Here is a 57671-nt window from a genome sequence, read left to right as displayed (position 1 = left end):
GGAGGGTGTCAATATCGGACTGGTTCATGGCAGGGTTACCCTTGCTGATTGGGGTGATCGGAATCGACCGGTTGCGCGGTCGGCTCGGGTTTCAGCTTGTTGCGGAACTCGTAGTACAGCGTGCGGAAATGAAGCAGCAGGATCAGCACGATCAGCGCCGTCAGGATCGCCGCGATCGGGCGGTCGACGAAATCGAGCGGGGATTTGACCCGTGCCATGGCGCTGCGCAGCTTGACCTCCATGATGCCGCCCAGAACCATGCCGAGGATGATCGGCACAATCGGCAGGTCCAGCCGTTTGAGGATCAGGCCGAACACACCAAACCCGGCGGCAATGGCGCAGTCGGTGATCGAGTTTCGCAGGCTGTAGACGCCGACAAAGGCCAGAATCAGGATCATGATGCCCAGGAACCGGGTCGGTATCTGGATGATCTTCAGCAGCAGGTTGGTCGAGAACAGCAGGAACACCAGAACGATGACGTTCAGCAGGATCAGCGCCATATACAGCGCCATAACAAAGTCCATCTGGTTTTCGAACAGCTGCGGGCCAGGGATGACGTTGTGCACGTAGAACACCGACAGCATCATCGCGGTGAGCGCCTCGCCCGGGATACCCAGCGCCAGCAGCGGGATCATGGCCGCGCCGGGTACGGCGTTGTTGGCGGCCTCGGACGCCACCAGCCCCTCGGGCGAGCCATCCCCGAATTTGTCGGGGTCTTTCGACGTCTTTTGCGCATAGGTGTAGGACAGGAATTGCGAGGTGAATTCACCCGTGCCAGGCACCATGCCCATGAACACGCCGATGCTTGAGGACACGGTAGCCACGCGTTTGATGCCCAGCAGTTCCTTGAGACCGGCAAAGATGTTGCCGCTGACATGCGCCTCGCCCGGTGCGTGGTTCCTTTCCAGCAACAACAGCAGCGCCTGACTGATTGCAAACAGGCCCAGCACGACCACGATCAGATCGACGCCAGATGCCAGCCAGCTTTGGTCAAAGGTAAAGCGGCGGGTGTATTTGACCGGCTCAAGCCCGACCGTATTCAGGAATATGCCGAAGGCTGCCAGCATACCGGCGGCGAAAATCTGCCCGCGATGGGCGAGGATCACCAGAATGATCCCCAGCAGGGCGGCCAGGAAAATCTCCCGGCTGCCGAAATGTGGTGCGATCAGCGCCAGAACCGGAGACAGGATCATCAGGCAGATGATGGCAAAGACACCACCAAAGAACGACGCGGAATAAGCCAGTGACAACGCACGATGCCCCTGTCCGCGTTTGGTCATCGGATAGCCGTCATAGGTGGTCAACGCGTTTACCGCCGTTCCCGGCGTGTTGATCAGAATGGCGGGGATCGCGCCGCCGTACATGGACGAGCCATAGATGCCCAGCAGCAGCGTCAGGCCGACAATGGGCTCAAACGCAAATGTAGCGGGCAACAGGATGGCAATCGCCACCGCCGCGCCGACACCGGGCAGTGCACCGATGATGACCCCACCGATCGAGCCGATCAGAAGGGCGACGATCACCTGCCATTGCGTCAGAATGGAAAGTCCGGACAGAAACGTTTCCATAGCGAACCTCAGAGATAAGTCAGCGCAAAGGCGCGTACGGTTTCCGGCAGGTATTCATAGACGGCACCTGCGGGGATTTTGACCTGCAGAAAGGCGCGGAAAATGACCGTCACCGCCACGCCGAACGCTGCCGCAAGGCCAATGGCCCCGGCACTCCGGAACCCGGTGCGGATTGCAAGAAAAACCGCGAACAGAACGGTGGATGGCAGGTATCCTAAAAGGGGGACAATCGCGACATAGACCAGAAAATAGGCGACGTATTCAAAGGACCGTAACCAAAACGCCACCTCGGGCCAGCGCCCCGGAATACGGTCTGACATGGCCGAGCTGAGCCAGTGCAGAAAGGCAAAGACGGCCATGGCCCAAAGCGAGACCATCGGCCAGAAGCCGGGCTGCGCAAACCACTTGGTCCGTTTGACGACCTGGGTCTGCTCACCCAGTTGGGTCAGGAGAAAAACGGCAAAAACCAGGAAGACCAAAGCAAAAACAACATCGCCGGGCCGACGATATCGTTTGAACATGTCCTGCAATGTCTTGGCTATCATAGTCCCCTCCCTGACCGATGAAAAAGCCGCGCGGGAAACGCCCGCGCGACCCCTGCGGCTTGTTTATTCACCCACGAGGGCCTGGATGGCACCGATCGTTTCGCTGTCGCTTGCGATCTGGGCGTTTGATGCATCGGCATCCAGCCAATAGATCAGAACGCCAGTTTCACCGATCAGGTTCTGAGCCTTCTCGGTCTGCAGCGCCTTTTGCGCAGCGGCCGCGATTTTCTCGCGTACTTCTGCCGGGGTGTCCTTGTGGACGAACAGACCGTTCCAAAGCGCCACGTTCAGATCGGGGTGCAGTTCGCTGACGGTTGGCGTGTCTGGTGTCAGGCTAATGCGCTCGTTGCCAATGCTGGCCAGAACGTTGACGTCGTCCAGGCAGGGCAGGATCAGCTGCAGCGTGGTGTTGATCACGTCTACATCACCAGAGGCCAGTGTATTGCAGTCCAGCGCATCAAATGCAGCCTCGCTTGCAAAGTCGAAGCCCGAGCTGATTGCGGCGGCAAATGTCACCTGGGTGGGCGGCAGGAACGACCCGAAGTGACCCAGCGCCACGTCGTTTTCCTTGCCATAGGCGACCAGTTCTTCCCAGTTGGTGAATGCCGCGTCTTTGCCGGATGCGATCACGAACGGATAGGTCATGAAAATGCCGATCGGCTCGAACGGGTTGGGGGACAGTTCGGGAATGCCGATCTGGGGACCGCCGATGGGAACATCCGTCACGAAGGACCCGATGGTATAGCCATCCGCCGGAGCGGTGGCCACTTCGACAGCGCCGGGGAACGGACCGCCGCCGCCACCGGGCTTGTTCACGACCGCAGCTGGAACGCCGTACATCGCCTGGAATTCGTCGGCGATAATCCGCGTCAGAACGTCTTCCAGATCACCCGGGGGCCACGGAACGACAAAAGAGACTGGCTTCTCTGGATACTCGGCCAGTGCGGCTGTTGCAGAAGCAACAAACGCTGCGGCTGTTAGAACTTTCTTCATTGACACCTCCCGTTAGTGGTTCATTATTTGATCCGCGTTAACAAGAATAATGTTGCTTTGTTAAGCTTGTTCTGTCAAGTATTACCTTAACGGAAGGATGTGAATCATATGGGTACCGCCCTGAACGCCTTGAAAATGCTTAACTACTTTTCAAACGCTCGGCCGGAGATTGGGCTGAGTCAGTTTGCGCGGTTGTCCGGATTGAACAAAGCCACCGCGCTGCGCCACCTTCGGGCGCTTGAGGAATACGGGCTGATCGAACAGAACCCCATGACCAAGTCCTACGCGGTTGGGCCCGCCGCGCTGCGTCTGGCGGCGTTGCGCCAGATCGCCCGTCCCGGGATCGAGAGTGCCCGTCAGAGAATGCAGACTGCCATGCAGGATGTCGGCGAAAGCCTGCATCTTTCGCTGCTTGAAAAGGATTCGCTTCAAACCGCGCTGGTGGTCGAAACGAACCGCCACAGCGTGCGTGTCAGCCTCGACCCCAGCGAGATCCTTCCGATCAATGCGACCGCATCAGGTCTTTGTATGCTTAGCTTTGGGCCATCCTTCTTGCTGGAGCGTCTCGGGCAGGAAGAACAAGTGCGATACACGGACACCACGCTTACTGACCCGGCCAAGATCAAAGCGCGCGTCACGGCAATTGGCCAAGCCGGTTGGGCCAACAGCAATGGAAGCTACGAAAATGGCGTCTATGGCTATGCGGCCCCCATATTCGGCATTGATCAGGTGGCGTTGGGAACCATTGCAATTGCCGTTCCCGAAGGCCGTGCCAACGACGAACGGCTGCCCGAAATCCTGACCGCCCTGCATGCCCTTTCGACTGACCTGACCGCAAGTTTTGGCGGTCAGCTGCCCGATACATTTCCAACCGAATTCCACCTTTGAGCGGGTGGACCAAAAAACCCGGAGACCCGAGACATGAAAGATTCGAACTTTCTGAAAGAAAACAACGCTCGCTACTTCTGGCACCCGATGGCGCACCCCGCTGACAGTCAGAAAAATCCGCCGACCATTCTGAACGGCGGTGAGGGTGTCAGTATTATCGATGTCGATGGTCACAAGGCGCTGGATGCGGTCGGGGGGCTTTGGAACGTCAATCTGGGCTATTCCTGCGAGCCGGTAAAGCAGGCCATTGCCGATCAGCTGAACGCGCTGCCCTATTATTCGACCTTCCGTGGCACCAGCAACGACAAGGTGATCGAGCTGTCTTATGAGCTGGCGCAGTTCTTTGAGCCTGACGGCCTGACACGTGCTTTCTTTACCTCGGGCGGGTCAGATTCGGTCGAGATCGCGCTGAAGCTGGCGCGGCAATACCATAAGGTCCGTGGTGAGGCCGGGCGCACCAAGTTCATCAGCCTGAAACAGGGCTATCACGGCACTCATTTTGCGGCGGCTTCGGTTAACGGCAATCAGAAGTTCCGCGCGGCTTACGAGCCGATGATGCCGGGCTGTTTTCATGTGCCCGCCCCGTGGACCTATCGCAACCCGTTCGACGAGACCGATCCGGAACGTCTGGCGCAGCTCTGCGTCAAGGCGCTTGAGGCCGAGATCGCGTTTCAGGGCGCGAACACTGTAGCCGCCTTTATCATGGAGCCGGTTCTTGGGGCAGGTGGCGTGATCCCACCGCACAAAAGCTTCATGCCGATGGTGCGCGAAGTGTGCTCGAAACACGGTATTCTTCTGATCTCGGATGAGATCATCACCGCTTTTGGTCGTACCGGCAGCGAAAGCGGCGCGCGGCATTGGGGCGTGCAGCCCGACATCATGACCACGGCCAAGGCCATCACCAACGGCTATTTCCCGTTTGGCGCGGCGATGATCTCAGGTGGCGTCGCCGAAGTGTTCGAAAGTGACAAAACGGGCAAGGCGTCGGTGGATCAGGGCTATACCTATTCCGGCCACCCGGTTGGTGCGGCGGCGGCCCTGGCCGCGCTGTCCGAGATCAAGCGCCTGCGCGTCTGGGAAAACGCCGCCGCGCGCGGGGAGGAACTGTTTGCCGGATTGCAAAAGCTGGCCGAGAAATACGATGTCATCGGAGATGTGCGCGGCGGCGAGGGTCTGATGTGCGCGCTGGAACTGGTCTCGGACCGCGCGACCAAGGCGCCGGTTGCCAAACACCTGCCGCTGCAGGTCCAGAAAGCGGCTTACGAAGACGGCGTGATGGTGCGTGTGTCCGGCAACAACATCATCCTGTCGCCGCCGCTGATCATCACCTCCGAGGACGTGGCCAAGATTCTGTCGGCGCTGGATACCGGTCTGGCCTCTCTGTAATTTTTCACATGGCCCTGTCCGGGACGGGCGGGGCCATGTCGGAGGCTCTTGGCCGATTCAGACTTTGACGGCCTGCAGCTCTTCCAGGAGGTCCAGCAATTGGTCCAGTTTCTCGCGGCCCATCTGGGCCTCGATATTGCTGGAAATCGCCAGCGACGTGGCAAGGTTGTTTTCCAGAACCGCGCAGCCCGCATCGGTGATGCGAACCATGGTGCGGCGCTTGTCTTCGTTGTCCTGGCGACGGGTGATCTGGCCCTCGGTCTCCATCGTACGAAGAATACGGGTGAGGCTGGGCAGCAGCAAGCAGGCCTCGTGGGCGATTGCGCTTTGTTCGATCTCGCCCAGCTCGTCCAAAACCCTCAGGATGCGCCACTTCTGTTCGGTGAGCTGGATGTCATGAAGCATATCCCGGATCGGCGCCATGACGGTTTCCCGCGCGCGCAACAGCGCAATCGGAAGGGATCGGGACGTGCTTTTTGTGTGGCTTTGCGTGGTCATGCGGCCTTCTAGAACGCCAATTTGGAAATTGCAAAGATTAACAAGGCAAGTTCTTGACAGCGGGATCGCAAAATAGTAAACATGTTAATCAATAAGGGAGGACACATGCCGCATTTTCACGTCGAGTATTCCGGAAACCTGGAGGACAAGGTCGACATGGGTGACCTGTGTGAATGCATCCGGGCCACGGCTGCCGAGATCGACACCTTTCCGATGCCGGGTATTCGTGTCCGTGCCGTTCGGGTTGATCACTGTGCCATTGCAGACGGCAATCCGGCGCATGGCTTTATCGACATCTCGATCCGCCTGCGCGCAGGTCGGCCCGACGACATAAAACAGGACGCCACGCAGCGCATATTTGAGGCCGTCAGCGCGTTTCTGGCCCCCGCCTTCTCGCACCATTCCATCGCGCTCTCGCTTGAGATGCGCGACATCGACGCCAAGCTTTCGCCCAAGACCGGTACGATCCGCAATCACCTTGGCGCGACCACGCAGGAGACCTGAATCATGAGCGCATTGGACACAAACATCGGAAAACTCGCAGGCTTTCTGGCGCGGTTCAAAGAGACAGGGATCAAGAACCGCATCGCGGGTGAAGACGTTGCCGGGTCTGCCGGCGTGTTTCAATCCACCTCACCGGTCGACAAGTCGGTGATCTGCGATGTTGCCCATGGCACCGCCGAGGACATCGACACTGCGGCCAAGGCAGCCCATGCGGCCTTTGCCGAATGGCGCGAGATGCCCGCCACCGAGCGCCGCCGCATTCTGCTGAACGTGGCAGACGCCATCGAAGCGCGCGCCGAGGAAATCGCGCTGTGTGAATGTTGGGATACGGGCCAGACGCTGCGGTTCATGTCAAAGGCGGCTTTGCGAGGGGCTGAGAATTTCCGCTATTTCGCGGATCAGGTGGTGCAGGCGCGGGACGGCCAGCATCTGAAATCACCGACCCTGATGAATGTCACCACCCGCGTGCCGATCGGGCCGGTTGGCGTGATCACCCCGTGGAACACGCCGTTCATGCTGTCGACCTGGAAGATCGCGCCCGCTCTGGCAGCAGGCTGCACCGTGGTTCACAAGCCCGCCGAAGATTCGCCCCTGTCAGCCCGCCTGCTGGTCGAGATTGCAGAAGAGGCCGGGCTGCCCAAGGGTGTGCTGAACACCGTGAACGGCTTTGGCCCCGATGCGGGCAAGGCGCTGACCGAGCATCCACTGATCAAGGCCATCGCCTTTGTCGGCGAAAGCCGCACCGGCAGCATTATCACCAAGCAGGGGGCAGATACGCTGAAGCGGATGCATTTGGAACTGGGCGGCAAGAACCCTGTCATCGTCTTCGATGACGCCGATCTGGATCGGGCGCTGGATGCGGTGATCTTTATGATCTACTCGATCAACGGTGAGCGCTGCACCTCGTCCTCGCGCCTGTTGGTGCAGGACAGCATCAAGGATGAATTCGAGGCCAGGCTGATCGAGCGCGTGAACAACATTAAGGTCGGCCATCCGCTGGACCCGGCAACCGAAATCGGCCCGCTGGTGACAGAAGAGCACTATAACAAGGTCACCAGCTATTTCGACATCGCCGAAGAAGATGGCGCAACCGTCGCGGCGGGGGGCGAGAAACTGGGCGACGAAGGCTATTTCATACGCCCGACCCTGTTCACCAACGCCACCAACCAGATGCGCATTGCGCGCGAGGAAATCTTTGGCCCGGTCCTGACCTCGATCCCGTTCTCGACCGAGGAAGAGGCGCTGCAGGTGGCCAATGATACGCCCTACGGTCTGACCGGCTATGTCTGGACCAACGACCTGACGCGGGCATTGCGCTTTACCGACAAGCTTGAGGCCGGAATGATCTGGGTGAACTCGGAAAACGTCCGTCACTTACCCACGCCCTTTGGTGGCGTCAAAGCGTCGGGCATCGGGCGCGACGGCGGCGACTGGTCGTTCGAGTTCTACATGGAGCAAAAGCACATCGGCTTTGCCACCGGCCAGCACAAGATCATGCAATTGGGCAAGCTGTAACGGCCTGCCCTTGCAGAAACCGGAAACGCGCGCACCGCAACCTGCAGGAGGAAGAAATGGGAGAAATCGTTCTCGCAGCCAAAATGACCCATGTGCCGACCATGCTGATGTCCGAGCAGGAAGGCCCGGTCAAAGGCGCGCGTCAGGCCGCGATTGACGGGCACCGGGAAATTGCACGACGGGCAAAAGAGCTGGGCGCAGATACCGTGGTGATCTGCGACACGCATTGGGTCGTCAATGCGGGTTTTCATATCAATGCAAACAAGCATTTCGAGGGGCTGTTCACCTCGAACGAATTCCCGCAATTCATCAAGGACCTGCCTTACGCATATGACGGCGACCCGGCGCTGGGGGATGCTATTGCGGACATTGCCACGAATAAGGGCGTGCACACTCTCAGCCATCAGGTCGACAGCCTGGAACTGGAATACGGAACCCTTGTCCCGATGCGCTTCATGAGCCGCGAGGCAGAGTTCAAAGTGGTCTCGATTGCGGCCTGGTGTACCGTTCACAGCCATGATGAAAGCCGCCTTGTCGGTGAGGCCATCCGCGAAGCGGTCGAGGCCAGCGACAGCAAGGTTCTGCTGGTTGCGTCAGGTTCACTGAGCCACAAGATCTGGCCGAACAAGGATTATGCCGCAAACAATGGTACATTCACCATCAGTTCGGAATTCAACCGCCAGGTCGATCTGCACGTTCTGGACATGTGGCAAGCCGGGGATCACGCTACATTCCTGAAAATGCTTGGCGAATATGCCAATTTCTGCTGTGGCGAAGGGTCGATGCATGACACCGCCATGCTCTATGGCGCGCTGGGGTGGGACACGTATGAAGCGAAATGCGAGGTTGTCACCGAGTATTTCCCGTCCTCCGGAACCGGGCAAACCAACGTAATCTTCCCGGTGACCTGAACAGGCGGGCAGACGCGCAACGCATTTTGGAGAGGAGACGAACATGGGAAAGATTGTACAGGCCGCGAAGATTACGCATGTGCCAAGTATCTGGATGTCCCACACGATGCCGAAATACAAAGGCATCCGCCAGCCTGCCATCGATGGCTATGCGCGCCTGCGTCAGGATGCGATCGACCGCATGGTCGATACATTCATCGTCTTCGACACCCACTGGATCACCAATCAGGGCTTTCACCTGAACACGAAAGAACACCACAAGGGCCGTTTCATCAGCCACGAATTGCCGCACATGCTGGCGGACATGGAGTTCGACTATCGCGGTGATCACGAACTTGGCGACACCATTCTTGATGTTCTGCGCGAGCGTGGCGAGAGGGCTTTGGGGCATTCGCACCCCGATATGGGCATGGAATACGGCACGTTGCTGCCGATGCACTTTATCAATGACGGCGTGAACGCGCGGGTTCTGCCCGTGGCGGTCAACCAGTTCTCGTCGATTGCTGAAAACCGGGTTTGGGGCGAGGCCATCGCCGAAGGCATCCGGCGGTCTGACCGGAACGTCTCGATCCTGGCCTCGGGGTCGCTCAGCCATGATTTCACGCCCAATGAACGCTCGGTCGATGGTCTGAATTCGGTGAACGGCGAATTCAACCGACAGATGGACATGCGCGTACTGGAACTGTGGGAGCAGGGCCGGTTCGAAGAGTTTCTGGAACTTCTGCCCGACTATGCCAAGAAATGCGCCGGCGAATGCGCCATGAACGATACCGCCTTGCTGTTCGGCGCTCTTGGATGGGGCAGCTACAAGGGCGAGATCGATATCTACACCCCGTATTTTGGTAGTTCCGGAACTGGGCAGGCCAATGTCAGCTTCTCGGTGTAAGGCCGGGAACACAGGGAAATTCGAATGACTGAACTGCGTCTCAACGATCCCGGCCTGCTTGCCGAAAAGGCGCGGGTCGGGTCCAGATGGGTGGATGTGTCCGAGGTTTCAAGCGCGATTGCCGCTACCAACCCGGCGACGGGTGAGGTGATCGGCCGAGTGCCCAATCTGGGCGCTGCAGAAACGTCCGAGGCAATTGCCGATGCGCAGCGTGCCCAGAAAGACTGGGCCAAACGGACCGCAAAAATGCGCAGCCAAGTCTTGCGTCGCTGGTACGACCTGATGATGGAAAACCAGGATGATCTGGGCGCTATCCTGACCGCCGAACAGGGTAAGCCGCTGGCCGAGGCCACGGGCGAGATCGCCTATGGCGCCAGTTTCATCGAGTGGTTCGCAGAAGAGGCGCGCCGTGCTTACGGGGATATCACGCCTGATCATGCGCCGGACAAGCGGATCATCACCGTCAAACAACCCATCGGCGTTGTGGCCGCGATCACGCCGTGGAACTTTCCCAACGCCATGATCACCCGAAAGGCCGGCCCGGCTTTTGCGGCCGGTTGCTCGATGGTGTTGAAGCCCGCCAGCCAGACACCGTTCTCGGCAATTGCACTGGCTATACTGGCCGAGCGCGCAGGGCTGCCCGCAGGCCTGTTCTCGGTTGTCACCGGTTCGGCCCGCGCCATTGGGGGCGAGATGACGTCGAGCCCGATCGGGCAAAAGCTGACCTTCACCGGATCGACCGAGATCGGCGCGATGCTTTATGCGCAATGCACCCCGACGATCAAAAAACTGGGGCTGGAGCTGGGCGGCAACGCGCCTTTCATCGTGTTCGACGATGCCGATCTGGATGCCGCCGTCGAAGGCGCCGTGATCGTCAAGTTCCGCAACAACAGCCAGACCTGCGTTTGCGCAAACCGCATCTATGTGAAGGCCGGGGTTTACGATACCTTCGCGGAAAAGCTGGCGTCCAAAGTGTCGCCCCTGCCGACCGGCAACGGGTTTGATGAGAGCATCATCTTTGGCCCGCTGATCGATCAGGCCGCCGTGGACAAGGTGGCCGAACATGTCGAAGACGCGACCTCGAAAGGGGCCAAGGTGGCGCTTGGGGGCAAACCCCATGCATTGGGCGGCACCTTCTTTGAGCCCATCATCCTGACCGGCGTGACCTCGGACATGGCGGTGGCGACCGAGGAAACCTTTGGCCCCGTCGCACCGTTGTTCAAGTTCGAGACCGAAACCGAAGTTGCGGCCGCCGCCAATGATACCGAGTTCGGGCTTGCCTCTTATTTCTATTCCCGCGATCTGCCCCGTGTCTGGCGTGTGTCCGAGGGGCTGGAATACGGCATGGTCGGCGTCAACACCGGCCTGATTTCGACCGCCGAAGCCCCGTTTGGTGGCGTCAAGATGTCGGGTCTGGGGCGCGAAAGATCCCGCTATGGGCTCGATGACTTCATGGAACTCAAATACATCTGCATGGGCGGCATTGAACCCGCCGAGGAGGCCTGATGCGCTTTGCGACTTTCTCTGCCAATGGTGAAACCTTTTTTGGCGCAATCACGGATACCGGCGCCATCGCGCTGAACGGCGAATTTCCCTATTACGGCACCCTTTACGAGGTGATTGCTGCCGGGGCGTTTGACGATCTGGTCAAAGCCGCAGAGGATAAAGCGGTGACCCATACCGACTTTACCTATGAAATGGTGATGCCGGATGTGCGTCGCATCCTGTGTGTCGGGGTGAATTTTCCGGATCGCAATGCGGAATACAAGGACGGCAGCGCGCAGCCGAAATACATGTCGCTGTTCCCACGCTTTGCCAGCGGCTTCACCGGTCATGACCGCCCTCTGATCCGCCCGCCGGAAAACCACACGCTGGATTACGAAGGTGAGGTTACCATCGTGATCGGCAAGGCCGGGCGCCGGATTTCGCAGGAGGATGCTTACGACCATATCGCAGCCCTGACCCTGTGCAACGAAGGCACGATCCGCGACTGGGTGCGCCACGCCAAGTTCAACGTCACCCAAGGTAAAAACTGGGACAACACCGGCGCCATCGGCCCATGGCTGGTACCCTTCACTGATGCAGCCCAACTGGATGATGCGCGTATTCAGACCCATGTGAATGGTGAGTTGCGTCAGGACGACACCCTGAACCGCATGATGTTCCCGATCCGGCGCGAGATCGAATATATCTCGACCTTCATGACCCTGCAGCCGGGCGACATCATCGTCACCGGCACACCGACGGGGGCAGGGGCGCGGTTTGATCCTCCGAAATATCTGGCCCCGGGCGATGTGGTCGAGGTGTCGGTCGAAGGCATCGGCACGCTGCGTAACACGGTTGAGGACGAACAGGTATGACCCCTGAGGATCACACAAGCGCCGCCGCTGATCTGCTGCAGGCAGAGCGTACGCGCCAGCAGATCGGCCTACTGACCCTGCGCCACCCCGAGATGGGGATGGACGACGCCTATGAGGTGCAAAACGCCATCTATCGCCAGAAGCTGGCCGAAGGGCGCAAGGTGATCGGCTGGAAGATCGGCCTGACCTCGAAAGCCATGCAATATGCGCTGAACATCGACATTCCCGACAGCGGCATCCTTTTCGATGACATGGCCTTTGAACACGGCGGAACCGTTCCCGCGGGTCGGTTCATCCAGCCGCGGATCGAAGCCGAGATCGCCTTTGTGATGAAATCCGCGGTTGGTGGTGAAAACGTCACCCGCAACGACATCATCGCCGCCACGGATTACGTCGCGCCCTCGATCGAAATCCTCGATACGCGTATTCAAAGGGTCGACCCCAAGTCGGGTAAAGCGCGCACGGTGTTCGACACGATCAGTGATAACGCGGCCAATGCAGGCATCGTGCTGGGCGTGGATCGGCACGCAGTGGATGCATTTGACCTGCGTTGGGTCGGTGCGCTGACCCTCCGTAATGGTGAGATCGAGGAAACCGGTCTGGGCGCGGGCGTGCTGGACGATCCGGTCGAAAGCGTTGTCTGGCTGGCCCGTCGCATGGCGCAATACGGCCAGAGTATTGAACCCGGTCAGATTATCCTGTCCGGCAGCTTTATCCGGCCGATCGAATGCCCGCCCGGTACTGAGATTCATGCTGATTTCGGGCCATTTGGTTCGGTCGATATCAATTTCGCCTGAAAGGAACACCGCACATGCCTGCGCCGAAGAACACGTTCAAAGCCGCTCTCAAGGCCGGGCGCCCGCAGATTGGCTGCTGGGTTGGGATGGCCAACGCTTATACCGCCGAAATCGCGGCGACCGCGCAGTTCGACTGGCTGCTGGTCGACGGTGAACACGCGCCGAACGATCTACGCTCGATCCTAGAGCAGGTGCAGGTGATCGAAGGATCGGGCAGTGCCCCGGTCGCGCGCTTGCCGATTGGCGAAACGTGGATGATCAAGCAATATCTGGACGCAGGCGTGCAGAACCTTCTGGTGCCCATGGTCGAAAGCGGCGATCAGGCGCGAGAACTTGTGCGCGCGGTGCAATACCCGCCGCATGGCATTCGGGGCGTGGGATCGGCATTGGCGCGGGCCTCGCGGTTTGCGGCCATCCCGGATTACCTGAAAACGGCGGATGAACAGGTTTGCCTGCTGGTGCAGGTGGAAAACCAAAAGGGTCTGGCGGCGCTGGACGATATTCTGGCAACTGATGTGGACGGGGTGTTTATCGGCCCATCCGATCTGGCCGCCGATATGGGCCATATCGGCAATGCCGGTCACCCTGACGTGGTTCAGGCCGTGCTGGACGCGCTGACCCGCATCGTGGCTGCGGGCAAGGCGGCGGGTATCCTGACCCTTGATTCGGCAATGCAACGCAAATGCCTGGATATCGGTGCCAGCTTTGTGGCCACCGAAATCGACGTGACCCTGTTTGCAGCAGCAATGCGAAACGCTGCCAAAGCCGGGCTGAGCCTGCTGCCGGACCAGACCGCCTCGGGCGTTGTGGAAACCGCGGCGGCCAGCAAATACCTGCAGCAGCTCTGCAAACACTGGTCGCACAAGGCCGAGGTTTTCTTTGACGAAACAAAGGGCAGCGTGACCTTCCCGGATGGCGACAGTTTGACCCTCAAAGCGAACGGCGACAGCCTGAGCCTTACCGCTGCAACCGGTCCGCGCGGCGATTTGGCGCGTTGGAAGGATGTGATCGAAGCTCACCTGGTGCGATTTGCCTTTCATGAAGAGCTCCGCATCGATTGGTCCGAATAGGAGCGCCAGAGAGATGCCAGACCCTATCTACGCCATCGGGGACATCCACGGTCAATTGCACATGTTGGAGGACACGCTGGCGCGCATCGAAAAGGACGGCGGGCCTGATGCGCACATCGTCTTTATCGGTCATTACACCGATCGCGGCGCTCACAGTCGGCAGGTTCTGGATCTTTTGGTGAACGGGCAGTCCGAAGGCAAAAACTGGACGTTCCTGCGCGGTAACCACGATCAGATGTGCGCAATGTTTCTTGAGGACTACCCACGTAATGATGCACGCCTGCTGGTTGGGTACCATTGGTTGCATCCCCGGATAGGCGGTGTTGAAACGCTGAACTCTTATGGCGTTGAGGTCAGCGAAGGGGACCGAACCTATCAGGTCCATGCCAGGGCCAAAGCCGCGGTGCCACAGGTCCATGTCGATTTTCTGGCAGGTCTGTTGCCCTACTATCTGCACAAAGACCTGCTGTTCGTCCATGCAGGCATACGGCCCGGCATTGCCTTGCATCGTCAGGATCCCGACGATCTGATCTGGATCCGAGAAGAGTTTCTGGACTGCCGGGACCCTCACCCATGGCTGGTTGTTCACGGCCATACCCACGTCGCCACCCCTGAACACCGTGGAAACCGTGTGAATATCGATACCGGAGCAGGATATGGCAACCCGCTGACCGCCGCGGTTTTCGAAGGGTCAGAATGTTGGGTGCTGGAGGACACGGGGCGAAAACCTCTGACCTGCGTTAAGCCCAGATAATGAGAGAAAACGTTCTCTGACTGGAAGAACCACAAGCCCGCGCTGATGGGGGCGTAAGCAAACGTCAGGTGGCATTCGTGAATACCGAATGGCGCTGCGGTGCGTTCCGCCTTCTGTTGCTGGGCTGGTTATTGCGTAAGCGCGGCGGGTCTTCATTTTCCACCCTATACATCCGGTTTCTGTCTCGGTATGGACTGTGCTTCGAATTTGATCCGTGTGTTGGACGCTCTGAGGGTGACAGCATCACCCAAGAGAGCCGAGCCATGAAACAGACACTCGCAGATGCGCTGAAGCGCAAAGGATATGACACCCTGACCCCTGTCCAGGAAGCCGTGACCGCGCCCGAGTTGCAGGGGCGGGACCTGTTGGTTTCGGCGCAGACGGGATCGGGGAAAACCATCGGGTTCGGCCTGGCCATCGCACCGACCATTCTGGGCGACGCGCAGGTTTTTGATACAGCAGATGCGCCTTTGGCTTTGGTCATCGCGCCAACGCGAGAGCTTGCGATGCAGGTCAAACGCGAATTGGGGTGGCTTTACGCCGATGCGGGGGCGTTCATTGCCTCATGCGTTGGTGGCATGGATATGCGTGATGAACGCCGGGCGTTGGCGCGTGGTGCGCATATCGTTGTCGCAACGCCGGGGCGCCTGCGCGACCATATCATGCGCGGCTCGATCGATCTGACGGCCGTGCGCGCCGTGGTTCTGGATGAGGCCGATGAAATGCTCGACCTCGGGTTCCGCGAGGATCTGGAGTTCATTCTTGAGCAAACCCCGACAGACCGCCAGACGCTGTTGTTCTCGGCCACGGTTCCCCGCGCCATTGTCAGCCTTGCCGCCCGGTACCAACGCGATGCCGAGCGTGTCAGCACCGTTAGTGAACGGACGCAGCACGCCGATATTGAGTACCGCGCGATGAATGTAGCCCCCCGTGATGGTGAAAACGCTATCATCAACGTGTTGCGGTATTACGAGGCACCGAATGCCATCGTGTTTTGCAACACGCGCGCCATGGTCAGCCGTTTGACCGCCCGCCTGTCCAATCGCGGGTTCTCGGTTGTGGCGCTGTCGGGCGAACTGACCCAAAGCGAACGGTCCAACGCCCTGCAGGCCATGCGCGATGGGCGCGCCCGTGTCTGTGTGGCAACCGATGTCGCCGCACGCGGAATTGACCTGCCGAACCTGGATCTGGTGATCCATGCCGAACTGCCCAATAGCCATGAAACCCTTCTGCACCGCTCGGGCCGGACCGGGCGGGCAGGGCGCAAAGGGGTCAGTGCCCTGATCGTCCCGCCGGCGTCGTTCAAAAAGGCACAGCGTCTGTTGAAATTCGCCAAGCTGACCGCCGAATGGGGGGCTGCCCCGTCCGCAGATGAAGTCAACGCACAAGATATGCAGCGGATGTTCGGCTCGGACGACTGGCTGTCGGATGTGACAGAGGCCGAACGCGTGTCCGTTGATGAACTGGTGGCAAAGTTCTCGCCGGAACAACTTGCCACGGCCTATGTCCGCCAATACCAGCGACAGCATTCCGCACCGGAAGAGTTGAGCGACGTCAAGGAAGCTGCACCAAAGCCGAACGTGCCCTTTGGCCCGAGCGTCTGGTTTTCGCTTTCGGAAGGGCGCAACGACAATGCGTCGCCGCGATATCTTCTTCCCATGATCTGCAAAGCCGGCAACATCACCAAATCCGATATCGGTGCGATCCGCATCGCCGATAGCGAGACCTTTATCGAAATTCGCGAAAGCAGCGTTTCTGGCTTCTTGGACGCGATCGGACCTGAGATGAAGATCGAGGGTACAAAAGACATCGTGCAGCTGGACACGGCCCCCGATATTCCGGGCCCTGCGAAAAAAGGCCCTAAGCAGGGTGTGAAAGGCAAAAAGGGCTGGGAAAAGACCGGGCAAAAACCGCAGCGCCTCGCCGAGCCGCAACCCGCCAAGGCCCGAAAAAAGACACCGCCCAAACCCGCGGACAAGGTGAAAGCGGACGCCAGGCCCAAACGTGATCATATTGGCAAAACTCCGGACCGTCCGAAAGGCCCACCGCCGCCCAAGGGTAAGCCAAACAGCAAGAAAAACCGTGCACGCGCTGCCGCAGCAAAGGGCGGCAATGCTGTACCGAGACGCTCGAAATAAGTAAATCGCCTGATCCCGCGCCTCCGTCAAAGCAAGGTGTCCGCGACCGATTGATCCGAGGGACACGAATTTGGTGCGACAATGAATCATTGGCGATAATTTCGGCTAAAACTGCCCGATTGCCGCTCTGCCAGATCCCGGTCAACCACCGGGCCAAGGCATCGGAAACACATTGTCTTCGGTGCCCTCCAGTGGCTGGGAAACTTTGCGCGTCGACCGATGAAGAAGCTCAACGCCCAATTGGTGCGAGAGTTTGGCAAGCCGTGCACGGGGCACGGCCGGAACCAGGATCTGTTGCGAAGTTTTGACTGGCGACAGCGATAGCGTTGTACCGGCAGGCTAAGCGGCCAGCTCTGCAAATTACCGAAACGGACAGACTCCGGGCGTGATTTGACCTTTGCGGATCATGTGTGCCACTTCGATTCCGTCAAGGGTCGCCGCCGCTGAAGCGAACGCCTTGAACCCTAGCATTGGCCGGATGCGTCTTTTGATGAAACGATGGTCCTGTTCCACGATGTTGTTCAGGTATGTCCGCCTCACCATCTCAATCGGGATCGGGCAACCAAAGCCTTTCAGCATTTTGTTGATCGCCTTGATACCAGCTGTGTTGGCACCACTTTTGTCGATGACGATCTTGCGTGGAAGGCCGTTGACCTCCAGCATTCGAGCAAAGAATTTAATGGCGGCAGGCTTGTTCCGACGGTGTGAAAGCATGAGATCGAGAGTTTTGCCGTGTTTGTCGACCGCTCGGTAGAGGTAAACCCATGATCCCTTTATTTAAATATACGTTTCGTCCATTCGCCAGGAGCGGTCGCATGGGCCTTTGCGGCGGCGTGCTGTTTCAGCGATTGCGCAAGAGTACCGTGTCACCCAGCGGTTCAGCGTCGTGTGATCGACGGAAACACCTCGCTTTGCCATGATCTCTTCCAGATCGCGGTAGGAAACACCGTATCGAACGTAGAAGAATACTGCGAATAGGATCACATCTTTCGGATACTGTGCACCTTTGAAGGAAATCATGAGTTGGCTTTCGACTAGTTGGGACCGAAAGCCATCCACGCGCGAAACCCCAGCGCGTCAACAGCTAAATCTTTGCAACAGAGCCGCCGCTGGGTTCCAATCCAATCGCAGACACCCAATCCCGCACAAGTCGGCCATATTGGCGGGTTGAGATATGTGGGCGGTCATGAAACCGGCTGGGAAAAATGAAACGGCAGCCAATCATTTCCGGCGGCTTGATCCATGCGGCAATGGTATCCCGTGTGTTTTCAGAGAGTTCGAACTGAACGGGTCGTCGGGTTTTGCTCTGGATCACAGACACCCTTTCGCGAACGCGATCATCTCTTACCAAATCGCTGACGAACAGTTTCAACAAATCGCATCCGCGAAGCTTGCTATCAATCGCCACGTTGAACAGCGTGGGATCACGCAGATTCCTGGCCAATTCGAGCCGCGCGCGGATTGCCCAGACTTGTTTCGGCAACAGCGGCCTTTTCTGGCCGACGATCCGGCCCTTGTTCCAGGCTATTCGTTTCGGGGTGATCGCGGGAAGTTGGACTCTTGGCATATTGGGCCCTCCAATCCTCCCGCCAAACCCAGACATCAGCACCGCGTTGACACCTGAATATTACTGTTAGTTTGAATGCCCGTTGTCCGATTGCTTGTTCTCCGGGAAACGCTGTGAGTGCATTGGGCTGGTCTGAGCCCAAGGCGGTCATCGCAATTTCACGCTGCGTGCGCTCGCAGCGCCGATTTTTCTGCGTGGGCACGAAACTCCATGATGCGGCGCAGCTACGACTTCGGCCGTTCGTGCACTGCGCGGCACATCTTGAAAAGCCAATTCACGGGTCGCGGACTTAGCCGTCGTTGTTGTTCAAGGTGTTTGCTGACGCATCATCCGTTCGCCGGCGCAGCACGCCCATCGCTGCGTTGCAGCCGATTTCGCCCGACCGGTCATTCAACTGTTCTAATCCCATTCCACCACACTTCTTGCGCCAGCGGAAATCGGTTTGTTCAAATAAGCCGATCCGTCTGTTTGCATCAAGACGGGACATCTCTTGCCCCATCAGGACTTCAACCTGATGTAACTTCGAGACAATCTCCTCGGGTTTCGGTCTCATGTTTGCCATTCTGGGTCCTCCGTATTCTAAACAATGCGGTGGACCAGTTCAGATGGGGAGGCTCAAAAGCATCACGGTATTTACTATTTCCGCCTCCGAGCTCAATCAACGATAGGCGAACGAAAATGCCCTTCACCTTACCATCGCCCGCAATTCAGAAGCAGGTCAGGTTCTATGCATTCAGATGCTGAAACGTTTTCGATATTGAGCAGGAGTGATCCCTCTGGCCAACTTAAATGCGCGTTCAAACGCCGAGATTTCTGAATACCCAAGATGGTTGGCTATTACATTGAGGGGTTGGTCGGAGAATCGTAACACGCGCTCTGCATAATGGGTTCGGCAATCGGACAGTATCGATGAAAAGGACCGGTTCTCGGCCACGAGCCTGCGACGCAGCGTGCGGCGGGAATATCCAAGTGCGCCCGCAATTTCCGTCTGATCCAGACTCTCCCTGCCAAACCGGCGAATGACTTCGCGGCGCACGCGTATGGTAACCGGGGCTTCACGCTGCAGGTTGGTCGCTTCGTTCGTGAGCGCTGATGCCAGCGTCTGGAAATGGCTCGTCGCCTCCTTGTTCATCGGCAGATCCAGCAAACGCGCGGGAAAGGTGAGGCCGTTGCTCTGCGCATTGTATTCGACCGGGCAACGCGGGCCGTATCTGGCGTTTTTCCAGATCGCGCTGGTATCATGTTCCATCGTGATCCGGGTGGGACGCCAGTTTTCACCGGCAACGGATTTCACCATCGAATGAAGCAGCGATAAGGTCAGTTCCGCATCCTGCCGGCGCGGCCAGATATTCAGGTCAAGAATCGAATAACTCAGAACAGCCTCGTCATCGTTGACCGTCAACAGCAACTCGGAATCACTCTGAACGATGGCGAAGGCCCTGCGAAAGAGCGACAATGCCGCCCTCAATGTCGGCGCCTCAAGGATGAACTGCCCGAGATCCCCGATATTGCGCAGGTCGAAATTCGCGCCAACAACCCAACCGAATTCGGGAAAGTTCAGCTCGTCCGCTGCGAGGTCAATCAGATGCACGAATGCGCTGAGGCCAATCGTGTCATTGCCGATGTCGGGCTGAATTCCGGCAAGCGCGCTCAGTTTGCACACATCACCACCCCGTTCTTCGATCACACGAAACGGGTCGCTGAGTGCCGATGAGACGATTTTCGGACTATATTTATCAGGCATTTTAGTCACCGTTGGACAGCCGAAGTTAACATTTCAAGGCAAATCGACCAACAAAAATTGGGAAAGTCGGCCCCGTCGTGCAGGTTTGCGCGCGTATTTGTCCGAAAATGTCGTGTCGATGTCCGGCAATGTTGGGGATTCCACTTACCGGACGAGTCAGACTTTGCCGATGAGAGCCAGCCACAAAGCCAGTCTGTTTGACATCGCAATAGCCGGGGGCGGTCCTGCGGGCACCGTTGCCGCCATCCTTTTGGCGCGCGCGGGCCTGAAGGTTGCACTGGTGACGCTATGTCCCGGCACCGACCGCCGGGAAGGGCTGTCGCCCCGGGTTTTCGCGATCCTTCAAAATAACGGGCTTGCCACCGAAGGCGTTGCTCCGCCCAGTCAGCGCTACGCTGTCTGGGGCGCGTTTCAGGGCGGGCAAAATGTTGAGCATATCGTGTCGCGAACCGCGTTTGACGCGGGGCTTTTGGCGCAGGCGCGGGACGAGGGCGTCACGGTTGTCGATGGCGCGATCTCGGCGGTTCGACCGGGTAAAGGCGCGATCAGGATGACCGCGGGTCGCACGATCCGTGCGGGCCTGCTTTTTGAAGCGCGCGGGCGGCGGGCACCGCGCCTTGCAGCGGCTCATCACGGCAGCAGAGATTGGTCGGGCCCCGCAACGATCAGTGTCGCGGGGTTTGTCGACGCGTCGGTTGACGCCGGTAGTGGCTCGGAAATCAGCGCATGTGAAAATGGCTGGACCTGGCGCGCCTGCAGCGACGAAGCGCGGCAGTGGGTCCAAGTGGTCGGTGATGCCGATGCCTTTCGGGATGTGCAAGGATCTCGGCCCAGACTTACGCATCTTTGGGCCCATGTGCTGGGATCAACCGCCGAGGCCGGGTGTCTGCCCGCACATCCGGTGGTCAGCGCCTGTGCGCTGCGCCTCAACGCACCGCAGCTTGATCCGCGCTGCCCCAGATTGGGGGACGCCGCAGTCGCGCTTGACCCCCTTTCGGGCCATGGGATGTTCTGGGCTATTTCATCGGCTCTCATGGCCCCTCCCATGGCCCGTGCCATTTTCGACGGGCAGTGCGATCTTGCCCGGGACTTCTACAGCCACCGTGTCGTAGACACGTTCTGGCGGCAGGCCCGGATCGCCCGTGATTTCTATGCTACGGCGGGGCAGACCGGGGACTTTTGGCAAGCGCGACGCACCTGGCCCGACCAAGAGCCCGCGCATCCGGTCGTGACCGATAGTCGGTTTGAGCCGCGCGTGCTGCTGCGGGACGGCAGGCTGTGCCGCGGCGAAGTGCTGGTGACCACCGCCGATCCGGGTGGGGCCGCCTTTGTTTTGGGGCAGGAAATCGCTCCGCTGGTGCGCGCCTTGCGACATCAGCCACTGCCGCAGCCTGCGGTCTTTCACCAGAAATTCCTGCCACAGTGCCCGGCCTCTGTCGCCCGGAAGCTGCATGGCTGGCTCATTAGCCGCGGGATCGGACATACCGCCGCGGCGCATTCTTAGGTTTCGACGAGGAGAACGCATCATGCGAAAACTGACAGTCTGCGTAAGCGCGGCAATCCTGACAGCCATTGGCGGCGCCCACGTCGCGGGCGCCAGCGAGCAACTGGTGATCGACACTTGCGGCGCGTGCCACAGCCCGACCGACAATGGGCTGAGCCGTATCGACGGGCAGCGCAAGACGCCCGAAGGGTGGATGATGACCATCGTTCGGATGCAGCAATCTCATGGTCTCAATGTCTCGGCGGAAGACCGGCGCGCGATCGTGCAGTTCCTGTCCGACACGCAGGGGCTGGCCCCGGCCGAGGCCGCCCCCTTCCGCTATGCGCTGGAAAAAGACCCGCACGCGCAGGAGGCTCCGGAAGAGCCGATGGCCTCGATGTGCGCGCGGTGTCACACCGAGGCGCGGGTGGGATTGCAGCGCCGGACGCCCGAGGAATGGTCGATCCACATGGATTTCCATGTCGGCAATTATCCTACCATCGAATATCAGGCGCTGGGTCGCGACCGCGAATGGTTCAAGATCGCCAAGGACGAAATCGCGCCTTTCCTGGCTGAAACATATCCGCTGGACACGCCGGAATGGTCCGACTGGCAGGCGGCCGACAAGAATGCTGCCGGGGGCGACTGGATCATTCTGGCCGATCTGCCCCATGCGGGCGAAGCTTATGGCCGCCTGACGGTCAGCGGCAATGCCGCGCCCTACGATGTGTCCGGCGAAATGATCACCGCCGACGGGACCAGCCTGCCGGTTTCGGGGCAGATGAACCTTTACACCGGCTACGAGTGGCGCGCGACGCTGGATATTGGCGGCGAGATCTATCGCCAGGTGGTGGCCATGTCAGAGGATGGCAGCCGTCTGGACGGCCGGCAATTCCTGCGTGAGACCGACAGCCTGGGCGGGCGTCTGACCGGGGTGCGGGCCGATCAGGAGGGCGTCATTCTGGGCACGGTGCCCTCGGCAGTGCCGGCGGGGGCGGCAAAGGTTCAGGTTGTCGGCAGCGGTTTGGGCGCGCTGGATGCCAGCGCGGGCGACGCGTCGGCGAATCACTACGGCGCGGCGCTGGCGCTGACAACCGAAGGCAACGGGCAGGTGAGTTTTGCCAGCGGCGGATCAGAGGGAAGCATTGCGCACTATAGCTCGGTCGACAGCATCGTGGTCGAACCCGCCTTTTCCATTGCCCGCGTGGGCGGTGGCAGCGATGTCGGGCCGGAAGCAGTCCCCGTTCATTTTAATGCCATCGGCATGTGGAATGGCGCGGATGGTCAGCCCGGCACTGAGGATGATATCCGCATCGGCCAGGTCAACGCCGAATGGCGGGTGGACAACCTGCATGACCACGCCGCGCATATGAAAGATGCCAGCTATGCCGGCGACATCGGCGAGACCGGCATTTTTACCCCCGCGGTGGCCGGGCCGAATTCTGAACGTCCCTTCACCACCAACAACGCAGGCGAGCTGAAGATCGTGGCCGAGGCCATGGGACAGAGCGCCGATGCGACGCTGATCGTGACTGTCCAGCGTTTCATTGACCCACCGATCCGCTGAGAGGAGCCAAACCCATGAAGGACTTTCACTATCAACCAGCTAACGTGCACAGGGTTTCGGTGGATGACGACGCACTCCTGTTCCATGTGCCCACCACGTCGCTTTTCGCGCTGGACGAGATGGACGGGGCGGTGCTGGATTTCATTTCCGGCCGGGAAGAGGGGATCAGCTTCGATGACCTCGAAGCCCGGTTTCCCGGGGAGGCGACGACCGAGGCCGAGGCGCGGCTCGAAAACCTCTTGCGGCTCGACGTGGTCAATGACGGCCGGCCGCTCAAGCCCGAACGCCCGCCGATCGAGATCGAGAACTTTCCGCTGACGACGATCGTTCTGAACGTCAACACCGGCTGCAACCTGGCTTGCTCCTATTGCTACAAGGAAGATTTGGCGATTCCGTCGAAGGGGCAGAAAATGATCTTCGACACAGCAAAGCGCTCAGTCGAATTGCTACTGCAGGAAAACCCGGATCGCGACAGCTACAACATCGTGTTCTTCGGCGGCGAGCCACTGTCGAACCTGCCGCTGATCCGGCAGGTGGTGGATTGGTCCGAGCCGCATTTCGCGGAGCTGGGCAAGGAGGTCAATTTCAGCCTCACCACCAATGCCACGCTGCTGACCGAAGATATCATCGACTGGCTCGATGCGCATCGCTTTGGCCTGACGGTGTCGATGGACGGCCCCAAGGCGCTGCATGATCTCAACCGCAAGACCGTAGGCGGCAAGGGCACCTATGACGCGGTGGCGAAAAAAGCCCGCCTGCTTCTGTCGCGCTACAGATCGAAGCCCGTCGGCGTGCGCGTCACGCTGACCGCGGGGGTCACGCAAATCCACGAGATCTGGGATCACCTCAAAAACGATATCGGCTTTGCCGAGGTCGGTTTTTCGCCCGTCACCTCGGGCGACATGGACGCGTTCAACCTCAATGGCGACGAGCTGGCCGAGGTCTTCGCGGGCATGAAAGCCCTTGGGGAACGGTTTCTCGAAGAGGCGCTGGAGGGCGGCAACATCGGTTATTCGAACATGCACCAGCTCATGCAGGACCTTTGGGAAGGCCGGTCCAAGGCGCTGCCCTGCGGCGCGGGCGTGGGCATGCTGGCGGTCAATCATGATGGCGCGCTGAACCTCTGCCACCGCTTTGTCGGCTCGGAAATGGAGCAGTTTGGCTCGGTCGACACCGGCATTGCCCGCGAAGAACTGGCCAGCTTCATCAAGGCGCGATCGGACCGCACCGAAAAGGGATGCGCCACCTGCCGCATCCGCAATCTCTGCGCCGGGGGCTGCTATCACGAAAGCTATGCGCATTTCTCGGACCCGCTGAAACCGGCCTATCACTATTGCGACCTGATGCGCGACTGGGTCGATTTCGGGATCGGCATCTATGCGCGGCTGATCCGCGAAGCCCCCGAGTATTTCCACAATCATATCTCGCCAAGGAGGGCGTTTGGAAAATGAAACCACTGAACCAGAAAGCCGAACGCGTCCAGCAGGCGGCAGCCGAGGACAAGATGGACGAGGTCCGCGCGATGCAGACCGTGACCGCCGGATGCGCCACGACGTTTGACCCGGGCTGGGAGGTTGACCCTTTTGGCGGTGTTGCCGCCCTCTGCCAGCCGATGGAAGCCGACCTTTATGGTTGCTCGGACCCGTGCTGGTGGCCCGCGCAGGTGCCGGACATCATGGTCAATCACCAGGATTGGGGCGATGGCGCGGGCAACGCCGCGCGCGACTGGCGGTCACTGGGTGCCACCTATCCCAAAGACGCCGAAACCTAAGGAGGATTTCCCGATGAAAAAGATACTGACCGCGGCAGCCCTCGGCCTTGCAGGGTCGCTGCCCGCTTTTGCCGGAGACCTTCTTGTCACGGCAGCGCGCCCGTCAAACCTCTACGTGTTCGACGCCGAGAACCGAGAGTTGAAGAAAGACTGTGATCTCGGAGCCAACATGCTGCCCGGCGTGATCGTGATGTCGCCCGACAACAACATTGCCTACATTCTGACGAACAACTGGCAGGATGTCATCGGAGTAAACATCGCGACCTGCGAGACGGTGTTTCACGCCGCGCAATCCTCGATAGACATCATTCGCCGGTCGCTGGCGTCCCTGACCGTCTCGAAGGATGGCACACAGCTTTATACGGTGCGCAACCCGACCAGGATCCACCAGGATCGATACGAGGTCCTGCCGTCGGAATTCGCCGTTTATGACACCTCCGCCGGCCTGAATGCCGAACCGGTTGCCACGCATCCGGCGCCACGGCGTTCGACTCTGATGGCCACGGATGCCAATGGTGACGTCTATATTGCCGGGCGTGACATTTTCCGTGTCGATCCCGCGACCGGGGCGACGGAAACCGCCATCGCCAACGCCAATTGGGATCGCCCCACCTACAGCCCGCCCGACGTGCTGGCTTTCTGGCCCACAGGCAGCCAGAACGACGAGATGCTGCTGATGTACACGGCGGCGAAATTCACCGATGAAAAGCAGGAAGAGCTTGCAGATTTTGTCTGGGGGTATCAGTCGGTCGACCTGACAACCGGTGAAACCAAGATCGCGGATTTCGCCTCGTTCGAAGTGCTGATGTTCTCGGCCGCGCGGACACCGCATGCGCCCGAGCATCTCTTTGGTGTCTACACCCAGCTTTCCAAGCACAATCTGGAAACGCAGGAGCTGATCAAGCGCGTGGACCTGCCCCACACCTATTACGTGATCAACGTGTCGAGTGACGGCAAAGAGCTCTATGTCGGCGGTACCAATGACGATATCGGCATCTATGACAGCGAAACGCTGGAACGGGTCGGCGAAATTCGCATTCCGTCCGGCGGGGACATGTCTCTGTCGACGTTGCACGTCGTGCCGCAGGGATGACCGATCTGGCCGATATCAGGCCGGATCCCTCCGGGCACCCATCGGCGCGGGGTCTGGCCGCGCCGATGGGCGCCTTTCTCTTTGGCCGCTCGCCCTCGGGCTGGCTTCTGCCGATCCTGCTGGCCTATCGCGGGCGTATTCTCGTGCTGCTGTGCCTCGGCCTTATCGCGGCGGGGCTTGGGCTGATCCCGCCCTACCTGACCAAGCTGGTGATCGACGCGGGCCTGCTGGCCGGGGATACGCGCGCCCTAATCGGCTGGTCGGCGGCGCTCTTCGTGGTTGGCCTTGCCGCGGTCGGTCTGGGGGCACTCAACAACATTCAGCACATGCGGGCGTCGGTCAGCATGCTGGCCGATCTGCGACGCACACTTCTGGACGCGCTGATCGGTAAATCGCCTGGATGGTTCGAGCGGCAGCGGGCGGGCGAGCTTCTTGCGCGGATTGACGGGGATGCAGGCGAGGTTCAGCAATTTGCCTTCAACACGGTGCTGGGCGGTACGTCCTCCCTGGTGCGGCTGGTGGGTGGGACCACCATGCTGATGATTCTGAACTGGAAGCTGGGTCTGGCCGCGGCGCTGCTGGCGCCGATCGAGTTGCTGTTTCTGGTCTGGGCGCGCCCGCATACCGAACGGCTGGCCGGGGCGGCGCGCAGCGCGCGCGGGCGGTTCACCGCCGGTCTGTCGGAAACGCTGCACGGCCTTCCCGCGTTGCAGATCGCCGATGGCACCGGCTGGGCGCAACGCCGCAGCCTTGCCGATCAGGGCCTGCTGAACCGCCGGTTGCTGACGCAGCAGCGGTGGGGCGAATTTACCCGTGCGGTGCCGCAAATCCTGTCGGCCCTGATGCGTGCGGCGATCTTTGTCACCGGTGGCATCATGGTGATCCGTGGCGACTGGCCCCTGGGCTCGCTCATCGCATTCATCGCCTATATGGGGTTCATGGTCGGGCCGATGCAGTCTCTGCTGGGGCTGTGGCATGCACAGGCTCGCGCGAAAATCGCCCTTGCGCGCCTTGATGGCCTGATGACAGGCCCGCGTGCGACAGTCACGCAGGCCGCAACCCATGCCGGTGTTGACCTGCGCGTCGAAAACGTGGTTGCCGGGCGCAGTCAGGCATCGGCCGCGACACCTCTTACGCTCGATATTCCGGCCGGCACCAAGCTGGCGCTGAACGGGCCGAGCGGGATCGGAAAAACCCGGCTCTTGTCGGTGCTGACCGGCCGCGAAGCCCCGGCGTCGGGGCAGGCCCTACTCGGTGGCGCGCCTGTTGCCGCTCTGCCGCCGGACGTCCGGCACAGGCATATCGCCTTTGTCTCGCAAAGACCCTTTACCGTGCGCGGCAGCCTGCGCGACAATTTTTTCCTAGCTGACATTTTTTGGCGCAGACCGGATGCCGACGAGACGGTCTGGGGCTGTCTTGAGATGCTGGGGCTGGCAGATCGGTTCCGCGCGGCGGACGGGCTGGACACTGTGCTGGGTGAAAACGGCCTGACCTTGTCGGGAGGGGAACGGCAACGCATCTGCCTGGCGCGCGCACTTCTCAGACCGTTCGACATTCTGGTCTTGGACGAGGCTCTGTCGGAGGTCGATGCCGGCCTGGTCCGGCGCATCATCGGCTGGATCGACAGCGAATTCGCCTCGAAAACGCGCATCATCACCACCCATTCGGCCAAGGACGCCTATGGGCAGTTCGACATGCATATCGACCTGGAGAATACAGGGTCATGACCGGATCTTCGACCATTGCACTGATTGACGGGCCGTTGCCGACGGATTTCGCCGCACTCGGGCGGCGCGAGATTTGTTGCGACATTGAGAGCTGCGAGGCCGACAGTACGGCCTTGCGCCATGCGACACAGATGGCGCATGCAATCCTGCGCAATACGCCGGGGGCCCAGATCGACAATTACGTGGTTTTTCCCGGCACATTAAGCACCTCGGTTTCTTCGATCTGCAATGCCCTTGACCTTGTGGCGCAGTCCGATGCGATGATCGTGCACTGTTCCTTCGGGCTTGCGCGCGACGTGCCGCGACTCGAACGGTCGATCCGGTCAATCACCGCGGCGGGCAAGACGATTGTTGCCTCCGCCCCTGCCCGGGGAGGCCCGGTGTACCCGGCGTTCTACAGAGATGTGATCGCCGTGCAGGGCGATGCGCGTTGCGGCCCGCAGGAGTGGTCGCGGCTGAACCTGCCCCATGCCGATTTCGGAGCCTGCCCAAGCGGTGCTGATCCGCATATCGGCGGCGCAAGTATCGCGGCGGCGCATTTCAGTGGCCTTTATGCACACCAGATCCAGCTTGGCCGCGACCATGGAATGGAACAATTGGCAACTTACAAGGGCCGCGAACGGATCCAGTCAGTGGAAGGGCCCCGGGCATGATGTGTTTCGACGAATGGACCCATCACCTGAAATCAAACTGCGGTCACTATGACAGCCGGCCAAGCGACCGCCCCGCCGCCACGATCGGGCGGTTCCGGATGCATGACCGCGACGGGCTGGACGTTGCCGAAATCGACTGCGCCATTGACCGGATCGAGCGGACGCGAACCGGTATCCGCCGCGACGAGGCCGAACATATTTTTCTGCTCTACCAGCGCAGCGGCACGACGGGCGTGATCCATAACGGGCAAGAGCAGGTGCTGGCGGTTGGCGAGTCGATACTGCTGGATTCCACCCTGCCCGCAACGCTTGAGTTTGGCGGTGAGAAGGCGGGGTTCCTGTCGGCGCACCTGCCGCGCGCCATATGCCTGCGCGACGCCGCCCGCTTGCCGACCGTGGGTCGGAAGATCGACGCAGGCCACCCGCTGAGCGGTAGTTTTCAATCCCTGCTGATGCCGTCCGGTGGCGCGACGCTTACACAGAATTTGCCGGATTTCCTGTTCGATCTGGTCGCGCTCGCATTCGCCGCGCCGGAAACGGCAACGGATGCGACACGAATCCGGGACCGCCATCACCGGTTTGGGTTTGTAAGATCGATCATTGACCGGAACCTGACAAATCCGGCGCTGACGCTTGATTGGCTGGCCTCCGAGGTGCACATGTCGCGCCGTCAGGTACAGCGGGAGTTCCAAGAAAACGGCACCAGCTTTACCCTGTTCCTGCAGACCCGGCGCCTGAAACATGTGGCTGCACATCTCAGGCTGGCGGCCCGGCTTCAGCGGCGCCCATCGATTTCCGGGCTGGCCTACGGTGCTGGCTTTGGTGACCTTTCCCATTTCAACCACGCCTTCCGGTCCCGGTACGGAATGTCGCCGCGCAGCTTTCTCCGGGACACGGAAACACGCCTGAGACGGCATTGAATGAACACGGATAATTCGGCGCGCTGGCCCAATTTTCTGGCACCGGAGGCCGAGACGAAAACCGTAAGTCTTGTCAGGATCGCCGGCACTTATCAGGCGACGATGCCAGTGAAAACGGAGAACGCAATGGACTATCGAATGCTTATCAACGGAAACCTCGTTTCGGGCGACAGGACGATCGACGTCATCAATCCGGCCACAGAGCAGGTCTTCACCCGGGTACCGCACGCGTCCGAGGCGCAATTGAACGAGGCGGTTGCCGCCGCCAAGGCCGCACAGGTGATCTGGGCCGGCACACCTATGGCTGAACGCCGCGCCAAGATCGAGGAACTGGCGGCCGCGATTGGCGAAAAGGCGGAGGTTTTCGCCCGGTTGATCACGCAGGAACAGGGCAAGCCGCTGCCGGAAGCGATGGGCGAGGTGGAATGGAGCCAGGGCTATCTTGGGCATACCGCGACGCTGGAGCTGCCCGATCGCGTGATTCAGGACGACGCCGATTTCCTCATCGAAACACGCCACAAGCCGCTGGGCGTGGTTGCTGGCATCATTGCCTGGAACTTCCCATTGCTGCTGTGTTGCTGGAAAATCGGCCCTGCCCTGATGGCAGGCAACGCGATCGTGCTCAAGCCTGCCCCAACCACGCCGGTCTCTGCACTCAAGCTGGGTGAGATCTGTGCGCGCATCTTTCCGGCCGGGCTGGTCAACGTCATCACCGACAACAACGATCTGGGCCCAAAACTGACGGCGCACCCGGATGTGGCCAAGATCGGCTTTACCGGCTCGAGCGCAACGGGCAAGCGGATCATGGCCAATGCCGCCGATACGATGAAACGCGTCACACTTGAGATGGGCGGCAATGATCCGGCCATCGTGCTGCCCGATGTCGATGTGAAAAAGGCCGCCGAAAAACTCTATGGCGGCGCATTCCTGAATGCCGGTCAGGTCTGTCTGGCAGTGAAACGCGCCTATGTGCACGAGGATATCTATGATGAGATGTGCGACGAGTTGGCCAGTCTTGCGACGCAGGCAGTCGTCGATGACGGGTTGAAACAGGGCACCACCATCGGCCCGATCCAGAACAGGGATCAGTTCGAAAAGGTGAAAGCCTACCTCGAAGATGCGCGGCAGGATGGCAAGATCATTGCCGGAGGCGAGGTCAAGGACGGTCATGGATACTTTGTCAAACCGACGATCGTGCGCGATGTGACCGATGGCCAGAAAATCGTCGATGAAGAACAGTTCGGACCGATCCTTCCGGTCATCAGCTTTCGCGATATCGACGATGTCGTTGCCCGCGCCAATGCCTCTGACTACGGTTTGGGCGGCTCGGTCCATTCGGCCGATATCGAAAAGGCCACAGACATCGCGGGCCGCATCGAAAGCGGATCGATGTGGGTCAATCAGCAGCTCAATATCGGGCCGCATATTCCCATGGCCGGGTTCAAGGGATCGGGTCTGGGGGTCGAGCAATCTGTCGAGGGATTGGCCGAATACACGCAGATGCAGGTCATCAACGTGGCGCGTGGCTGATGGGTGGGTGCGTACGCCCCGACACTCGGCGCGCGTGCCGTTAAGCGCTGCGAACACCGGGCCGCTGCCTTCCTGGCGGCCCGGTGTCAGCCAAAGGAGACAGTGATGATGAAAATCGAAGACCGTTTGTCCACCGCGCCCGCCAACGGAATGTCTCACGTCAGGGGGCCATCCGATCCGGCGCTGCTGCGCAAGACCATTCCGCAATTGCTGCGCGAGGCCGTGTTGCACCATGCGGATCGCGAAGCGGTGGTCTTTGCCGAAAGCGGCATCCGGATGCGCTATGGCGTTTTTGCAAAAGAAGTCGACAGGCTTGCCGCCGGGTTCCTGTCGCTGGGGCTGGAAAAGGGCGACAGGGTGGGGATCTGGGCGCCCAACCGCTTTGAATGGGTGCTGACGCAGTTCGCAACCGCCCGGATCGGGCTTGTGCTGGTAAATATCAACCCGGCCTATCGCCTGGCCGAACTAGAATATGCACTGGTCAAGGTGGGCTGCACGGCGCTGGTGTCGGCCCGATCGTTCAAGACATCGGACTATCTTGGCATGATCCGGACGCTGGCGCCCGAACTGGCCGACGCCGGCAGCGGGCCTCTGCGGGCGGCCAAACTGCCCGCGCTGCGCCATGTCATCCTCATGGGTGCCGAACCCGACGACGGCCTGCTGTCGTTCGACGCCTTGTGCGAGATCGGAGACGCGCAGGACCAGTCCACGCTGGACCGGATCGAAGAGACGCTGCAACCGGACGATCCGATCAACATCCAGTTCACCTCGGGCACCACGGGCATGCCCAAGGGCGCGACGCTTTCGCATTTCAATATCGTCAACAATGCGCGGTTCGTGACCGACCGGATCGAACTGACCGAAGCCGATCGCCTGACAGTTCCGGTGCCGCTTTACCATTGTTTTGGCATGGTCATGGGTGTGCTGGGCGCCGTCAGCAAAGGCGCCACGCTGATTTTTCCCGGTGAGGCCTTTACCCCGGCGCAAGCCCTTGATGTGATCGAAGCCGAGCGTGGCACCGCGCTTTATGGTGTGCCCACGATGTTCGTCGCCATGCTGCAGGAGCTGGACACGCGCAAGCGGGATCTCTCCAGCCTGCGGACCGGGATCATGGCAGGCTCGCCCTGTCCGGTCGACGTCATGCGGCGGGTCAATGACGAGATGAACATGCGCGAGGTCACGATCTGCTACGGCATGACCGAAACCGCGCCGGTGTCCTTCCAGAGCTTCACCGATGATCCCATCGACAAACGCTGCGAAACGGTCGGGCGCATTCACCCGCATCTGGAGGTCAGGATCGTCGGCACGGATGGCGAGACCGTGCCTGTCGGCGAAAAGGGAGAGCTGTGCACACGCGGTTATTCGGTGATGATCGGGTATTGGAACGACGATGAGAATACTCGGGCCAGCATTGTCGACGGATGGATGCGGACGGGCGATCTGGCGACCTTTGACGAGGACGGGTTTTGCAGCATCGTCGGGCGTGTGAAGGACATGATCATCCGTGGCGGCGAAAACATTTACCCCCGTGAAATCGAGGAATTCCTGTTCCGTCATCCGGATATTAGCGAGGTTCAGGTTTTCGGCATTCCGGACCCGAGATTCGGCGAGGAAATCTGTGCCTGGGTCATTCCCAAGCCTGGCAAGGAACTGACCGAGGAGGCGCTTAGGGCGTTCTGCGACGGCCAGATCGCGCATTTCAAAATCCCGAGACACTTCCGGATCGTCGACGAACTGCCGATGACCGTCACCGGCAAACCGCAGAAATTCGTCATGCGCGACCAGATGTGCGACCTGCTCGACCTGAAAACCTAAGGCGTTTGGCGAAACGCGCGAGACCCGTTATGCCCGAAATGCCTGAGGCTAGGGCCGCCGAAAATATCAAGGTATAAGAGTGTTATGACCGAAACCACGATTTCCAGACAAAAGAGATCATATGCCGATGTGACGGCGGGGTTCCGCATCGAGACAGCGGCAGCGGACCTTGCCGGTGATATGATTGCGGGAGTGAATGCCTGCGTCGAGTGCTGTGACCGGCACGTCCCGTCGGGCGGCGTCGCGCTTGACTGGATCAGTGAACGTGGCGATCATCGCGCCTTTTCCTTCGCGGAGATGCAGGACCTGTCCGCGCGCGTTGCCAATATGCTGACCGCAAGGGGCGTCCGGCCCGGCGATGTGGTGTCCGGCATGCTGCCGCGCACCCCCGATTTGCTGGCGGTGATCCTTGGCACGTGGCGTGCCGCGGCAGTTTATCAGCCGCTCTTCACCGCTTTTGGCCCCAAGGCCATCGAACAGCGGCTGCAGACCAGCCAGGCCAAAATCATTGTCACCGACTTGGCAAATCGCGCCAAGCTGGACGATGTGCCCAACCGTCCGATGGTCGCAGTTGTTCTGGATGGGCACGAAACCGCACCCAACGGCGATGTCGATTTTCGCTCGGACATCGCAACGCAGAGCACAGAGTTCGAGCCGGTGCCGCGCAAGGGTTCGGATCTGTTCCTGATGATGTCCACGTCGGGCACGACCGGCCTGCCAAAGGGCGTCCCGGTGCCACTTTGTGCGCTGATGTCATTCAGCACCTACATGCACGATGCGATTGACTTACGCCCCGACGACGGGTTCTGGAACATTGCCGATCCGGGCTGGGCCTACGGGTTGTACTATGCCGTTACAGGCCCGCTGATGATCGGTCATCAAACAACTTTCAGCCAAGCGCCGTTCACGGTTGAGAACACCTATGACATCATTGGCAAACTGGGCATCACCAATTTTGCCGGAGCGCCGACGGCGTTCAGGATGCTGGTCGCGGCCGGTCCTGACGCCGCGGCCCAGATCAAGGGCAAGCTGCGCGTCGTAAGCAGCGCGGGCGAGCCCCTGAACCCCGAAATCATACGCTGGTTCCGCGCCCATCTGGACGCTCCCATCCATGACCATTATGGCCAGACCGAGCTGGGGATGGTGGTGAACAACCACCACGGGCTGGATCATCCTGTCCGACCTGGTTCAGCCGGGGTGGCGATGCCGGGATACCGGGTTGTCGTGCTGGACGATCAGGGCCGCGAATTGTCACCGAACAGCCCGGGCACCCTGGCCGTCGATATCGAGAAATCGCCATTGTTGTGGTTCACCGGCTATCACAAAAAGGAAACACCCGCGATCGCGGACGGGTATTACCGAACCGGTGACACGGTCGAACTCGAAGCCGATGGCAGCGTCGGCTTTATCGGCCGGGACGACGATGTCATCACCTCGTCAGGATATCGGATTGGACCCTTCGACGTGGAAAGCGCGCTGATAGAGCACGGCGCGGTGAACGAAGCCGCCGTTGTTGGTGTTCCTGATCCCACGCGAACCGAAATCGTAAAGGCTTTCGTCGTGCTTGCGAGTGGAATAGACGGCTCGGCAGAGCTGGTGGAAGAGTTGCAGCTTTACGTCAAAGAGCAGCTTTCAGCCCATGCCTACCCTCGGGCAATCGAATTCGTTCCGAACCTTCCCAAGACCCCCAGCGGCAAGATTCAGCGTTTTCTGCTGCGCCAGGCAGAGATTGAAAAACAGACGGACTCTTAGCATTCGGTAAATGTTCGCCACGGTGAAAAGCAGCCATAGATTTCAATAATACGATTGGCAGCGTCCTCCCGCGAAGTTTTTAGTTCGGGCAACAAGCCTCGCCGCGCTCTATTAAATGGCCGGTTTTCTCGCCGCGTTACCAAAGCCAAATTTCCGCAACCGCCGAAAAATCCGCGTAGCGTGCACTTGCAGCAAGATTTTGACACTTCCGCTCAGGGCTCCTTGCGGCCATTCTCCGCAACTAGCATGATTGGCCGGTCACAGCCCAAACCGGAGCTTCACATCCAAGCGTGGTGATTTCCGTGTTGCGGGACTTTCCGGACCTTTGCTATTGCAGCTTTTGCTGACGCAGCATCCACTCGCAGGTGCGGCACACCCAACGTTGCGTTGCAGTTGAGTCGCCAATCCGGACATTCGCGGACGTCGATTTCCCTAGAATCAAGAACGCACTTTCGCCGCAACCAGGCCAGACCTTCGACATGCGCAACTTAGCTGCCATCCAACTTTCAAACCACGCGCTCAAAAAGGTAGGCGAAAGCAGGGCGGGTGTAGGCGACTCCCCGGTTGGTTGAGAACAACAACTCTCGTGTGACTTCCGCGGACTTCTTGGGTTGCAGAAATTCAGACAAGTCGGCCTGTGAGACGCGGTAATCTCCTGACCGCGAAAGAACGACACCAGCCAACTGATAACGCTTGTCGAGGGACGCAAGGGCTGCGTCACCATGGCTCGGGTTGACCAGTAGGTGGCCGCCAACTTTGAGGTACTTGGTGCAGTGTTCTGAAAAAAGCCCGGCGTAAAGAGAAATCAGTAGGTCAATGGAGCGTTCAGGTAGGGAAAGTCCGCTGTAGTCAGAGTGTATGAATGAAAACCGAGCGTTGGACGGCGCAGAAACTTGAGCTTCGACTATTTCCTTTACACCATCTTCATCTTCAAAGAAGCGTTTGGCACGTCGGTCCATGTCAACATAGGTGACATTTGGAAAGACGAATGACGGCGCAATATCTACGAAACTGCCAGCATAGAGAACGGTTTCTGGGGCTATGACCTCTCCCGCAGCGCGAAAGAGCCGAAGTCTATCGTCGTGATGTTGGTATTGCTTGTCCCAAAGCTTCCGGGTGAATTCCTTCAAGATACGCTCCGTCTTGTGCTGGTCAGGCCCCGAATATGCCACGACGAAAACCAGCGAACCAGATCAGCCTAGGGCAGTCCTATTTATGTAACTTCGGGCTCTGACCACGATTTCGCCGCCACTAGGCCGAACCACGGCTTTTGGGACGCGCGTGGCAGCGCATCACTGGAAACGTCGCAGGATCAACCCCTTGGCCAGAGCTTTCGATGGCCGGTCTCTGTCCAGCATAACAAGGGTCGTGCTGCCCAAGCATTCGGCGGCTCAGAGCCCACTTTGACTGATGCTGCGCGATGTACGAACGGCAGATTCTCGTGGCTACGCCGCGTATACGCCACTGGCGGCGATCATTACGCAAGGACCAGTGAAACGGCCGTTCTTCTCGAATTGCCCCAACGCACTTTCGACTTCGCTCCAAGCAGCTTCTTTGGCACTTTCATCCAGGTCGCTCAGCATTTGATGCAAAGCACCAAAGCTCTCCTGCTCAAACCGAAGACATTCCTTCGCGCTTTCAAGCATAACAGGCGCTTCGATTTTCCGACTTTGAATGTCGGAAAGTCCCGCCTGCTCAAACACGTCTTCAATGACCCCAGGTTGGCCGAGACTGAAAGGCCCCGGAACCCCAGGAGCGGGTGGAGGTAGTCCGGCATGTTTCCGAATGACCGTTACCGGATCAGAAAAGAAGCGGCACTCTTGGGGTGTTGCGTAGACCAAAGCACCGACGCGCCCACCGGGTTTGAGGGCGGCCATCTGTTTCCGCACCGATCCAATCTGGTCGGGAAAGTAGATCAGCCCGACTCGCGAAATGACGGCGTCGTATTGGTGCTTTCCCGTTTCGGGACGTTCGCCGTCCATCACCTCCGCAGATGCGTGGGCCAGCCCAGCGGCTTCAAAGTTGGAAGCAGCCAGTGTCGTAAGTTCCTCGGAAATATCAGTGGAAACTACTCGCCCTGTTGGTCCAACACGAGCAGCGCTTTGCAACGCATCTTGGCCTGAACCGCCCGCCACGTGAAGAACGTTCGAACCCGATTCCACAAGGCACATATCCAATAACGTTTCCGTAGCTGGACCTAGCCAGGTGTCTAAAAGTGGTCCCCATCTGTTCCATTGGTTCGCGACAGCATTCCACTGTTCCATGGTCGAAGCCTTGAAGGCATCTGCATCAAATTGCATTGGGGATCTCCTTATGGTCCGACCCTGTTTGATCAGAGTGTTGAAACTGAGGTCGTCGACGAAAATTGAATGATGACGCATGCGTCTTGTCGGCGCCAAACATCCACGCCCGGACCACATGCTGCTACTTCGCGTTCAAACCCAATATCCGCCAGAATGTGCGGGGCGCTCAAAGCAAGGCGCTCCAGGTGCTCTTGCAGCTGCTTGTCCAGCGCTTCTACCCCCGACGTAGGGATTAATTTCCTGCACGATGCCAATACATCTGCGACTTTTGTGATCGACAGGCCATTCTCAAGCAGACTGGTGAACATGAAAATTCCCTCATATTTTCTGACTTGACTGAAGGATGCCGCGATCTGAGACTTTCGAGCAAACCAAGCTTTTGCATCCAAAGGATCAAAAAAAATGAGCCTATCGCATGGTAAGACTACCACCCCTTAACGCCCTAAGGGCTTTTGAGGCTGCCGCACGTCACCGTGGCTTTGTGGGTGCGAGCGAAGAACTCAATGTGACGCGCGGCGCGATCAGTCGGCACGTCAAGCTGCTGGAAGACCATTTGGGCGTTCAGCTCTTTGAACGGCTGGCTCAGGGCGTCCGGCTCACGCCGGCAGGCAAAGCGCTTCAGCCCACTATATCGGAGGCCTTCGGCATGATCGGGCGCGCGGTGGAAGAAGTTTCCGGGGATACCGACGAGTTGCGCATCGTTTGTCCACCGGGGACATCAATCAGGTGGCTGCTGCCAAAGTTGGAAGGCTTCAGGGAAGCCTATCCAGAATTCAATGTACGTCTAACCACGGATTTCTATCCAGACGGTGGCTTCGATCCAATCATTGCTGATATCGGTTTCTCGATATCCAACTTGTCGAACCGTTCGCATGGTCTGGAGGTGCAGACACTTTTTCCGATCCTGCTCACCCCGGCCTGTACGCCGGACTATCGTCGTCGAAAGTCGCTGACGTCTCCTGAGGCGCTTGCCGACTGTGAACTGCTGCACGAAACAAGACGGCACTCTGACTGGAGGACATGGGTCGATGCTTTCCACAACGTCGGCGTAGACCCAGCTGACGGTCAGGAGTTTCCTAACATTGACATCGCAACCAAAGCGGCCGTCATGGGTGTTGGAGTTGTGATGGCCGACCTCGTTCTTTGTCGCGAAGAATTGCAATCGGGAACGTTGGTCGCCCCGTTTCCGGACATGGTGTGCAAATCGCCTGACGGTGGCATCTGCCTCCTTGCAGGGCGTCACAAATGGCATTCTCCCAAAATTGCGGCGTTTCGGGCATGGGCCTACGAGACTGCGGAGGCCGACCGGTCTGCTACTGAACAATTCTTGCAAAGGTAGTATCTGTGCAAACCGAATACTGTCATTCAACCGATAGCCCGCAATGACGGCTTCGTCCGGCAACCTCGCTGCATCCCGAACGAATGGCCGCGCTTCACGCCGCATGGCGGCGCTGAAGATGATGCAATCTCGGCGGTTTTGGTGCTGCGAGCGCACGCAGCGAGAAATGGCAATGGCTGCCTTGGGCTCTCTGCCGAGCAATGCCAGCCCAGCAAGCAGCCCGGCCAAGGCGTCACAAGATCGGCTGTTCGTCATGGCGGTCAAACTCTTGATTCTACAACACTTGATCCGACGCGCAGCCATTCTGGTTTCAGCAACTGTCATTCGCGCGAAGAGCGGCGAAACTTTAAAAGTGAGCCCCCAACTTAACTGATGCTGCGGCGGGCACCAAGGGAGACAAGTTGCGCAAACCTGCCATTCCAACAAAGTTCAGGCTTTGAAAATTGCAATCTCCGCTCATGTGATCGGCATCAATTTCCCGGATTGGGAGATCTGTGGTAGAATGGGATATATCTTCTATATTTTGAAAGCCTGTTTTCATGCACTCTGAAGAGCTTTTTCGCTTTGTCGCTGTGCGCGCCCCGCGCGCACGACGCCGCCCGATCGACAGCCTGACGCTTGTTCAAATTTCTCCGTTCACTCGGACCCTGCTCGACAACCTGCGCGATGACCGGCCCCGCGTGTTGGCGTTGGCCACCATCGACCGGTTTCTGGAAGACGAGCCGGATCGCTTGCGCGGCGATGATGATCCGATCATCGCCGGGCTGGTCGAATTTCACCGCCGGGTGCTGCGCGAACGTCCCGAAGACAACGCCGCCGCGACAGAGCTTGCCCGTGAAACCCTGGGCGATGTTCCGGCAGTTCTCGTGTCGCAGTCTGATTATCTTGACGCAGTCACCTTCGCCCGCGACGTGGTTCTGGCGCTAAAGGTCCGGTCCGATGGGCGGCCTGGGCGGTTGGCTCACTACACCAGGGCGATGCAGGCGGCGGACCTGATCCGGGTGCTGGCCTCGGATAGTGACGGAATGAGCTTTGCCGAGATGCGGGCCATTTTAAGAGCGCCGATTTCACTACCCGATGAATTCGACGCGCTAAGGGAACGCGAAACGGACTTCAGGGTCGAGGCCGAACCCGAAGCCCCGGATCGGGCACCAGAGGTTGCGCAGCTGGCGGCGTTGGAACGTGCCGTGACCGAACTGGCGGCCGCCACCGGCAGCCTGGAGAGGCGCGATGGCGGTGCCGACAGTCCCGCCCGCCTCAACCTGTCGCGCGCCGCAAGCAATCGCCTGTCACTGCGCGTGCGAAACCTGCTCGACGAGGAAGATATCGACGTCGAGCGGGATGACTTCGTGGAGGTGCTCGATGCCGTGGTCAGCCGACGCAATGCGCTTGCCACTACGCTTGCGCCCGAGGTGGATGAGGAAGGTGACGATGACGAGGGCCGGTTCGTGCTGGCAAATGCCGTCATGCCGGTGCCATCCAGTTCGCCGGCACTGCCAATGGATCCCTCGTTCGCAGATCCCACCACGATGCCGCCCACCACCATCGGCCCGCTGCGCCCGACCGGCGTCGGGTCCCTGTTGAAGGTCCGTCAGCAGATCAAGCGTTACGAGGCATCCGACATCAGCCATGTGCAGAATGTCATGCGATCCGAATCACGCAACCGTTCCACCAGACGCCTGCGGCGGACGGAAGAGACCTTTCTGATCGAGGAAGAAAACACCACGGAGGAAGAGCGCAACCTGCAGTCAACCGACCGTTTCGAGATGAAGACCGAAATGGAAAGGACGCTCTCAAATTCGCGGGAATTCTCGGTCGGCGCGACTGTCTCGGCAGGCTATGGGCCGTTCGTGCAGGTCGAGGCCTCAACCGAGTTTGGCACCAGTTCCTCGTCGGAACAGGTCGAGCGGACAGCATCGTCCTTTGCCCGCGAGCTGACCGAACAGACGGCCAGCCGGATCACCCAGCGCCGCCGTACACAGCGCAGCACCACGACACTGGAGGAGTTTGAAGAGAACAACAGCCACGGCTTCGACAACACCAGCGGTGATTCCCACGCGATCGGGGTCTATCAATGGCTCGACCGCATCTATGACATGCAGGTTTACGATTATGGCCTGCGGATGATGTTCGATTTCACCGTGCTGGAGCCTTCGACGATGTATCTGAAGGCCGTGGAATCCCAGATCGTCAAGCCGGGGGGAATGAAGGAGCCGAAGAAGTTCAAGCTGCGACCGGACGAGATCACTGAAAGCAACTACACGACATACGTCGCCCGCTACGCCGCCGAGGGGGTCGAGGCGCCACCGCCCCTGCAGCGCACGCTTGCGCATTCCTTCTCGCATTCCTCTCCTGACGGAAACTGGGTGGATCACTCGGCGGATGCCATGTTGATCGTACCCGAAGGATACCGGGCCTTCCGCGCGCAGGCGGCCATCATGATAGACGAGATCTCCTCGGACGCTCTCCCACCAAGTTTCGGCGGCGGCGAAGAGACCTTCGCACCTCCTTCGGAAAACCGCGTGGACATTCTTGTTGCCAAGAACCGCTTGTTCAAGGTGCAGCGGGAAGACGAGACGACCGAGGACCAAGTCGACGCGTTCAGCCATGCCGAAGGCGACCTGCCGCTTTCGGTCAACGCGGTCAACATCCGCACCTTCGCGGCAACTGTCACGATCGACTGTATCCGCACGCCTCGGGCTATGGAGCAGTGGCAATTGACGACGCACGAAGCCCTGACACGCGCCTATCACGCCCGCCGCGCGGAATACGAAGAACGGCTCGCCACCCTGGCCGTCTCGCAAGAGGTGCAACCAGAGGGGCGCAATCCCACCTTCAACCGGATCATCGAACGCAACGAGTTGCGCCGCATTTCGCTCATCATGCTGACCGGGCAGCGGTTCAAATCGACCTCGGTTCCGCTATCGCCGCAAGCCGCAGAGTTTGATTTTCAAAGAATGCTGCGATCGGGCCGCTATGCGCAGTTCTGGGAAACCGCGATCGATTGGCAGAACATGGATTACCAGTTCCTACCCTATTACTGGGCGCGGCAATCCACCTGGGGCCGCCTGCTGACCGAGAACGCCGATCCGATCCATGCCGAGTTCATCCGCGCCGGCGCCGTTCGGATTCGCCTGTCCGTGACGCCTGGCTTCGAGGCGGCGATCCTGCATTTCCTTGAAACGGGGGGCATCTGGTCGGGCGGCGAATTGCCTGAAGTCACGACACCGGGCTACATTGCCTTTCTCGACGAGATCGCTGAACGCCGTGATGAAGAAGAAACGCCCGCAACGGACCTTCCGCTTGGCGGCGGTCCGCCTACCGAAGTGCCATGGGGTCTACCCTGGGAGATTCGTCTGCCGACCACCTTGGTGCGCTTGCGGCCCGACGATACGCTGCCAGAATGGGAGCAGATGGAAGACGGCACCTGGCAAGCCGTGAACTAGGGATTGCGTGCCGTGGCAAAGAGCCCCCCAGGTTTCAGGTCGGCTGCCGCGCGCGGCGGTCCGCTGACAGAACGCCCGCCACCGCGCACGGGCAACAAGGTCACACCGCTGATCGACGGAACCGCCATGCTTAAGGCGCTGGAAGATGCGTTGCTGAAGGCGGAAACCAGTATCGAGATGGGCTATTGGCAGTTTGACCCGACGATGAGTTCGCTGACTAAGTTCGCGCTCGATCCAATCCTGCATAGCGACATTCCGGGCAGCGATGTCGTGACGGAGCGACCCCTTGCCATGTTGCTGATCGATGCGCTGGCGCGTGGTGTGGAGGTCAGGATCATCCTGAGCGACTTCGATCCACTTTTCGAGTTCGAGCTGCATTTCGACGCCTGGGATTCCTATATACGGCTGCTTTTGACCCTTGCGGATTTCGTGCGCCGAAGCTCTGCCATCGACCCGGCGCTGTTCCAGATGATCTGTGCGCGGCATCCGGCCACGCTTCAACCCGGCGCTTTGGCGACCCTGACCAAGACGAAGGCCGATGCCGACAAGCTGGAAAAAGACCTGGCCGAAACCCAGCTGGATGAGGTGCTCTCGACTCTGAACGACCTGCTGACGAGCATGAGCCGAAGCGATGTGCTGGACAAGTTCAACGGGATGCCGGGCCTTTGGGACCTGATCGAGTTCGACACGGGCGCAGGTGCCTTCAAGGCCAGCGCGACGCCGCCGTTTCCGATGTCGGTTGCCTCGCATCACATCAAGCTGTGTGTGGTGGACGGGAAGCGCGCGCTGATGGGCGGGATGAACCTGAACGGGCACCTGCTGGTCAGCGATCCGGCGCACAAGGTGGCCGCCCCTGATTTTGATCAGACCCATGACGTGCACCTTTTGGTGGAAGGTCCCGTCGCGCATGACTTTCGGCGCTTTTTCGTGGGCCTCTGGAACGCGAGCATCGACGAATTCAACGCGCATGTGGATGGCCGCAACCTGCTCGCGCCCGGCCCGCCGATCCCGCGCAGCGCCATATCGCCCATGAGTGTTCCCAAATCCTATGCCGGGCCGCGCGCCGGATCCGTAACGGTGCAGGCCCTGCGCACAGTGACGGGCCGGATCCCGTTGCCTTCGGCGGGTAGCAGCGCACCGCCATTGCCGGAAGACCTGGCGCTTGACACAAGGGATGCCTATCGGCACCTGATCGACAACGCCAAGCAATATATCTACATTGAGAACCAGTATTTCCGCTGGGCACCTTTGGCAAGCCGGATCGATCGCGCGTTGAAGCGCGAAAAGGCATTGGAAGTGATCGTCGTCCTGCCGCATCGCAGCGAAGAGGTCGGCGATCCGGTCACCCTGCATGGCAATGCCATCCAGTTCGACGAGATCGGGAAACTGGCCCGCGCGTTTCCCGGCCGTTTCGGGGTATTTACATATCTCTCTCCAACGCGGGTGCCGACGAGCTTTCAGGCTTTCATGCGTGCGGCGCCGGTCTATGTCCATTCCAAGATCATCGTCGTGGACGACGCGGTGGCCATTGTCAGTTCCGCGAACCTCAATGGGCGCAGTGTCATGGTTGACACCGAAATCGGGCTGATCTGGGCTGGAACATCTTCGGTCGGCAGGTTTCGCAAGGCGCTCTGGCAACATGCATTGGGAAGGGTCACTGACCAAGGCAAGCCGGGCGAGTTCCTGGTGCGCTGGCGCTGGCGCGCGCTTCGCAACGCCTTCCTGGATCCCGACAAGCGCGTTGGCCTTGTTGCCGAGATGAACCCTTCCGACCTTGCCATAGGAATGCGCATCGACAGCCCGCTCAACGTGCTGATGCCAAGCGCCAAGGTGCTGGCCCCGGCGCTCGACATTTATTCAGCGACGCTTGGCACCGACCTTGCGGGCCGCGCGCCCTTGAAACCGGCTGCGCCGAAGCGGCCCGGCATAAGTTAGAATGAGCCATTAGTCATGTACTAAGACATTTCGTTTGCAACAAATCAGTCAGCACAGTGAAGCCATTTTCGACGATAGTCGATGATTAACGACACTTGAGTCCGACAGTGCAGGACTGGGGAATGGCGGCGTTTGGCGATGGCGTTCGCAACAAAACTGTGATGCCAATTGCCTATCTGTTGGAGGAGTGGGCCTATAGCTTCTTGCGGTCAAGTTGAATGTCCGAGATGCGCGGCTAGTGGCTATGCACTGAGCAAAGGCAAATGACCGTTCTGTCCGCGACTTTCGAGTCCGAGACCCATGCAGCGAAGGTGCGGTTAAGACGATGCCCCTGAAGCCGCTTGGGAATGGCCGCTTCGACGACCTCTGCTGTTGCGCGGCAGAATCGCCGCTGCGAATGCGAACGGATGCTGCGTCAGCAACAGCCGCGTGAGCGAAGGGCGGGTCTGTCCCGCAACACGGAAATCACCACGCTTGGATGTGAAGCTCCGGTTTGGGCTGTGATCGGCCAATCATGCAAGCCGCAGAGAATGGCCCCAAAGAGCCCAGACTTCGAATTCGATATGCTCGCTCTGTATGAAAATATTTGCGGATGCTCAATTTTCCGTGCCGCTGCGCAGCGCTCAGACCGGTCATTCAGCCAAACTGCGGCGAGGATCGTCCGGTCAAAGTTAGGGCTTGGCGTTTCGGCACTTACCTTTTTGGGGAACGCGTGTACCGTGACGACGCTCACGCCCAATTGGGCGACTATTGCGCTGCCGCATGGCAGCTCTTTGCTCCGACGCTGATAATCGTCCCGTCGAATTGTAACGAGAAGACCGAAAAAGTACGTATCGTGAAGATGACCAACAGGCAAATTGACCGGTCGTGGGGCGACGTGGGCATTCTCGGAAATCTCTTCAATGACGATACTGCAGTTAAGCGGTCATCGCCTTGTGTGGCGGCACATGACCACAAAAATCCAAATACAGGAGGCCGTTGCCGGCTGGTTCAAGGCGACCGCGATGTTACGGCCGCGCGCCCTGACGGTCCGGCATAACGTGCGGACTCTCTCAAAATCAAAGTTCCCGGGAACCGGCTGACCATGGGGTCAAGCTCGGGGTTTTCCATTCGCTCAATCAGAAGAGAGACGGCCTCCTGAATCATGCGGCGAATGGGCTGGCGGATCGTGGTCAGCATGTGCCCCGGCCAGGCGGCGGACGGAATGTCGTCGAAACCGACCAGGGAAAAGTCCTGGGGAACCTCAAGGCCAAGCTCGAACCGTGCGGCGTGCAGAACGCCCAGAGCCATCACATCGCTGGCGCAGAAAATCGCATCGGGGCGTTCTTGCCTCGCCAAAAGGCGCAAGCCCGCCTCGCGTCCCCCATCAAAGGTGTAATCGCCGCTTTCCTGTTGAAACGGAGCCAAGCCGTCTTCTGCCAAGCGCTCGGTGAATCCGGCTTCCCGTTCTTTCGTGGTGTCATCTCCGACATCGCCTCCGACAAAGGCAATCCGCTCGCGGCCCGCCTCTCGCAAAAGGTCGGCGGCAAGACGCCCGCCTTCGAAGTTGTCGATTTCGACCGAACTCACTTCAAGGCCCGTCGCGCTACGGTTGTAGAGCATGACCGGGATGTCCTGTGCAGCGCAGGCCTTGGCCATGTGATCGCTGAGGATCGCGGACAAGACAATCACCCCGTCGATCTTGTATTGCATGAGCGCGTTCAACGCGTCGTCGACTTCGGCCTCGCTATCGACCGTAAACAGCAACATATGCCAGCCACGGGCCTGCAAATAGTTGCTGAAATGAGCGATCGTGTTGGCAAAGAACGGGTCTTGAAGCCGCGTTACGATGACCCCGACCATGCCCGACCTCTGCGGCAGATCCTTGCGCGCGGACGACATGCTTCGTGCGATCGCATTCGGCTGGTAACCCAGCTCCCGTGCAGTATTCAGAATTCGTTTTCTTGTCTTTTCAGCGATGGGTGCGCCCGGCATAAAAGCGCGCGATACTGCAGATTGCGACACGCCCACTGCTTTTGCGACATCATAAGATGTAACTGATCTTTTTGACATTTTCTCCGGCGTCCTGTTCGGCGTCTCCAAGTCTCCTGACCATTTGTAACATCGACCTGTGGTGTTTGGAAACCCAATCCTGGCGCGCCGGCCATCTGAATTCGCGACGCCATTCATGTTTCTTGTCATTGACGGGTGCGCTTCATGCATGATAATGAATGCGCATGCACTATGGAATCGAAAGACTCACGCAATGCTGACCGAAGACGAAAAAGACGAGCTGTTCGAGGCAATCTGTGATGGCGACCGCGAAACCGTCATCGCCCTTGTCACCAACGCCCGCGATGCTGGTGAAGACCTGGGGGCGCTGCTGAACGACGCGATGATCCCGGCGATGGCTGAAGTGGGCGACCAGTTCTCGGCCGGTGAGGTGTTTGTGCCCGAAATGCTGGTGGCCGCGCATGCGATGCAAGGTGGCATCGACATCATCGAGCCGATCCTGGCCGAAAGCGATCACGAACCGGTGGCGCGTGTCTGCATCGGCAGCGTCAAGGGCGACCTTCACGACATTGGCAAGAACCTCGTCGTCATGATGCTGAAAGGGGCCGGATTTGAAGTAGAAGACCTTGGCGTCGATGTGCCGGACGAGGAATTCGCCAAGGCGCTGGAACGCGGCAACGAGGTTGTCTGCCTGAGCGCTCTTCTTACCACCACCAAGCCGCAAATGATAAGTGTTGTTAATCATTTGCGGGAGATATCCAACAGCGCCAAAATCGTCATCGGCGGAGCGGTCATCACGCAGGACTATGCCGACAAGATCGGCGCGGACGCGTTCGGAGAAGACGCGCCAAGTGCGGTCAAAGCTGTGAAGCGCGCGCTCGGAATGCCGGCCTGACCGACCCGGACATGAGCCTCGACTGCACGAATTCAGCAAAGGAAGACCGACTGTCACCGCCGGCGGTCACGTTATTGGAAACTGCAAGGGCGCGCCTGAAACGCCAGGCGCAATACAGCCGTGCTTTGTCCAAAGGCGGCGCCCGGGCCAACGCGCTGCAGCTTTGGCTGAACCATGCGAATGACTGTATCGCGGCGCTTGCCCGCCCCGAGGCGTTTTTCGTCCCCGTCAGTGCCCAACAAACCCCCGGCGGGGTGCGCCTGGCCGACTGCGTGACCCTGGAAGGGGCCGACCTGGAGCGTGATGTGGCCAACGGCGCGCAGGTCACCGCCTATCTCCTGACATTGAATTATTCACAATCTCAAGCGTTCGAGTGGCTGGATCGCGATTATGGTGCACATCACGTTCAGACCGACCTTGGCAGCGAGGTCCTCTTTGCGCTTGGACGCGAGGCGCACCGTCATTTGCGGACCAAAACGCCGACTGGCCGGCTGCAGCGCGTGCCGGTCTTGGCAAGCGAACAATGCGGCCAGAGGCGTGTCTGGAGTCCGGCCGATGTTCAAGCACTGTTGACCTGTTTCGAGGGCGTCAATCCGGGTGTTCGGGTCACCGACATAGGGTGCTTTTCGCCTCTGAATTCCATTCTGGGCCTTGCGTTGAACATACCCGATCGCTGAGAAATCGGTCTTCCGTCAGGGCTTTTCGTCTTTTGCCTCAAACATTTTCCCAAACCGCATTTGGTTGAACGGGTGGTCGGGGTGGGTGCCATAGACCGACTGGTAGGTGTCGTGTTTCAGGCCCAGGCCCTGCAAGAGTACGGCCAGAACCAGCCCCGCAAAAACGATACCGGCAAAAGCGATGGCAATCGGGGTGATCCAGAACTGGCTCAGTCCTGTGGCAACCGCCCCTCCGGCGCAGAACAGTGTGAAATACCCGGCTGTCTTGTGATAGGCCTCGAACCACCATCGCCGGGGCTTCATATCGAAATGGTCTCCGCCCCAGGTGCTGCGATCCTCCGGATTGGCCTGGGGATCCTTGCGACCGCCGTGGCTGCCTCGGTTCCAGGCGGAAATGCCCTGCAGCAGACCCAAGAACACGGTCGCGATGCCAAACCAGCCATGCAGCGTTCCAGAAAAGCCACCGCTCAGAACCATGGCAAACCCCACCCCGGCAAGGCTCAGGGCGATCATCGCATAAAGCAGATGCTTGTGCAGCGACCAAGGAAACTCGGGCCAGGCCCATTTGTGTGTACCGCGCGGGATGCCATAGGTGCGCGGTCTGATCTTGCCGAAGCGCAACAACATCACAGAAAACGGGACCAGAGCGAACCAGATTCCGAACATCAGAAGCGCGTGGTTTTCCCAATGGATCGGGATCGTGATGTCGAGGAGCGGAATGTGCCCCTCGGTCGGGATCTCATATTGCATGACCGACCTCCTGCAGTGCCTTTGCATTGAAGATCAGTCCGGGATCAAGAGTGCCCTTGAGGCCCGCCAGCACGTTTTGCGCCGAGACCACGCCCATCGCACGCATCGACTCCGCGCTGAGCGCGGCGGAATGCGGGCTGAACACCACGTTGGGCAACGAGAAAAGCACGTGCTTGACGTCAGGTGGCTCGGAGAGAAGGCAATCCAGCCCCGCCCCACCCGACGCCAGAGGCCCCTGCAACGCCACCGCCAGAGCGTCTTCATCAATCAGCCCGCCACGGGCCGCGTTGATTAGGATCGCGGTCGGTTTCATCACTGACAGTTCGTCTACCCCAATCAGCCCCATGGTCTCCGGCGTTGCCGGTAAATGCAGGCTCAGGAAATCCACTTCACCCAGCACGTCCCGCCAATCCGAAACGGAGTCGTAACCTGCCTCCGCCACCGCTTGATCGGCAACGTAGGGATCATGAACGCGCACGCCCATATCGAAAGCCGCCGCACGGCGCGCCACCTCGCGCCCAATGCGTCCAAAGCCCAGCAAAAGAAGCGATTTTCCCGACAGATCACTCATCCGGACTGTGTTGCGATAGTTCCAGTTGCCTTCGCGCACCGCCGCGTCGCCCGGGATGATCTTTTTGGTCAGGGCCATCATCATCGCCAGCACCTGCTCGGCCACGCTGACGGCATTAACGGGCCCCACAATCGTTACCGGTACGCCGCGCGCCCCCAGTTCCGCCGTTGGCAGATTGTCACAACCAACCCCATGGCGCGAAACAACCTTGAGGTTCGGCATTTCCTCGGCCATCGCGGGAGTGATCACCCCATAACGGATCAGCAACGCATCCGCCGTCGAGAGGCTCTCCATCGGCAGGTCAGCGCCCGGGTCTTCGAAGAGTTCGATTTCCAGTTCAGGTTCCGCCTCGAGCAGCGCCATGCCATCGGCGTGAATCTTCCCCGCGATCACCAGTTTGGTCATCAGAGCCCGTCCATTTCCATGATGTAGAGCCCCGCATTCATGTCGGTGGTGTAGATCAGTCCCTGCTTGTCGACATAGACATCCGTGGTATCCACCACCACGGGGCGGTTCGGGCGATAGTCCATCAGCTTCTTCGGCGCCGGAGGAACACAGGCGGCCACCTCCTCGGGGCGGAATTGGTTCGAGATGTCGTAAACCCGCAAACCGGCATTCTGATAACTCACGAACATCAGCTCTTCGCTCTGGAAGCCTTCGGACCGGTTCTCGTGTACGTTGTGCGGGCCGAACTGGCCGCCCTTGTTCTTGTAGTCCGCCTCGCTCGGCGGCAGGGTCGTGGCGATGGTGACCGGGTTCTCCGGCACCGAGATGTCGTAGACCCAATTGCGCTTGATGCCGTCCTCGCAATTGTCGGCCTGGCTTTCCTCCACCACGAACATGAGCCCGCGATCCAAGAGTGGCAGCGTGTTGTGGGTGTGGCCGGCAAAGGGCGGGCACGGGTTGTCGTGGCTGATGAATTTCGGGTTGTAGCGGTCCGAAACGTCGATCAGCGACATGCCCCCATCGCGCCACGCCGCCGCGCCCAGATCGCCCTTGATGATCGCGTGGTGCAGCGCATAGCGGTATTTTGGATCCCACCACGGTTTTTCCCCACCTGCGGTGTGCATGCCCTCGCGCCAGAGCTTACTGACCACCTCGGGTTTTTCCGGGTTACGAAAGTCGACAATCATGAAGATATCATCCGAGAACCCCGGTGGCAGCGCCGAGATATAGGCCCAGTCGCCGCCATCCCAGAACACCCGGTGCACGCCCAGCCCCGGCACGTCGAGGAAGGCAATCTCACGCGGATTTTCGCGGTCGGAAATGTCATAGACACGCATCCCCGCCGACCACGGCTTTTCCCCGGCAAAATCGACCTTGTCGGCGACTGAGCCCTTGTAATACTCCCCCGGATCAAACGCGCCGGAGGTCTCGACCTTCAGCATGTCGCACATGTTGTTCACGATCAGGATATCGCCATGGGTCTGCAGGTGCTGCGACCACGTGCCTTCGGGCTGGGGCATGTGTTTGACGAAGCGCGGATTTTTCGGGTCGCGCACGTCGATGATGGAAAAGCCGTTGTTGAACACATGGCCCACATAGGCATAGCCGTTCGAGACCATGATCTGGATACCATCGGCGCGGCCACCCTGATCGGAATGGCCTATCAGGCGGATGTTCTTGGCGAAATCGGGGGTTAGAAGGTCGGACATTGGCCTGTCTCCTCAGTCAGGTTTGCGCGCAGCCAGAGTCTTGGCGCCCGCGAAAAGTAAAGAATGGTCAGAACCGCTCAGATAGAAGCTGGCGCCCTTGTCGCGCCATGACCCCATGTCTTCGGCAGGGGAAACGAACAGGCCGGTCGCCGCGCCTTTGACGCCGAGGACGTCCGCAGCTTTTTCCGCCACGCCAGCGTCGTTGAAATCGGTCAAGCCATAGGACACCGTCAAGTCAGCCCGCCCTACGAACAGGGCATCGACACCGTCCACGGCCGCAATCGCCCCGGCATTCTCCACGCCTTCGCGATCCTCGATTTGGCAGATCAGCGAAACTTCAGCGTCGGCATCCGCCCGGTGCTGCGGCAAGGGCTTCGCGCCATATCCGCCCGCTCGGGTGGTTCCGGCAATTCCGCGTCCGCCGGGGACGTAGCGCATGGACCTTGCCAGCCGCTCGGCCTGCTCCACGCTCACCACATGCGGCACCACAACTCCCGCCGCGCCGCAATCCAGCACGTTCAGGATAAAGGCCGGGTTGTCGTCCGGCACACGGATCAGAATCGGCTTTCCCACCGCCTTGGCCGCCAGCATGCACGTGTTGATCGAGGCCTTGTCAAACGGCGAATGCTCCCCATCCAGCACGAGGAAATCGAGCTCAGTGTCCCCCAGAACCTCGATCACCGTGGGGTGGGGTGTCTTGATGAAACACCCCACCAGCTGTTCGCCCGTGTGCAGCGCCGTGCGGAATCTGGCGTTCGGGCTCATTCCCCGCTCTCCCGCGCCAGCCGCTCGAAATACGACGCCCTCGGCGCCAGCGCATCATCCACATCCAGCGGATACCTCCCCAGCTCGCGCGCCAGCTCAAAGAACTTCAGCGTGTTCTCGACCGGGATGTCGTGGCCGATATTGTGGCAGGGCGCGATGACATAGCCGCCATCGCCGCCCAGATCCTTCATCCGCCGCGCCACTTCCCAGCGCAGTTCGTCATGGGTCGCGCCAGGCATCATCTGCTGCACGTCCATCGCGCCGTGAAAGGCCAGACGGTCGCCGAATTTCTCCTTGATGACAGTGGTGTCTTCCATGCCCGAAGTCGAGGTCTGCACCGGGTTCAGAATATCCGCGCCGGTTTCGATCAGGTCTTCGATCAGCGGCAGCACCGCGCCGTCGGTATGCATCATCAGATAGCAGTTGCCCGCTTCCTTGATGTGCTGATGCAGCCTGGTGTGGAAGGGCTTGATACGTTTGCGGTAGACCTTGGGCGAGATCAAGAGCGAGGTCTGGCTGCCCAGATCGTCGGTGACATAAGCCAGATCGACATAATCGCCCACTTCGTCCATGAATCGGGTCCACATGCGGCACAGAACGTCGGTGATCTTGCCCATCAGGGCGTCCGACAGTTCCGGATTGATCACCAGATCCATGAAGAACTGCTGATAGCCGCGCATCTGAAGGGACGACATCAGGGGCCCCGCCTTGATCGCATCCGCGCCCAGCACATAGCCGGTGGTTTCATGAAGATGTTTGGCCCGCTCGCGCAGACCCGCGAATTGAGCGGGATCTTCGGGGTCCGGCCAGCAATCGGCGTTCAGAACATCCTCGGCGGTCTCACAATCCGCGAGCGGTGCCTTGGCAAGTGTGTCAACCGCATAGTGATCGCCGTGGGCACCCTTGTATGGCACGCCCCACATGTCGAAATACCCGCCATTTTCCAGGTCCTCACGCTCGGTCACCTGAACCCAGTTCGGCACGAGCCAGCGGAAATCGACATTGAAATGCTGTAACAGCGCCTCGTCCGGGACCACGGTTTGGGCCATGCGATCGAGAATGCGATCGCCATTTTTGAGGTCGAGATCAGGCAGGGCCTGGGCGAGTTCGGCATAATGCGTCTTGTGGATCGAGCCGATATGCTTGCCCATGTCCAAAGGCACCCATTCCGGCCCGGTGCGGGTCATTGCGGCCCTGAAGTTTTCCCTTGGTGTCATCGCCATCCCGGCATCCTTTTGCGTTGGTTGTCATTGCCGCCACTTGTTTTGGTGCGAATCGCTCGACTTGTATTGACTGCGCATTCATGTCGATGAATACACAGATTGATCAGACCTGTCCATAGTCCACCCATATTGCCGAAAACAGTCGCATATGAAATTACCAATACGGAAATCTTTTCTATTGCATGCGCATTCATTCGTGCTATGTGAAAAGAACCGGGCGGGATCGGAAATCATCTCCACCGGAAGGCATGGCGAGGGTGGAGGCTCCGATGGCGTTCCTGCAATTCGAAAACACCGGCACATCTGTCGGCCCAATATCGGCCAAACGTGAGATGGCCGATCTGCTGAAGGGCTATTCAATCGAGGTCATACCGCGAACTGCCGGGAAGATAGCCGATTTCCGGGATCTGCTGCCTCGCGGCACGCGTGTCTATGTCGCCCATATCGAAGGCACCCCGCTCGAAGAGATGGTTGCAACGGCACGGCGTCTGGCGCGCGAAGGTTATCCAGTCATGCCGCATTTTCCGGCACGGATCATCAGGGACAAGGCGACACTCGCCGATTGGATCACCCGCTATCAGGGCGAGGCCGGGGTCGATCAAGCCCTGTTGCTCGCTGGCGGGATTGACCAGGCGCACGGCGCCTATCACAGCTCCATACAACTGATGGAAACAGGTCTGTTCGACAGGGCAGGCTTCAAACGGCTGCATGTGGCAGGGCACCCCGAAGGCAACAAGGACATTGATCCGGACGGGTCGAGTAGGAACGTGATGCAGGCGCTCGGATGGAAGCAGGCCTTCAAGGAGCGCACCGATGCCAAAATGGCGCTGGCGACCCAGTTCTGCTTTGAATCTGGGCCGGCAATCAACTGGGCCAACGGCCTCGCCGAGGCCGGTATTGATATTCCGGTTCATATCGGTGTTGCCGGGCCGGCAAAACTGCAGACGCTCATCAAATTTGCCATCGCCTGTGGTGTGGGCCCGTCCCTCAAAGTGCTTCAGAAGCGCGCCAAAGACCTGAGCAAATTGTTGAAGCCCTTCACACCGGACGATTTCCTTGCCGAGTTGGCCGCACACAAGGCCGCGAATCCCGGGTTCAACATCGAGAAAGTTCATTTCTTCCCGCTTGGCGGCATCAAGGCCACGGCCAATTGGGCAATCGAGAACGGCGGCGCTTCAGCCGTCCCGGCCAACCAGAAGTAAGAGAAGCTGATGACCCGAACCATCGTGGAGAGCAAAACCAAAACTGCCGTCATCGGCTTCGATGAACCCTTCTGCGTGATCGGTGAACGCATCAATCCAACGGGTCGAAAGAAACTGGCTGCCGAACTTGAGGCGGGCGATTTTTCCTCCGTCGAGAAAGACGCGCTGGCGCAAGTTGCGGCGGGGGCGACCATGCTCGACGTGAATGCAGGCGTGGTTTTCAATTCCAATCCTAATCCAAACGAGACCGAGCCACGTTTGATGACGAAAATGATCCGGTTGGTTCAGGGTTTGGTCGATGTGCCGCTTTGCATTGATTCGTCGGTACCCGGAGCGCTGGAGGCAGGGCTTGCAGCTTGTGAAGGCCGTCCGCTGTTGAATTCCGTAACCGGAGAGGAAGAACGGCTCGAGGTGATCCTGCCCCTGGTCAAAAAGTACAACGTGCCGGTCGTGGCGATCTCAAACGACAACACCGGGATTTCCGAAGATCCCGACGTGCGGTTCGCGGTTGCAAAGAAAATCGTGGAACGCGCCGCCGATTTCGGCATCCCTGCGCATGACATCGTGGTGGATCCGCTCGTGATGCCGGCTGGTGCGGTGCCCACCGCAGGTTCGCAGGTCATCGCGCTGGTGCGCAGGCTTCGCGATGACCTCGGCGTGAACACCACCTGCGGTGCCTCCAACATCTCATTCGGGCTACCCAACCGCCATGGGATTAACAATGCATTTCTTCCAATGGCGATCACCGCAGGTATGACAAGTGCAATCATGAATCCGGTTGCCCTGCCTGTGGGAGCCAAAAAACTCGCCGAAAAGCGTGCCGAACTCGCCAGTGCCGGGATCCTCGTTCCCGAAGATATAGACCCTGAGGTGTTGGCAAAGATCACCGGCTTGGGCTCCACCCAATCCCGTGCAGGCAAAGAGATGGAAGCGATCCGAGCAGCGAACCTGCTGATGGGCCATGATGCCAACAGCACCGACTGGATCCGGTTCAACAAACCCGGCCAGAGCGCGGGCAAGTCCACCAAGTCCGGTCGCCGGTCGCGGCGATCCCGCGTCGATGTCACAACGTCGTCCTGATATCCCGCACCATACCAAGCCTGAAACCACGAGCGATGCCCGCCAATACAGGGCGCGACATGATTGTAGATCGGTCAACTGGACCTGTCACTTTTTTCGCGTCCTGATTTTCAGGTGTGACACCAGTGAAGGGCTGTTTGACTTTCGCTCTTTGGATTGGCTTGCAGCGACAGGTTCAGGGGAACCTTCTGCATCGCCAATTTCTTACGCCGCGTGCGCAAAAAGGCGGCTCTGTCCGCCCCACGATGATCTAATCAGGTCGCGGCGAAAGGGCGGCGTGAATCCCGGCCATCAGAGTGGCTTTCAATGACGGCTTTGGCGACATCGGCGTGCGACGCAGCAATGTGTGTGCCGCGCCTGCGAGCAGATGCTGCATCAGCAAACACCCGGAATGGCAACGGCGGAAAAGTCCCGCTCCCTGTAATTTGCCTTCTTCAACTTTGCTGCGGAATGCACGAACGGCAGTATTCCCCGCCGCGCTCCGATACCCAAAATTGTGCGTTCACAGAGAAATCTACGCTGTTTGCGCCTGCAGCGCAAAAATACAGTGCCCGGTGTGGGCTCTCTCGGTGGATCCGCCGCGCCGTGTGCGAAGGGCGGCTTTGTCATAATCCCTTAGAGCGTCATTTCGCCCCATTCCGCAAAAGACTCCGTCACGGCCAGTTTGACCAGATCGCATCCACGCAGTTTGCTGTCGATGGCGACATTGAAAAGCGCTAGGTTCCGTCTGGCGCGGATCGCCCAGACCTGCCTTGGCAACAGCGGTCGTTTCTGGCCAATGATCCGCCCCCGGTTCCAAGCCTTGTTTATCGGGGTGACTGCTGGAAGTTGGACTCTTGGCAAGATCTGCTCTCCGATCCCCCTTCGTGTCCAATCATCGGCACCGCGCTGACAGGGCCATTTTACAAGCAATGCTGGGCGACCGGTTCCGGGATCCAACCAAACTCGCGGATTCGCGCGTGCTTTGGCCCGCGCCGAGCCCAATTCAATGGTTGCCGCGTCCGGCAGGAACGACGGATTCTCCACATCGTTTTTAGTTTAAGCATGAGTTTGGCTGAGGTTAGTAACGCAGGTGTTTGCAACGTACCTGGACGGCAAGTCATCGGTAATAATTTATCAAATGTACTGCTACCAACCAAAGGGCTTGAAGCAATTATACCATGCGAAAACGGCGCGCCGGGATCAGCGTGCCACAAGGGTCAAAACCGGAAGGTCGCTCTAAGTTCCGCAACCACACCATAGCTGCCATCGAAGGTCGACTGAACCTCGCTGTTGAAACCGATGGTCCGCAGCCCGTCTGCCGAGGAATAGCCCACATCAAAACCCAGAAAACCTGCGGCCGCGTCTTCAGCGTTGGCAACAAAGGAAAACGGTGTGGCAGCCGCAATCGCATCGACTTCATCCGATCCCGCGTCAAAGGTTGCGTCGATCCCCACGGACAAGTTGAGATCGGTAATTCCACCGTCCGAATGCGCAAATGCCTGTGGGAAATTCACCTGAGGCCGCGTGTTGAACAACGACACTTTCCGATCTTCGACTGTCAGTGGCAGGTCCGTGCCGGTCTCGGTGTATTCATCCAGTTGCAGCAGAACATAGTTCGCCCGCGCGCTGAAATATGCCGGGATGGACCAAGCTTTGATGGGCGCTGAAACCGCAAGCGACGGGGCGAGGAACATACCATCGAAATCACCCTCGGCCTGATCGCCATTTACATTTCGTGTTGCCTCGTTGTCGGTTGCACCGGCCACAAAAGCCGCGTTCAGGCTGAAGCCACTGAAATCGCGCTTCCAATAGGCTCCACCGAAATAAGAAGTGATATCGGTTTCACCTGCATCCAAGTCCAGAGACACATGACTGTCGCTGTAGCCAGCCAGGAAACCCAGACTGCCAGTGTCGAGTATTTCGCCGCTCTCAACCCCGCCGACCAGACCGTAGAAGTGATGATCATAGCCGACGTTCGATCCGTCGGCCTCAACTTCGCGATATCCTCCCAGAACAGAAATCCAGGCCTGCGAGCCACTTTCCACACCGAAACGGTCCCACGATGCAAAACTCCGGCTGACTTGATTGTCTGGCGCCGAGGGCACAAGATCGGCTGTATCAATCGTGTTGAAAATCGCATCTGTCAGGTCGCTAATAAAGGTCCCTTGCGCAGCAAAACCCGACGTGTCCACCGCAATTGCGGTCAGCCCGCCATTGATCAGCATACCTGCCCCGCCAAAGTTGATGATTTCAGGTGCTGAAGCCAGATCACTATCGCCCATAACGCTCGAGTCATCTGCAAAGTCCACTGTCGTATTCAGACCTGCTGCGATGTTCAATGTGTCGATATCATTGGCGTTTGCGCCACCCATCCCGTCGTTTCCATTGCCGAAGTCAATCGCGCCATTCAGAATCGAACCGGGTAGGAGGGTCACTGTATCGTTGCCATCGTCGCGCAAGTTTATGGCAAGGCCATTGCTGCTGCTTAGCACGCCGCTGTCCACGATGGTTGCCGCCGCGCCGCCCGGTCGGTTGAACACGCGATTGGCATCCCTTGCAAAGTCGCTGGTCGCTGAAATATTGCCCGAATTGACGATGCTGATTGATCCAAGACCTTCTACCGAGACCTGAATACCCTGCCGTTCGGTACTGGTAATGGTGCCAGCGTTTTCAATCGCCGCATTGCCATCGCCATCTTTGTCAACAAAGACGCCGCTACGAACAGCCTGTCTGCCATTTCGGTCTCAATCCCCGGGTGCGCCAATCGGGAGACAAAGCCGCGTATCACGGCCGCATCACAAAGCAGGGCCGGTCGCACGCGCGAGAGATGCTGGTAGAGTCGGCCTGGTCGGCCTCCCGTACGCCCGGACCGCTCAGAGCCTTCTTTCGGAGGATCAGGGAAAAGCGCGGCAGTCAGATCGCAGCGGTGGCGACAACGAGAAAGCTGACGGTGGTCATCTGGCACATGCTCTCCAAGGGCGAAGAATATACCTGGAGCCGCCCCGCTTTCCTGGACTGGAAGCTGAGAAAGCTGGAACTGGCCTCTGGATACGCCTCTCACCGTGGTGGCAGGAAAAAGGGCTCCGCTGCCGACTACAGCCTCAAATCGGTACGAGATCAGGAAAGGGAGACGGTTGGTCACGCGGAAGAATTTTACCGCCGCTTCGTCGCCAAGTGGAAACAGCGATCACCAATGGCAAAGCCGATTTCACCTCAATAGCCCAACCATAAAAAGGGGCGCGGTACATCAAAAGCTCGTGTCAAATACATCCGTCAAGTATTTCCGCCTGACCATTTCACATGAGACCGGGCAACCAAAACTTTTCAGCATCTTGTTTATGGCCTTGATACCGGCCGTATTTGCTCCGCTTTTGTCGATGACAATCTTTCTCGGAAGGCTGTTGACCTCCAGCATCCGGGC

General features: G+C 59.3%; 48 protein-coding genes and 5 pseudogenes (1 of these 53 running past the window's edge). 32 read left to right on the top strand and 21 right to left on the bottom strand.

What is annotated here, in order from left to right; genetic code table 11:
* From ACOQFT_RS07950 to ACOQFT_RS07935, 4 genes are all read right to left on the bottom strand, one after another.
* A protein-coding gene (locus tag ACOQFT_RS07950) for an aldehyde dehydrogenase (RefSeq protein ID WP_421597407.1) crosses the window boundary here: on the bottom strand, window positions 1–28 show its beginning. It extends 1457 nt beyond the left edge of the window; only the first 28 of its 1485 coding nucleotides appear in the window; the start codon lies at window positions 26–28; the stop codon falls past the left edge of the window.
* A gap of 7 nt (window positions 29–35) precedes the next feature.
* On the bottom strand, window positions 36–1568 hold the full coding sequence (locus ACOQFT_RS07945) for a tripartite tricarboxylate transporter permease (protein ID WP_421597406.1): 1533 nt from the start codon (window positions 1566–1568) through the stop codon (window positions 36–38).
* Between the two features lie 8 nt (window positions 1569–1576).
* Window positions 1577–2113, bottom strand: a complete 537-nt coding sequence (locus tag ACOQFT_RS07940; protein WP_421597405.1) for a tripartite tricarboxylate transporter TctB family protein — start codon at window positions 2111–2113, stop codon at window positions 1577–1579.
* Between the two features lie 63 nt (window positions 2114–2176).
* Window positions 2177–3106: a tripartite tricarboxylate transporter substrate binding protein gene (locus tag ACOQFT_RS07935; RefSeq protein ID WP_421597404.1), complete on the bottom strand. Its 930-nt coding sequence runs from the start codon at window positions 3104–3106 to the stop codon at window positions 2177–2179.
* A gap of 108 nt (window positions 3107–3214) precedes the next feature.
* Here ACOQFT_RS07935 and ACOQFT_RS07930 point away from each other — a divergent pair, with 108 nt between their 5' ends.
* Together ACOQFT_RS07930 and ACOQFT_RS07925 are read left to right on the top strand one after the other, a co-directional pair.
* Window positions 3215–3994, top strand: coding sequence for an IclR family transcriptional regulator (locus ACOQFT_RS07930; RefSeq protein WP_421597403.1), 780 nt, complete (start codon window positions 3215–3217; stop codon window positions 3992–3994).
* A 33-nt stretch (window positions 3995–4027) separates the two neighbouring features.
* A complete protein-coding gene (locus ACOQFT_RS07925; protein ID WP_421597402.1) occupies window positions 4028–5380 on the top strand; it encodes an aminotransferase class III-fold pyridoxal phosphate-dependent enzyme in 1353 nt (450 codons plus the stop codon).
* A gap of 57 nt (window positions 5381–5437) precedes the next feature.
* Here ACOQFT_RS07925 and hpaR read toward each other — a convergent pair whose 3' ends face one another.
* The gene (gene hpaR / locus ACOQFT_RS07920) at window positions 5438–5878 is read right to left on the bottom strand and encodes a homoprotocatechuate degradation operon regulator HpaR (protein ID WP_421597401.1); all 441 of its coding nucleotides are present in this window, start codon (window positions 5876–5878) and stop codon (window positions 5438–5440) included.
* A gap of 105 nt (window positions 5879–5983) precedes the next feature.
* Here hpaR and ACOQFT_RS07915 point away from each other — a divergent pair, with 105 nt between their 5' ends.
* The 10 genes from ACOQFT_RS07915 to ACOQFT_RS07870 all read left to right on the top strand — a co-directional run bounded on the left by ACOQFT_RS07915 (window position 5984) and on the right by ACOQFT_RS07870 (window position 16813).
* Window positions 5984–6382 carry a 5-carboxymethyl-2-hydroxymuconate isomerase gene (locus ACOQFT_RS07915; RefSeq protein WP_421597400.1) on the top strand — a complete coding sequence of 133 codons (399 nt, stop codon included), beginning with the start codon at window positions 5984–5986 and terminating at the stop codon, window positions 6380–6382.
* A 3-nt stretch (window positions 6383–6385) separates the two neighbouring features.
* Entirely contained in the window at window positions 6386–7897 is a 1512-nt protein-coding gene (gene hpaE / locus ACOQFT_RS07910) for a 5-carboxymethyl-2-hydroxymuconate semialdehyde dehydrogenase (RefSeq protein WP_421597399.1), read from the top strand.
* Between the two features lie 56 nt (window positions 7898–7953).
* Window positions 7954–8808 carry a 3,4-dihydroxyphenylacetate 2,3-dioxygenase gene (gene hpaD / locus ACOQFT_RS07905; RefSeq protein ID WP_421597398.1) on the top strand — a complete coding sequence of 285 codons (855 nt, stop codon included), beginning with the start codon at window positions 7954–7956 and terminating at the stop codon, window positions 8806–8808.
* 43 nt (window positions 8809–8851) lie between these two features.
* Window positions 8852–9694, top strand: coding sequence for a 3,4-dihydroxyphenylacetate 2,3-dioxygenase (gene hpaD, locus ACOQFT_RS07900; protein ID WP_421597397.1), 843 nt, complete (start codon window positions 8852–8854; stop codon window positions 9692–9694).
* 24 nt (window positions 9695–9718) lie between these two features.
* Window positions 9719–11200 (top strand): NAD-dependent succinate-semialdehyde dehydrogenase, encoded by a 1482-nt coding sequence (locus ACOQFT_RS07895; RefSeq protein WP_421597396.1) that lies wholly within the window; start codon window positions 9719–9721, stop codon window positions 11198–11200.
* Window positions 11200–12054 carry a fumarylacetoacetate hydrolase family protein gene (locus ACOQFT_RS07890; protein WP_421597395.1) on the top strand — a complete coding sequence of 285 codons (855 nt, stop codon included), beginning with the start codon at window positions 11200–11202 and terminating at the stop codon, window positions 12052–12054. The genes ACOQFT_RS07895 and ACOQFT_RS07890 overlap by 1 nt, the downstream gene beginning before the upstream one ends.
* A complete protein-coding gene (gene hpaH, locus ACOQFT_RS07885; RefSeq protein WP_421597394.1) occupies window positions 12051–12851 on the top strand; it encodes a 2-oxo-hept-4-ene-1,7-dioate hydratase in 801 nt (266 codons plus the stop codon). The genes ACOQFT_RS07890 and hpaH overlap by 4 nt, the downstream gene beginning before the upstream one ends.
* Before the next feature lie 14 nt (window positions 12852–12865).
* Window positions 12866–13921: an aldolase/citrate lyase family protein gene (locus ACOQFT_RS07880; protein ID WP_421597393.1), complete on the top strand. Its 1056-nt coding sequence runs from the start codon at window positions 12866–12868 to the stop codon at window positions 13919–13921.
* Window positions 13922–13934: 13 nt separating this feature from the next.
* Window positions 13935–14675 carry a metallophosphoesterase family protein gene (locus tag ACOQFT_RS07875; RefSeq protein WP_421597392.1) on the top strand — a complete coding sequence of 247 codons (741 nt, stop codon included), beginning with the start codon at window positions 13935–13937 and terminating at the stop codon, window positions 14673–14675.
* A 263-nt stretch (window positions 14676–14938) separates the two neighbouring features.
* Window positions 14939–16813 (top strand): DEAD/DEAH box helicase, encoded by a 1875-nt coding sequence (locus ACOQFT_RS07870; protein WP_421597391.1) that lies wholly within the window; start codon window positions 14939–14941, stop codon window positions 16811–16813.
* Window positions 16814–17173: 360 nt separating this feature from the next.
* Here ACOQFT_RS07870 and ACOQFT_RS07865 read toward each other — a convergent pair.
* The 4 genes and pseudogenes from ACOQFT_RS07865 to qhpR all read right to left on the bottom strand — a co-directional run bounded on the left by ACOQFT_RS07865 (window position 17174) and on the right by qhpR (window position 20124).
* A pseudogene (locus tag ACOQFT_RS07865) lies at window positions 17174–17833 on the bottom strand (IS6 family transposase).
* An 85-nt stretch (window positions 17834–17918) separates the two neighbouring features.
* Window positions 17919–18380: pseudogene (locus ACOQFT_RS07860) on the bottom strand (integrase); the annotation flags it as partial.
* Window positions 18381–18669: 289 nt separating this feature from the next.
* Entirely contained in the window at window positions 18670–18933 is a 264-nt protein-coding gene (locus tag ACOQFT_RS07855; RefSeq protein ID WP_421597390.1) for a hypothetical protein, read from the bottom strand.
* A gap of 180 nt (window positions 18934–19113) precedes the next feature.
* Window positions 19114–20124, bottom strand: a complete 1011-nt coding sequence (gene qhpR / locus ACOQFT_RS07850; protein WP_421597469.1) for an AraC-like transcriptional regulator QhpR — start codon at window positions 20122–20124, stop codon at window positions 19114–19116.
* A gap of 169 nt (window positions 20125–20293) precedes the next feature.
* On the opposite strand from qhpR, the gene qhpG reads away from it, so the two are divergent.
* From qhpG to ACOQFT_RS07795, 11 genes are all read left to right on the top strand, one after another.
* Complete coding sequence (gene qhpG / locus ACOQFT_RS07845) at window positions 20294–21628, top strand: flavin-dependent monooxygenase QhpG (RefSeq protein ID WP_421597389.1); 1335 nt, start codon at window positions 20294–20296, stop codon at window positions 21626–21628.
* 22 nt (window positions 21629–21650) lie between these two features.
* Window positions 21651–23174, top strand: coding sequence for a quinohemoprotein amine dehydrogenase subunit alpha (gene peaA, locus ACOQFT_RS07840; protein WP_421597388.1), 1524 nt, complete (start codon window positions 21651–21653; stop codon window positions 23172–23174).
* Between the two features lie 14 nt (window positions 23175–23188).
* Window positions 23189–24625, top strand: coding sequence for a quinohemoprotein amine dehydrogenase maturation protein (gene peaB / locus ACOQFT_RS07835; RefSeq protein ID WP_421597387.1), 1437 nt, complete (start codon window positions 23189–23191; stop codon window positions 24623–24625).
* Window positions 24622–24945, top strand: a complete 324-nt coding sequence (qhpC, locus tag ACOQFT_RS07830; protein WP_421597386.1) for a quinohemoprotein amine dehydrogenase subunit gamma — start codon at window positions 24622–24624, stop codon at window positions 24943–24945. The genes peaB and qhpC overlap by 4 nt, the downstream gene beginning before the upstream one ends.
* Before the next feature lie 13 nt (window positions 24946–24958).
* Window positions 24959–26038, top strand: a complete 1080-nt coding sequence (gene peaD / locus ACOQFT_RS07825; protein WP_421597385.1) for a quinohemoprotein amine dehydrogenase subunit beta — start codon at window positions 24959–24961, stop codon at window positions 26036–26038.
* Window positions 26035–27765 carry an ABC transporter ATP-binding protein gene (locus ACOQFT_RS07820; protein WP_421597384.1) on the top strand — a complete coding sequence of 577 codons (1731 nt, stop codon included), beginning with the start codon at window positions 26035–26037 and terminating at the stop codon, window positions 27763–27765. The genes peaD and ACOQFT_RS07820 overlap by 4 nt, the downstream gene beginning before the upstream one ends.
* On the top strand, window positions 27762–28418 hold the full coding sequence (gene qhpE, locus ACOQFT_RS07815; RefSeq protein ID WP_421597383.1) for a subtilisin-like serine protease QhpE: 657 nt from the start codon (window positions 27762–27764) through the stop codon (window positions 28416–28418). Before ACOQFT_RS07820 ends, qhpE begins: the two co-directional genes overlap by 4 nt.
* A complete protein-coding gene (locus tag ACOQFT_RS07810) occupies window positions 28415–29338 on the top strand; it encodes a helix-turn-helix domain-containing protein (RefSeq protein ID WP_421597382.1) in 924 nt (307 codons plus the stop codon). The genes qhpE and ACOQFT_RS07810 overlap by 4 nt, the downstream gene beginning before the upstream one ends.
* Before the next feature lie 126 nt (window positions 29339–29464).
* A complete protein-coding gene (locus tag ACOQFT_RS07805) occupies window positions 29465–30868 on the top strand; it encodes an aldehyde dehydrogenase family protein (protein ID WP_421597381.1) in 1404 nt (467 codons plus the stop codon).
* Between the two features lie 105 nt (window positions 30869–30973).
* Window positions 30974–32683 carry an AMP-binding protein gene (locus ACOQFT_RS07800; protein WP_421597380.1) on the top strand — a complete coding sequence of 570 codons (1710 nt, stop codon included), beginning with the start codon at window positions 30974–30976 and terminating at the stop codon, window positions 32681–32683.
* A gap of 84 nt (window positions 32684–32767) precedes the next feature.
* On the top strand, window positions 32768–34435 hold the full coding sequence (locus tag ACOQFT_RS07795) for an AMP-binding protein (protein WP_421597379.1): 1668 nt from the start codon (window positions 32768–32770) through the stop codon (window positions 34433–34435).
* A 506-nt stretch (window positions 34436–34941) separates the two neighbouring features.
* Here ACOQFT_RS07795 and ACOQFT_RS07790 read toward each other — a convergent pair.
* The 3 genes from ACOQFT_RS07790 to ACOQFT_RS07780 all read right to left on the bottom strand — a co-directional run bounded on the left by ACOQFT_RS07790 (window position 34942) and on the right by ACOQFT_RS07780 (window position 37046).
* A complete protein-coding gene (locus ACOQFT_RS07790) occupies window positions 34942–35565 on the bottom strand; it encodes a hypothetical protein (protein WP_421597378.1) in 624 nt (207 codons plus the stop codon).
* A 315-nt stretch (window positions 35566–35880) separates the two neighbouring features.
* Entirely contained in the window at window positions 35881–36735 is an 855-nt protein-coding gene (locus ACOQFT_RS07785) for a class I SAM-dependent methyltransferase (RefSeq protein ID WP_421597377.1), read from the bottom strand.
* 32 nt (window positions 36736–36767) lie between these two features.
* Window positions 36768–37046, bottom strand: coding sequence for a hypothetical protein (locus tag ACOQFT_RS07780; protein WP_421597376.1), 279 nt, complete (start codon window positions 37044–37046; stop codon window positions 36768–36770).
* A 107-nt stretch (window positions 37047–37153) separates the two neighbouring features.
* Between ACOQFT_RS07780 and ACOQFT_RS07775 the strand changes: the two genes are divergently transcribed.
* The 4 genes from ACOQFT_RS07775 (at window position 37154) to ACOQFT_RS07760 (ending at window position 43458) form a co-directional block, all read left to right on the top strand.
* Window positions 37154–38077 (top strand): LysR substrate-binding domain-containing protein, encoded by a 924-nt coding sequence (locus ACOQFT_RS07775; RefSeq protein ID WP_421597375.1) that lies wholly within the window; start codon window positions 37154–37156, stop codon window positions 38075–38077.
* A 43-nt stretch (window positions 38078–38120) separates the two neighbouring features.
* Window positions 38121–38450 (top strand): hypothetical protein, encoded by a 330-nt coding sequence (locus ACOQFT_RS07770; protein WP_421597374.1) that lies wholly within the window; start codon window positions 38121–38123, stop codon window positions 38448–38450.
* 166 nt (window positions 38451–38616) lie between these two features.
* On the top strand, window positions 38617–41523 hold the full coding sequence (locus tag ACOQFT_RS07765; protein WP_421597373.1) for a hypothetical protein: 2907 nt from the start codon (window positions 38617–38619) through the stop codon (window positions 41521–41523).
* 12 nt (window positions 41524–41535) lie between these two features.
* Window positions 41536–43458: a phospholipase D family protein gene (locus ACOQFT_RS07760; protein WP_421597372.1), complete on the top strand. Its 1923-nt coding sequence runs from the start codon at window positions 41536–41538 to the stop codon at window positions 43456–43458.
* Window positions 43459–44448: 990 nt separating this feature from the next.
* Here the strand turns inward: ACOQFT_RS07760 and ACOQFT_RS07755 are convergent.
* A complete protein-coding gene (locus ACOQFT_RS07755) occupies window positions 44449–45627 on the bottom strand; it encodes a LacI family DNA-binding transcriptional regulator (protein WP_421597371.1) in 1179 nt (392 codons plus the stop codon).
* Window positions 45628–45703: 76 nt separating this feature from the next.
* Here ACOQFT_RS07755 and ACOQFT_RS07750 point away from each other — a divergent pair, with 76 nt between their 5' ends.
* The gene (locus tag ACOQFT_RS07750) at window positions 45704–46345 is read left to right on the top strand and encodes a cobalamin-dependent protein (RefSeq protein ID WP_421597370.1); all 642 of its coding nucleotides are present in this window, start codon (window positions 45704–45706) and stop codon (window positions 46343–46345) included.
* An 11-nt stretch (window positions 46346–46356) separates the two neighbouring features.
* Window positions 46357–47022: a hypothetical protein gene (locus ACOQFT_RS07745; protein ID WP_421597369.1), complete on the top strand. Its 666-nt coding sequence runs from the start codon at window positions 46357–46359 to the stop codon at window positions 47020–47022.
* 15 nt (window positions 47023–47037) lie between these two features.
* Here ACOQFT_RS07745 and ACOQFT_RS07740 read toward each other — a convergent pair whose 3' ends face one another.
* The 5 genes from ACOQFT_RS07740 to ACOQFT_RS07720 are packed head-to-tail and all read right to left on the bottom strand — an operon-like array spanning window position 47038 to window position 51986.
* Window positions 47038–47772: a hypothetical protein gene (locus ACOQFT_RS07740; RefSeq protein WP_421597368.1), complete on the bottom strand. Its 735-nt coding sequence runs from the start codon at window positions 47770–47772 to the stop codon at window positions 47038–47040.
* Window positions 47762–48748 (bottom strand): NAD(P)-dependent oxidoreductase, encoded by a 987-nt coding sequence (locus ACOQFT_RS07735; RefSeq protein WP_421597367.1) that lies wholly within the window; start codon window positions 48746–48748, stop codon window positions 47762–47764. The genes ACOQFT_RS07740 and ACOQFT_RS07735 overlap by 11 nt, the downstream gene beginning before the upstream one ends.
* A complete protein-coding gene (locus ACOQFT_RS07730; RefSeq protein WP_421597366.1) occupies window positions 48748–49998 on the bottom strand; it encodes an LVIVD repeat-containing protein in 1251 nt (416 codons plus the stop codon). Before ACOQFT_RS07730 ends, ACOQFT_RS07735 begins: the two co-directional genes overlap by 1 nt.
* Before the next feature lie 12 nt (window positions 49999–50010).
* Window positions 50011–50763 carry an HpcH/HpaI aldolase family protein gene (locus ACOQFT_RS07725; protein WP_421597365.1) on the bottom strand — a complete coding sequence of 251 codons (753 nt, stop codon included), beginning with the start codon at window positions 50761–50763 and terminating at the stop codon, window positions 50011–50013.
* Complete coding sequence (locus ACOQFT_RS07720; protein WP_421597364.1) at window positions 50760–51986, bottom strand: uroporphyrinogen decarboxylase family protein; 1227 nt, start codon at window positions 51984–51986, stop codon at window positions 50760–50762. The genes ACOQFT_RS07725 and ACOQFT_RS07720 overlap by 4 nt, the downstream gene beginning before the upstream one ends.
* Window positions 51987–52255: 269 nt before the next feature.
* Between ACOQFT_RS07720 and ACOQFT_RS07715 the strand changes: the two genes are divergently transcribed.
* Both ACOQFT_RS07715 and ACOQFT_RS07710 read left to right on the top strand, forming a co-directional pair.
* Window positions 52256–53188, top strand: coding sequence for a methylenetetrahydrofolate reductase (locus ACOQFT_RS07715; protein ID WP_421597363.1), 933 nt, complete (start codon window positions 52256–52258; stop codon window positions 53186–53188).
* Between the two features lie 9 nt (window positions 53189–53197).
* Window positions 53198–54268, top strand: a complete 1071-nt coding sequence (locus tag ACOQFT_RS07710; RefSeq protein WP_421597362.1) for a methyltetrahydrofolate cobalamin methyltransferase — start codon at window positions 53198–53200, stop codon at window positions 54266–54268.
* 648 nt (window positions 54269–54916) lie between these two features.
* Here the strand turns inward: ACOQFT_RS07710 and ACOQFT_RS07705 are convergent.
* Both ACOQFT_RS07705 and ACOQFT_RS07700 read right to left on the bottom strand, forming a co-directional pair.
* Window positions 54917–55111: pseudogene (locus ACOQFT_RS07705) on the bottom strand (integrase); the annotation flags it as partial.
* A 356-nt stretch (window positions 55112–55467) separates the two neighbouring features.
* On the bottom strand, window positions 55468–56790 hold the full coding sequence (locus ACOQFT_RS07700) for an autotransporter outer membrane beta-barrel domain-containing protein (RefSeq protein ID WP_421597361.1): 1323 nt from the start codon (window positions 56788–56790) through the stop codon (window positions 55468–55470).
* A 173-nt stretch (window positions 56791–56963) separates the two neighbouring features.
* Between ACOQFT_RS07700 and ACOQFT_RS07695 the strand changes: the two are divergent.
* Window positions 56964–57470 (top strand): annotated as a pseudogene (locus ACOQFT_RS07695) (transposase); the annotation flags it as partial.
* Window positions 57471–57509: 39 nt separating this feature from the next.
* Here ACOQFT_RS07695 and ACOQFT_RS07690 read toward each other — a convergent pair.
* Window positions 57510–57671 (bottom strand): annotated as a pseudogene (locus ACOQFT_RS07690) (IS6 family transposase); the annotation flags it as partial.

The organism is Ruegeria sp. MALMAid1280 (assembly GCF_049195285.1).
In the GTDB taxonomy this organism is placed as follows: Bacteria; Pseudomonadota; Alphaproteobacteria; order Rhodobacterales; family Rhodobacteraceae; genus Ruegeria.
This window is presented reverse-complemented; position numbering and strand designations above follow the sequence as displayed.

What these genes read in the sequence shown, in the direction of transcription:
- ACOQFT_RS07875 (WP_421597392.1), top strand. Translation starts at nt 13,935, where the DNA reads ATGCCAGACCCTATCTACGCCATCGGGGACATCCACGGTCAATTGCAC.
- ACOQFT_RS07945 (WP_421597406.1), bottom strand. Translation starts at nt 1,568, where the DNA reads ATGGAAACGTTTCTGTCCGGACTTTCCATTCTGACGCAATGGCAGGTG.
- ACOQFT_RS07890 (WP_421597395.1), top strand. Translation starts at nt 11,200, where the DNA reads ATGCGCTTTGCGACTTTCTCTGCCAATGGTGAAACCTTTTTTGGCGCA.
- hpaH (WP_421597394.1), top strand. Translation starts at nt 12,051, where the DNA reads ATGACCCCTGAGGATCACACAAGCGCCGCCGCTGATCTGCTGCAGGCA.
- ACOQFT_RS07735 (WP_421597367.1), bottom strand. Translation starts at nt 48,748, where the DNA reads ATGACCAAACTGGTGATCGCGGGGAAGATTCACGCCGATGGCATGGCG.
- ACOQFT_RS07935 (WP_421597404.1), bottom strand. Translation starts at nt 3,106, where the DNA reads ATGAAGAAAGTTCTAACAGCCGCAGCGTTTGTTGCTTCTGCAACAGCC.
- ACOQFT_RS07940 (WP_421597405.1), bottom strand. Translation starts at nt 2,113, where the DNA reads ATGATAGCCAAGACATTGCAGGACATGTTCAAACGATATCGTCGGCCC.
- ACOQFT_RS07725 (WP_421597365.1), bottom strand. Translation starts at nt 50,763, where the DNA reads ATGAGCCCGAACGCCAGATTCCGCACGGCGCTGCACACGGGCGAACAG.
- ACOQFT_RS07740 (WP_421597368.1), bottom strand. Translation starts at nt 47,772, where the DNA reads ATGCAATATGAGATCCCGACCGAGGGGCACATTCCGCTCCTCGACATC.
- qhpG (WP_421597389.1), top strand. Translation starts at nt 20,294, where the DNA reads ATGAGAGCCAGCCACAAAGCCAGTCTGTTTGACATCGCAATAGCCGGG.
- hpaD (WP_421597397.1), top strand. Translation starts at nt 8,852, where the DNA reads ATGGGAAAGATTGTACAGGCCGCGAAGATTACGCATGTGCCAAGTATC.
- ACOQFT_RS07895 (WP_421597396.1), top strand. Translation starts at nt 9,719, where the DNA reads ATGACTGAACTGCGTCTCAACGATCCCGGCCTGCTTGCCGAAAAGGCG.
- peaB (WP_421597387.1), top strand. Translation starts at nt 23,189, where the DNA reads ATGAAGGACTTTCACTATCAACCAGCTAACGTGCACAGGGTTTCGGTG.
- ACOQFT_RS07805 (WP_421597381.1), top strand. Translation starts at nt 29,465, where the DNA reads ATGGACTATCGAATGCTTATCAACGGAAACCTCGTTTCGGGCGACAGG.
- qhpE (WP_421597383.1), top strand. Translation starts at nt 27,762, where the DNA reads ATGACCGGATCTTCGACCATTGCACTGATTGACGGGCCGTTGCCGACG.
- ACOQFT_RS07930 (WP_421597403.1), top strand. Translation starts at nt 3,215, where the DNA reads ATGGGTACCGCCCTGAACGCCTTGAAAATGCTTAACTACTTTTCAAAC.
- ACOQFT_RS07800 (WP_421597380.1), top strand. Translation starts at nt 30,974, where the DNA reads ATGATGAAAATCGAAGACCGTTTGTCCACCGCGCCCGCCAACGGAATG.
- ACOQFT_RS07715 (WP_421597363.1), top strand. Translation starts at nt 52,256, where the DNA reads ATGGCGTTCCTGCAATTCGAAAACACCGGCACATCTGTCGGCCCAATA.
- peaD (WP_421597385.1), top strand. Translation starts at nt 24,959, where the DNA reads ATGAAAAAGATACTGACCGCGGCAGCCCTCGGCCTTGCAGGGTCGCTG.
- ACOQFT_RS07785 (WP_421597377.1), bottom strand. Translation starts at nt 36,735, where the DNA reads ATGCAATTTGATGCAGATGCCTTCAAGGCTTCGACCATGGAACAGTGG.
- ACOQFT_RS07810 (WP_421597382.1), top strand. Translation starts at nt 28,415, where the DNA reads ATGATGTGTTTCGACGAATGGACCCATCACCTGAAATCAAACTGCGGT.
- qhpC (WP_421597386.1), top strand. Translation starts at nt 24,622, where the DNA reads ATGAAACCACTGAACCAGAAAGCCGAACGCGTCCAGCAGGCGGCAGCC.
- ACOQFT_RS07750 (WP_421597370.1), top strand. Translation starts at nt 45,704, where the DNA reads ATGCTGACCGAAGACGAAAAAGACGAGCTGTTCGAGGCAATCTGTGAT.
- hpaE (WP_421597399.1), top strand. Translation starts at nt 6,386, where the DNA reads ATGAGCGCATTGGACACAAACATCGGAAAACTCGCAGGCTTTCTGGCG.
- ACOQFT_RS07755 (WP_421597371.1), bottom strand. Translation starts at nt 45,627, where the DNA reads ATGAATGGCGTCGCGAATTCAGATGGCCGGCGCGCCAGGATTGGGTTT.
- ACOQFT_RS07915 (WP_421597400.1), top strand. Translation starts at nt 5,984, where the DNA reads ATGCCGCATTTTCACGTCGAGTATTCCGGAAACCTGGAGGACAAGGTC.
- ACOQFT_RS07730 (WP_421597366.1), bottom strand. Translation starts at nt 49,998, where the DNA reads ATGTCCGACCTTCTAACCCCCGATTTCGCCAAGAACATCCGCCTGATA.
- qhpR (WP_421597469.1), bottom strand. Translation starts at nt 20,124, where the DNA reads ATGCCTGATAAATATAGTCCGAAAATCGTCTCATCGGCACTCAGCGAC.
- peaA (WP_421597388.1), top strand. Translation starts at nt 21,651, where the DNA reads ATGCGAAAACTGACAGTCTGCGTAAGCGCGGCAATCCTGACAGCCATT.
- ACOQFT_RS07925 (WP_421597402.1), top strand. Translation starts at nt 4,028, where the DNA reads ATGAAAGATTCGAACTTTCTGAAAGAAAACAACGCTCGCTACTTCTGG.
- ACOQFT_RS07770 (WP_421597374.1), top strand. Translation starts at nt 38,121, where the DNA reads ATGACGGCTTCGTCCGGCAACCTCGCTGCATCCCGAACGAATGGCCGC.
- ACOQFT_RS07820 (WP_421597384.1), top strand. Translation starts at nt 26,035, where the DNA reads ATGACCGATCTGGCCGATATCAGGCCGGATCCCTCCGGGCACCCATCG.
- hpaD (WP_421597398.1), top strand. Translation starts at nt 7,954, where the DNA reads ATGGGAGAAATCGTTCTCGCAGCCAAAATGACCCATGTGCCGACCATG.
- ACOQFT_RS07855 (WP_421597390.1), bottom strand. Translation starts at nt 18,933, where the DNA reads ATGAGACCGAAACCCGAGGAGATTGTCTCGAAGTTACATCAGGTTGAA.
- ACOQFT_RS07780 (WP_421597376.1), bottom strand. Translation starts at nt 37,046, where the DNA reads ATGTTCACCAGTCTGCTTGAGAATGGCCTGTCGATCACAAAAGTCGCA.
- ACOQFT_RS07775 (WP_421597375.1), top strand. Translation starts at nt 37,154, where the DNA reads ATGGTAAGACTACCACCCCTTAACGCCCTAAGGGCTTTTGAGGCTGCC.
- ACOQFT_RS07710 (WP_421597362.1), top strand. Translation starts at nt 53,198, where the DNA reads ATGACCCGAACCATCGTGGAGAGCAAAACCAAAACTGCCGTCATCGGC.
- hpaR (WP_421597401.1), bottom strand. Translation starts at nt 5,878, where the DNA reads ATGACCACGCAAAGCCACACAAAAAGCACGTCCCGATCCCTTCCGATT.
- ACOQFT_RS07720 (WP_421597364.1), bottom strand. Translation starts at nt 51,986, where the DNA reads ATGGCGATGACACCAAGGGAAAACTTCAGGGCCGCAATGACCCGCACC.
- ACOQFT_RS07880 (WP_421597393.1), top strand. Translation starts at nt 12,866, where the DNA reads ATGCCTGCGCCGAAGAACACGTTCAAAGCCGCTCTCAAGGCCGGGCGC.
- ACOQFT_RS07795 (WP_421597379.1), top strand. Translation starts at nt 32,768, where the DNA reads ATGACCGAAACCACGATTTCCAGACAAAAGAGATCATATGCCGATGTG.
- ACOQFT_RS07765 (WP_421597373.1), top strand. Translation starts at nt 38,617, where the DNA reads ATGCACTCTGAAGAGCTTTTTCGCTTTGTCGCTGTGCGCGCCCCGCGC.
- ACOQFT_RS07745 (WP_421597369.1), top strand. Translation starts at nt 46,357, where the DNA reads ATGAGCCTCGACTGCACGAATTCAGCAAAGGAAGACCGACTGTCACCG.
- ACOQFT_RS07870 (WP_421597391.1), top strand. Translation starts at nt 14,939, where the DNA reads ATGAAACAGACACTCGCAGATGCGCTGAAGCGCAAAGGATATGACACC.